Consider the following 55,119-nt stretch of genomic DNA (forward strand, 5'->3'; position numbering starts at 1 on the left):
GATCCTAAATGCGTTACCTATGTCTCCCGACACCTGTTACCCATGTGTCCCGGCAGAACACTTCGCTCCACCCATCCTGCGCTCCACCCTCGTGACAACATTCTCAAGCCACCGGGAACCGCCTCCCCACCTCGTCGTCTGATGCCCCGGCGGCGGGCCGCGCGGGGGCGCGCTGTGCTACTCTGCCGCCCATTCGAAGCGCCTGGAAAGGCTTGATTGCAGGAGTCTGCATGCATATCCACATCCTCGGCATCTGCGGCACCTTCATGGGGTCGCTGGCCGTCCTGGCCAAGGAACTGGGCCACCGCGTGACCGGCTCCGACGCCAACGTCTACCCGCCCATGAGCACCCAGCTGCAAGCGCAGGGCATCGAACTGATGCAGGGCTACGATCCCGCCCACCTGGAGCCGGCTCCGGATCTGGTGGTGGTCGGCAACGCGCTGTCGCGCGGCAACCCGGCAGTGGAGTACGTGCTGAACAAGGGCCTGCCCTACGTCTCCGGCCCGCAGTGGCTGGCCGACCACGTGCTGCAGGGCCGCTGGGTCCTGGCGGCCGCCGGCACCCACGGCAAGACCACCACCAGCAGCATGCTGGCCTGGGTGCTGGAACACGCCGGCATGAGCCCGGGCTTCCTGATCGGCGGCGTGCCACAGAACTTCGGCGTCTCCGCGCGCCTGGGTGGCACCCCGTTCTTCGTGGTCGAGGCCGACGAGTACGACAGCGCCTTCTTCGACAAGCGCTCCAAGTTCGTCCACTACCACCCGCGCACGGCGATCCTGAACAACCTGGAATTCGACCATGCGGACATCTTCCCCGACCTTGCGGCCATCGAGCGGCAGTTCCACCACCTGGTGCGGACTATTCCCGGCGAAGGCCTGGTCATCCACCCCACTTCCGAAACCGCGCTCAAGCGCGTGATCGACATGGGCTGCTGGACCCCGGTGCAAACCACCGGCGAAGGCGGCCAGTGGCAGGCGCGTCTGCTCAGCGAAGACGGCTCGCACTTTGAGGTGCTGTTCGACGGCAAACCGCAAGGCACCGTGGACTGGGAACTGACCGGCCAGCACAACGTCGCCAACGCCCTGGCCTGCCTCGCGGCGGCCCGCCATGTCGGTGTGGTGCCGGAGCTGGGCTGCGCCGCGCTATCGGCCTTCAAGAGCGTCAAGCGGCGCATGGAGAAGGTCGCCGAGGTCAACGGCGTAACCATCTACGACGACTTCGCCCACCACCCGACTGCCATCGCCACCACCCTTGACGGCCTGCGCAAGCGCGTCGGCGATGCCCAGGTGATCGCCGTGGTCGAGCCGCGCTCCAACTCCATGAAGCTCGGCGCCCACCGCGACGGTCTGCCGGAGTCCGTGGTGCAGGCTGATAGCGTGTTCTGGTACGCGCCGCCGAATCTCGGCTGGGACCTGGCCGCCACCGTCGCCAGCTCCACCGTGCCCACGCAAGTGTGCGATTCGCTGGAAGCCATCATCGCCGGCGTGAAAGCCATTGCCGCGCCGGGCACCCAGGTGGTGGTCATGAGCAACGGCGGCTTTGGCGGCCTGCACGGCAAGCTGGCCCAGGCGCTGGAGGGCTGAGCATGGCCGGAGCCGAACGCGTCACCCTCGCCATGACCGGCGCCTCGGGCGCCCAGTACGGCCTGCGCCTGCTCGACTGCCTGGTGCAGGAAGACCGCGAGGTGCACTTCCTGATCTCCAAGGCCGCGCAACTGGTGGTGGCCACCGAGACCGACGTGACCCTGCCGAGCAAGCCGCAGGCGATGCAGGCTTTCCTCAGCGAATACACCGGCGCCGCGCCGGGGCAGATTCGCGTCTACGGCAAGGAAGACTGGATGGCCCCGGTGGCCTCCGGCTCCGGTGCGCCGAGTGCGATGGTGGTGGTGCCCTGCTCGACGGGGACGCTGTCGGCCATCGCCACCGGCGCCTGCAACAACCTGATCGAACGCGCCGCCGATGTTGCCTTGAAAGAGCGCCGCCAACTGATCCTGGTGCCGCGCGAGGCGCCGTTCTCCAGCATCCACCTGGAGAACATGCTCAAGCTGTCCAACCTGGGCGCGGTGATTCTGCCGGCCGCACCGGGCTTCTATCACCAGCCGCAGACGGTCGATGACCTGATCGACTTCGTCGTCGCGCGGATCCTCAATCAACTGGGCATTCCCCAGGACATGCTGCCGCGCTGGGGCGAACACCATCTTGTCAGTGACGAATAAGCTCCTCGCCGCCCTGTTGCTGCTGCAACTGGGCGGCTGCGCCACCGTGAAGACCCTCAACGACAGCCGCCCCGGCGATCCGCTGATCTATGCCGGTACCCGGCTGGACTGGTATTCGCTCAATGGCGGCTGCTGCCCGAAGGATCACTTCGGCACCGACGCGCCGGCCTACCCCGGCCTCGACCTGCCCGGCAGCGCGCTGCTCGATACCTTGTTGCTGCCGCTATCCCTTGCCGCGGAACTGGGCATCGGCCTGCAGGTGTGGGGCGGTAACTGAGTCGGATCCTGTAGGAGCGAGCTTGCTCGCGAATCCGGGTTCACGCCGGAGCTTGGGCTGGTTCGCGAGCAAGCTCGCTCCTACGAAAAGCGGTTGAGCACGGTCCGGAGCGTACGGCTGCGAACGGACGCACGCCCTGCACCGGCGAAACACTACTTGCCCAGCTTGCGCAGTTCGTCCGATTCGACGATGCGGACGCCCTTGCCCGGTTCCAGGGCCAGGCGCCAGAGCGCGCGGGCCAGGGCGATGGCTTCGATGCCGTGCAGCTTGCCCGGCAGGATGCGTGAGAAGGGCGCGGCGAGCAGTTCGGCGAGGCGCACTTCTTCGCGCTGGCCCAGCAGCAGCGACGGCCGCGCGATGGTCAGTTGCTGCCAGCCTTGCTGGCGCAGGGCATCTTCCAGTTCGCCCTTGGTCCGGCTGTAGAAAATCGACGACTTGCTGTCCGCGCCCAGTGCGCTGACCACGATGTAGTGCCGTGCGCCCAGGGCCAGGCCGCGCTCGCCCAGGGCCAGCGGCAGGTCGAAATCGACGCTGCGGAAGGCCTCTTCGGAGCCGGCTTCCTTGAGCGTGGTGCCCAGGCAGCAGAACACCGTGTCCACCGGCTGGAGCAGGTGCGGGATGAGTTCGGCCAACGGCCCGATGGGGTTTTCCAGACGTGGATGCTCCGCCAGCTTCCTTCGGGCCGGGGCGATGACGCGCTTGACCGTGGGCTCGTTGAGCACGCGGTCGAGTAGATGCTCACCGGTCAAACCGGTGGCGCCAGCTAGCAGAATGTTCGTTGGTTTCGAGTACATCTGTGTTTCCCCTTTGACACACTTTCCAGCTTAGTTGCCGCCCTGTTGTTTTGCCGGCACATCGTTGCTGCCCAGCGCCAGTGCCGTATGCGTCTGCTGTGCACGCAGGGCCTGCCAGCGTGTAATGACCGCTTCCGGCGCCCAGAGTTGCGGCTGTGACGGCTCGAACTCTTCCTCCTTCTCGCGCTTGGCCACGGTGGCGCTGGCCAGTGTGAAAGCCTGCTTGAGGTCGTCGGTCTGCTGGAAGGCTTTGGCGAACAGCGCATCGCCGAAGTAGGTAAAGTCGGCTTCCTCGGAGCAGCCGAAGGATACCCGGTCGCTGCGCGCAGCGGTCATGATCAGGGTCTTGTCGTCCTTGAGTACAGGGATGAAGCCTCCGCTGTAGCAGGCGGAAATCACCAGTACCTTGTAGCGGTCCTTGAGCGGGGCGAGCAGGCTGGCCAATTCGCTGGCCGGCAGGTCGTTGAGCTTGAGGCCCGGCATGTCCAGCACCAGTTGGTGGTCGTGGGAGCCGTGGCTGGTGAGGTAGATGAACACCAGGTCTTCCGGGCCGCTGCGCTCGGCGATGGTGCGCAAGGTACGGGCGAGTGTTTCGCGGGTGGCCATGGGGCGGTCGGCGAGGTGGTCGCGGTGATTCACCAGGCGCACCACGCCGCGCGCGCCAAAGCGCTCGCCGAGCAGGTCGGCGACGTAGTCCGCCTCGCGCAGGAACACGCTCTGCTTGCCGTCGCCGCCCAGGCTGACGCCATAGAGTTCGATCGCCGGAGTGGACTGCGGGATGGCGGCCAGTGCCTTGTCGAGCATCGCGCCCTGTTCCAGCAGGCCCACTTCCAGCGGATTGGGCAGCAGCTTGCCGGCGGCGTCCTGGCGTAATTGGCCAGCGCTCCAGGTGCCTTTCTGCACGCTGCCGTCGCGACGGGTGAGGGAGCCCTCGCCGGAGTATTCGCCACGGGCGAAGCTGCCGCTGTAGATCTGGCCGTCGGACGTGCTCAGTGTGCCCTTGCCGTCGAAGCGCCAGAAGCGGAACTCGCCCTGGTAGCGGCTGCCGTCCGCGCCGATGAACTCACCGGGGCCGTTCAGCGCGCCGGCCTTGAAACGGCCCCGCCAGACGTCGCCGTCGGCGTTCTGGAAGCGCCCGGTTCCCTCGAACTGGTCGTTGCGGAACTCGCCGCTGTAGTGATCGCCAGCGTCGTCGCGGAAGGTGCCCTTGCCCTCGAGTACGCCATTCTTGAACTGCCCGCTGTATTGGTTGCCCAGGGCGTCCTGGCGGGCGCCTTCGCCGTTGGCCTCGCCCTTGGCGAAGGTGCCCTGGTGGCGTGTGCCGTCAGCCAGTTCAAGACTGCCCAGGCCTTCGTAGCGACCTTTGCGGAAGCCGCCGCTGTAGGTGGTGCCGCCTTGGGCAAGACGGCCCTCGCCGTCGAATTCGCCGTGCTTGAACTGACCCTCGTAGACACTGCCATCGACGAACTTCAGTCGGCCGCGGCCCTCGAACAGGCCGTCGTGGAACTCGCCCTCGTAGGTCGAGCCGTCGCTGCCGCTCCATTTGCCCTGGCCATTCTGCAGGCCTTTGTCGAAGCCGCCTTCGTACCAGGCACCGTTGCTGTAATCCAGTCGTCCCGGGCCCTGCAACTGGCCGTTGAGCAGCTCGCCACGGTAGCGCGCGCCGTCGGGCAGGCGGGCGTCCGGCGGCGTCAATGGTTCGCCTTCACCGCAGGCGGTGAGGAGCAGGACGAGGCTCAGGGGCAGGACGTGGCGTGGCATGGAGATTCCGAATCGGCGGTGGGGCGCCGTTGGAGTGTGACGCAAAAAAGCCCGCGGACGCGGGCTTTTTTCTCAGCGTAGTGCCAGAGCCGTCAGACGAAGCACAGGCTCAGGGATTCGGCGATGTAGGCCGGCTTGGGCAGGCCTTCGATCTCCAGGGTGCAGCGGGCCTTGATCAGCCACTGGCCGGGGTTTTTCTCGGTGATGTCGGTGATGGTCACCTGCAGGCGTACGCGCGAATCCACCGGCACCGGCTGGATGAAGCGCACGCTGTCCAGGCCGTAGTTGACCACCATCTTGGGGTTCTCCGGCAGGACCAGCAGGCCCTCGCAGAGCTTGGGGATCAGCGACAGCGACAGGAAGCCGTGGGCGATGGTGCCGCCGAAGGGCGTCTGCTTCGCCTTCTCCGGGTCGACGTGGATGAACTGGTGGTCCTCGGTGCACTCGGCGAACTGGTTGATGCGCTGTTGATCGACGGTGATCCACTGCGAATGGCCCAGGTCTTTGCCGATGTAGTCCTTCAGTGCGCTTACAGGTACGAATGCCATGTTTCCTCCGGGGATATCGTTGTTCTTCTAATGCGGCCTGTGAGAGTTCCGCCAACAGATCAGCATGGGGCCTGCGGCCGGTCAAGCTGCGTCGGGCATTCATGCTTTGGGCGAATGCCGAGCCATAGCAGGCGCCGGGCGGGCATAATGGCGCCTCCTTGCGTGGAGATGTTCCCTGATGTTGTTACGCGGCCTGACCTGGCTGGTGCTGTTCCAACTGCTCGGCACGGCCCTGAATGCTCTCATCCTGCACATGATTCCCGGCCCCATCATTGGGCTGGTGCTGCTGTTCGCCTTCCTGGTCTGGAACGGCGAGGTGAGCAAGCCGGTGAACGAGGCGGCTGCTTCGCTGCTGCGCTACCTGCCGCTGCTGCTGGTGCCGGCAGCCGTGGGCGTGATGGCCTATGCCAAGCAGATCGCTGCGGATTTCTGGGCCATCGCCGGCGCCCTGGCGCTGTCGCTGCTGGTGTCCTTTGTGTTCGCCGGCTGGTTGATGCAGAAGCTCATCGACCGCCAGCGCAAGCAGAAGGAGGGCGCGTGATGTTCGACTGGCAAGGTGCGCTGAACTCCGTCATCCACCATCCGCTGTTCTGCGTCGGTGTCACCCTGGGCGCCTACCAGTTGGCCCTGGCCGCCTACGAGCGCACGCGCTGGGTGTTCCTGCAGCCGGTGTTGGTGTCGATGCTGATCGTCATCGCGGTGCTGCTGGCCTGCGGCATCGACTACAGCGAATACAGCAACAGCGCCAAGGTGCTGACCATTCTGCTCGGGCCGTCGACGGTGGCGCTGGCGGTGCCGCTGTTCCTCAACCTGAAACGCATTCGCCAGTTGTTCTGGCCGACGCTGATCACCCTGCTCGTGGCTGGCCTGTTCGCCACCGCGCTGGGTATCGGCCTGGGTTGGCTGTTCGGCGTCGACCACGAGCTACTGATGAGCCTGGCGCCGAAGTCGGTGACCTCGCCAATCGCCATGCTGGTGGCCAACCAGATCGGCGGCGTGGCGGCGCTGGCGGCGGTGTTCGTGCTGATCACCGGCGTGCTCGGCGCCATTCTCGGCCCGGAGCTGCTGCGCCGCTTCGGCGTGCATCACCCGGCCGCGCAGGGCATGGCGCTGGGCATGACTGCCCACGCCGTGGGGACTTCCCGCGCGTTGCAGGAAGGCGAGGAATGCGGCGCCTTTGCTGCCCTGGCCATGAGCCTGATGGGCGTCGCCACCGCTGTGCTGCTACCGTTGGCGGTAGCGCTGATCGCCTGACGATACGACGGAGTGTTCATGAGTTTTCCGCTTTTCCCTCTCAACACTGTGCTGTTTCCCGGCTGCCGCCTCGACCTGCAGATCTTCGAGGCGCGCTATCTGGACATGATCGGCCGCTGCATGAAGCAGAGCGGCGGGTTCGGCGTGGTGGCCATCGTCGAGGGCGAGGAAGTCGGCGATGCACCGGAGCGTTACAGCCTGATCGGTTGCGAGGCGCATATCCGCGACTGGCAGCAACAGTCCAACGGCCTGCTGGGCATTCGTGTCGAAGGCGGACGACGCTTCCGCGTGCTCTCCGCCAATGTGCAGCCGGACCAGCTGACTGTCGCTGAGGTGGAGTGGCTGGACGAGCAGCCGAACCAGCCCCTGACCAAGGAACACGACGACCTTGCCGCGCTGCTGGAAGCGCTGTCGATGCACCCGATGGTCTCCGCGTTGGAGATGGGTGGCGAGGTCAACGGCCAACAGGAGCTGGCCTGCCAGCTCGCCTACCTGCTGCCCTTCGAGCGCGACCAGAAGCAGGTGCTGCTAGAGATGGACGACCCGACCGTGCGCCTGGCGCGCATCCAGGTGCTGCTGGAGCAGTTGCAGGGCGACTTCGTCGCCTGACGTTTCATGTAGGAGTGAGCTTGCTCGCGAACCCGCCCAGCTCCGTCACCGCCGGTTAACTCCGTGCGCGAGCAAGCTCGCTCCTACAGGGTACGCACTGGCGCGTTGGGTGAGGGAAAGCTGCCCATGAAGAATGACAAGGCCCGCAAATGCGGGCCTTGTTGTTTGCGGGTGAAACCAGACGTCAGAACGAATCGCCCGGCACCCGCACCCAGCCTTCCATGAGGATGCGCGAGCTGCGGCTCATGATGGCCTTGGTTACGGTCCATTCGCCGTTCACCTGCCTGGCCTCGGCGCCCACGCGCAGGGTGCCGGAAGGGTGGCCGAAGCGTACGGCGCTGCGTTCGCCACCGCCGGCAGCGAGGTTCACCAGGGTGCCGGGGATGGCGGCGGCAGTGCCGATGGCCACGGCGGCGGTGCCCATCATGGCGTGGTGCAGTTTGCCCATGGACAGTGCGCGGACCAGCAGGTCGATGTCGCCGGCCTGCACTTCCTTGCCGCTGGACGTGACGTAGTTCTTCGCCGGCGCGACGAAGGCGATCTTCGGCGTGTGCTGGCGAGTCGCGGCTTCTTCCGGGGTCTTGATCAGGCCCATGCGCAGGGCGCCGGCAATGCGGAATTTCTCGAAGCGCGCCAGTTGCTCGGGGTCGCCATTGATCGCTTCGCGCAGCTCGGCGCCGGTGTAGCCGATGTCCTGGGCGTTGACGAAGATGGTCGGGATGCCGGCGGTGATCATGGTCGCCTTGAAGGTGCCGATGCCGGGGACTTCCAGGTCGTCCACCAGGTTGCCGGTGGGGAACATGGTGCCGCCGTCTTCACCGTCGTCGGACGGGTCGAGGAACTCCAGCACGATCTCGGCGGCGGGGAAGGTCACGCCGTCCAGTTCGAAGTCGCCGGTTTCCTGGACCTGACCGTTGGTGACCGGCACGTGGGCGATGATGGTCTTGCCGATGTTGGCCTGCCAGATACGCACCACGCAGGTGCCGTTGTCCGGGATGCGCGACGGGTCGACCAGGCCGGCATGGAGGGCGAAGGAGCCAGCGGCGGTGGAGAGGTTGCCGCAGTTGCCGCTCCAGTCGACGAAGGCCTTGTCGATGGAAATCTGCCCGTAGAGATAGTCGACGTCGTGGTCGGGCTGGGTGCTTTTCGACAGGATCACGCACTTGCTGGTGCTGGAGGTCGCGCCGCCCATGCCGTCGATGTGCGCGCTGTACGGGTCGGGGCTGCCGATCACGCGCATGAACAGCTTGTCGCGGGCCTCACCGGGCACCTGGCAGCGCTCGGGGAGGTCCTGCAGGCGGAAGAACACGCCCTTGCTGGTGCCGCCGCGAATGTAGGTGGCGGGGATCTTCACTTGGGGTACGTGGGGCATGGGGTACGTTCCTGAGTGCTGTTTGTAGGAGCGAGCTTGCTCGCGAACCAAACCCCGCGCGGGGGCGTTCGCGAGCAAGCTCGCTCCTACAGGAATAGTGTCGGCCCGCCGCTTGGACGGGCCGACTGTTACATCACGCCACGGACGACTCGAGGAAGTCCTTGGCGAAGCGCTGCAGCACGCCGCCGGCGTTGTACACCTTCACTTCGGCGGCGGTGTCCAGGCGGCAGGTGACCGGGACTTCGAGCACTTCGCCGTTGCGGCGGTTGACCACCAGGGTCAGGTCGCAGCGCGGCGAGACGTCGCCCTTGATGTCGTAGGTCTCGGTGCCGTCCAGGCCCAGAGTCAGGCGAGTGGTACCCGGCTTGAACTCCACCGGCAGTACGCCCATGCCCACCAGGTTGGTGCGGTGGATACGCTCGAAGCCTTCGGCGACGATCACTTCCACGCCCGCCAGGCGAACGCCCTTGGCCGCCCAGTCGCGGGACGAGCCCTGGCCGTAGTCGGCGCCGGCCACGATGATCAGGTTCTGCTTGCGGTTCATGTAGGTTTCGATGGCTTCCCACATGCGCATCACCTTGCCTTCCGGCTCGACGCGAGCCAGCGAGCCCTTCTTCACTTCGCCATTCACCACGACCATTTCGTTGACCAGTTGCGGGTTGGCGAAGGTGGCGCGCTGGGCGGTCAGGTGGTCGCCGCGGTGGGTGGCGTAGGAGTTGAAGTCCTCCTCCGGCAGGCCCATTTTCGCGAGGTATTCGCCGGCCGCGCTGTCCAGCAGGATGGCATTGGACGGCGACAGGTGGTCGGTGGTGATGTTGTCCGGCAGGATCGCCAGCGGCAGCATGCCCTTGAGCGTGCGCTCGCCGGCCAGTGCGCCTTCCCAGTACGGCGGACGGCGGATGTAGGTGGACATCGGCCGCCAGTCGTAGAGCGGGCTTTCCGCTTCCTGCACGCTGCCCAAGTCGAACATCGGGATGTAGACCTGCTTGAACTGCTCGGGCTTGACGCTGGCGGCGACGATGGCGTCGATCTCTTCGTCGGACGGCCAGAGGTCCTTCAGGGTGACGGGATTGCCCTGGCTGTCGGTGCCCAGCGGGTCCTGCTCGATGTCGAAGCGCACGGTACCGGCGATGGCGTAGGCGACCACCAGCGGCGGCGAGGCGAGGAAGGCCTGCTTGGCGTACGGGTGGATGCGGCCGTCGAAGTTGCGGTTGCCCGAGAGCACGGCGGTGGCGTACAGGTCGCGGTCGATGATCTCTTTCTGGATCACCGGGTCCAGCGCGCCGGACATGCCGTTACAGGTGGTGCAGGCATAGGCGACGATGCCGAAGCCGAGCTTCTCCAGCTCGCTCAGCAGGCCGGCTTCTTCCAGGTACAGCTTGGCGACTTTCGAACCCGGCGCGAAGGAAGTCTTCACCCACGGCTTGCGCAGCATGCCCAGCGCGTTGGCCTTCTTCGCCACCAGGCCGGCGGCAATCACGTTGCGCGGGTTGGAGGTATTGGTGCAGCTGGTGATGGCGGCGATGATCACCGCGCCATCGGGCATCAGGCCTTCGGCTTCCTCGACACGGCCGGACTCCAGCTTGGCTTCGTCGGCGATGCCGCGCTCGGCCAGCGCCGAGGTCGGCAGGCGACGGTGCGGGTTGGACGGGCCGGCCATGTTGCGCACGACGCTGCCCAGGTCGAACTCCAGCACGCGCTCGTACTCGGCGGTTTCCAGAGCGCTGCTCCATAGGCCGAGGGTCTTCGCGTAGTGCTCCACCAGCGCTACCTGCTCCGGCTCGCGGCCGGTGAGCTTGAGGTAGTCGATGGTCTGGCCGTCGATGTAGAACATCGAGGCAGTGGCGCCGTATTCCGGGCACATGTTGGAGATGGTCGCGCGGTCGCCGATGGTCAGGCTGTCCGCGCCCTCGCCGAAGAACTCGACGTAGGCGCCGACCACACGCTCCTTGCGCAGGAACTCGGTGATCGCCAGGACGATGTCGGTGGCGGTGATGCCCGGCTTGCGCTTGCCGGTGAGCTTGACGCCGACGATGTCGGGCAGGCGCATCATCGACGGGTGGCCGAGCATCACGGTCTCGGCTTCGAGGCCGCCAACACCGATGGCGATCACGCCCAGGGCATCCACGTGCGGGGTGTGCGAGTCGGTGCCGACGCAGGTGTCGGGGAACGCGATGCCGCCGCGCGCCTGGATCACCGGGCTCATTTTCTCCAGGTTGATCTGGTGCATGATGCCGTTGCCGGCCGGGATCACGTCGACGTTCTTGAACGCGGTCTTGGTCCAGTCGATGAAGTGGAAGCGATCCTCGTTGCGGCGGTCTTCGATGGCGCGGTTCTTCTCGAAGGCGTCCGGGTCGAAACCGGCGGCTTCCACGGCCAGCGAGTGGTCGACGATCAGCTGGGTCGGCACCACCGGGTTGACCTTGGACGGGTCGCCGCCTTGTTCGGCGATGGCGTCACGCAGGCCGGCGAGGTCGACCAGCGCAGTCTGGCCGAGGATGTCGTGGCAGACCACGCGCGCCGGGTACCAGGGGAAGTCGAGGTCGCGCTTGCGGTAGACCAGTTGCTCCAGCGAAGCGGTCAGGTCCGCCGGCTCGCAGCGGCGCACCAGCTGTTCGGCCAGCACGCGGGAGGTGTAGGGGAGCTTGGCCCAGGCGCCGGCCTGGATCGCCTCGACTGCCTCGCGGGCGTCGAAGTAATCCAGCGCCGTACCGGGCAGGCGCTTGCGGAATTGGCTGTTCACGGTGCTAGTCATGATTCTGTCCAGAAATTAGGGGCGGTCCTTGAGCGGCACGAACTTCAGGTCTTCAGGGCCTGTGTAGTTGGCGCTCGGGCGGATGATCTTGCCGTCGATGCGTTGCTCGATGACGTGGGCGGACCAGCCGGCGGTACGGGCGATGACGAACAGCGGGGTGAACATGGCGGTGGGCACGCCCATCATGTGGTAGCTCACGGCGCTGAACCAATCGAGGTTGGGGAACATCTTCTTGATTTCCCACATCACGCTTTCCAGGCGCTCGGCGATGTCATACATCTTGCTGTTCTGCTGCTCGGCGGACAGCTCGCGGGCCACGTCCTTGATCACCTTGTTGCGCGGGTCGGACACGGTGTAGACCGGGTGGCCGAAGCCGATCACGACTTCCTTCTTCTCGACGCGGGCGCGGATGTCGGCCTCGGCTTCGTTCGGGTTGTCGTAGCGCTTCTGGATCTCGAAGGCCACTTCGTTGGCGCCGCCGTGTTTCGGGCCGCGCAGCGCGCCGATGGCGCCGGCGATGCAGGAGAACATGTCCGAGCCGGTGCCGGCGATCACGCGGGAGGTGAAGGTGGAGGCGTTGAACTCGTGCTCGGCGTACAGGTTGAGCGAGGTGTGCATGGCGCGCACCCACGACTCGCGGGGCTTCTCACCGTGCAGCAGGTGCAGGAAGTGGCCGCCGATGGAGTCGTCGTCGGTCTCGACGTCGATGCGCTTGCCGTTGTGGCTGAAGTGGTACCAGTAGAGCAGCGCGGAGCCCAGCGAAGCCATCAGCTTGTCGGCGATGTCGCGGGCACCCGGATGGTTGTGGTCGTCCTTTTCCGGCGACAGGCAGCCGAACACGGACACGGCGGTGCGCATCACGTCCATCGGGTGGGCCGAAGGCGGCAGGGTTTCCAGGGCGGCTTTCACGCCAGCCGGCAGGCCGCGCAGGGCTTTCAGCTTGGCCTTGTAGCCGGCCAGTTCGGCGGCGTTGGGCAGCTTGCCGTGGACCAGCAGGTGGGCGATTTCCTCGAACTCGCAGCGGTTGGCGAAATCCAGGACGTCATAGCCACGGTAGTGCAGGTCGTTGCCGGTGCGGCCGACGGTGCACAGGGCGGTGTTGCCAGCGGCGGTGCCACTCAGGGCCACGGACTTCTTCGGCTTGAAGCCGGTGGTGGTTTCTGCGGTAGCGCTCATCGCGTGTCTCCTCATCAAATCCGGTTGCTTGTTCTTGTCCCCGGCGCGGGCCGGGATATCGGTTCGAATCTGGTGGGCCAGCTCCCGCGCGGGAGGTCGGCCCTGGCGTAGGGCGAATAACGCAAGGCGTTATCCGCCGTCACAGCCAATGGTGGATAACGCCTGAGGCGTTATGCACCTTACTCATTGTTCAGTCTTGCGCTCACTTCTTGCCGGCGGCGAACAGCGCGTCGAGCTTCTGCTCGAAGGCGTGGTAACCGATGCGGTCGTACAGCTCGGCACGGGTCTGCATCAGCTCGATCACGTTCTGCTGGTGACCTTCCTGGCGGATCGCGGTGTACACGGCTTCGGCGGCCTTGTTGGCGGCGCGGAAGGCGGACAGCGGGTAGAGCTGGATAGCCACGCCGACCGAGGCCAGCTCGTCGCGGGTGAACAGCGGGGTGGCGCCGAACTCGGTGATGTTGGCCAGGATCGGCACGTTCAGCGCATCGACGAAGCGCTTGTAGGTCGGCAGGTCGTAGGCGGCTTCGGCGAAGATCGCATCGGCGCCGGCCTCGACGTAGCGCAGGCAGCGCTCGATGGCGGCGTCCACGCCTTCGGCCTGGATGGCGTCGGTGCGGGCGATGAGGAAGAAGTTCGGGTCGGTCTTGGCGTCGGCGGCGGCTTTCACGCGGTCAGCCATTTCCTCGACGGAGACGATTTCCTTGCCCGGACGGTGACCGCAGCGCTTGGCGCCCACCTGGTCTTCGATGTGGGCAGCGGCCGCGCCGGCCTTGATCAGGTTCTTGACGGTGCGCTCGATGTTGAAGGCGCTGGGGCCGAAGCCGGTGTCGATGTCCACCAGCAGCGGCAGGTCGCAGACGTCGGTGATGCGGCGAACGTCGGTGAGCACGTCGTCCAGGGTGTTGATGCCCAGGTCCGGCAGGCCGAGGGAGCCCGCTGCCACGCCGCCACCGGAGAGGTAGATGGCCTTGAAGCCGGCGCGCTTGGCCAGCAGCGCGTGGTTGGCGTTGATCGCGCCGATCACCTGCAGCGGCTTTTCTTCGGCAAGGGCTTCACGGAAACGTTGGCCGGCGGTCTTGTTGCTCATTGTTCACCTCGTTCGTTGGCTGTCTTGGCTTGGGCGTCCAGGTAGTGACGCTCCATATTGCGTTTCGAGGCGCCGATGTGACGGCGCATCAGCAACTCGGCCAGTTCGCCGTCACGATCGGCGATGGCATCGAGAATCCGGTGGTGCTCGGCGAAGGCCTGGCGCGGGCGGTTGGGCGTCGTCGAGAACTGCAGGCGGTACATGCGCACGAGCTGGTAGAGCTCGCCGCAGAGCATGCGGGTGAGGGTGCGGTTGCCGCTGCCCTGGATAATCCGGTAGTGGAAGTCGTAGTCGCCTTCCTGCTGGTAGTAGCCACGGCCGGCCTGGAACGCCTCGTCGCGCTCGTGGGTCTCGAGCACCCGACGCAGCTCGTCGATCTCGGCCTGGCTCATGCGCTCGGCGGCCAGGCGGCAGGCCATGCCTTCGAGGGATTCGCGGATCTCGTAGAGCTCCAGCAGCTCCTCGTGGCTGAGCGAGACGACCCGAGCGCCGACGTGGGGTACGCGCACCAGCAGCTTCTGGCCTTCCAGGCGGTGGATTGCCTCGCGCAGCGGGCCGCGGCTGATGCCGTAGGTGCGCGCCAGTTCCGGCTCGGAAATCTTGCTGCCGGGGGCGATCTCGCCCTGGACGATGGCCGACTGGATCTTGCGGAACACGTGTTCCGACAGGGTCTCGCCGTCGTCGCTGGCGGGGGTGGGCAGAATCAGGCTATCGCTCATGGTGTCGACAATCTTCTTGATGTGCGGCGAAAGCTACCCCCGGAAACCCTCTGGGTCAATCAGGATCTGATGAATTGTCGACAATCGTCTAATGGGGACCGCTGGTTATGCCGAGGCGGGCGGTTTGCTGGGTGCCGTTGTGCGAGAGAATGGTGCGCGAGAATGGCGGATATCCCCTCGTCGGCCGCTGTGCTGGCACGCTGCAGGCCCGCTAGGATCGGGGGAAACGACGGAAGAACCGCCCATGCAACTCTATGATCGCTACGTACTGCCCCGACTGATCGACTTCGCCTGCGGCATGGGCGATGTGATGAAGCAGCGTTCGCTGCTGGTGCCCCGCGCGCGCGGGCGGGTGCTGGAGATCGGCATGGGCACCGGCCTGAACCTGTCGTTCTACGATCCGGCCAAAGTGTCGACAATCGTCGGCGTCGACCCGGCGGCGCAGATGCAGAAGCTCGCCCGCAGCCGTGCCGAGGCGATTGGCATTCCGGTGGAGATGGTGGCGCTGGAGTTGGGACAGATTCGTGCCGATGCCGGCAGCTTCGACAGCATCGTCTGCACCTTCACCCTGTGCAGCATCCCCGATGCGGTAGCGGCGCTGAAGGAAATGCGCCGGGTACTCAAGCCCGGTGGCGAGTTGCTCTTTTGCGAACACGGGCTGGCGCCGGACGCTGGCGTGCGCGCCTGGCAGCATCGGTTGACGCCGGTGTGGAAACCACTGGCCGGTGGCTGCCACCTGGACCGCGACATGCCGGCGCTGATCGAATCTGGCGGCTTCCACCTGCGCGAACTGATCCAGGACTACCTGCCGGGGCCACGGCCGATGACTTACGTGTACCGTGGCATGGCCGACTGACGCGTGGGCAGGCGGTCCAGCACCTCGATGCTGAGGATGTAGGCGCTGCGCACGTAGATGTCTTCCGGGCGCTCCAGCACGCCTACGTCGGACTGGCAGTCATTCATGCGCACCACGAAAGGCGCCGCGCCATCGCACAACGCGTAGTAGTCCCCCTGGCTGATCCAGCCCTGGAGCACGGAGGATTCGCGGTTGTGCGCGCGAACCACGACTTCGACCTTGAGATGTTCGTTCATTGCCACGTCGCTCGACGGAGGGTGAGAAGAGGTGGCGAACCTTAGCGCCTACCCGGAGTCGCCTCTGTCAGGTTCCTCTGAATGGCCTGTGCGACTATCCCTTGAGAGCCTTAGGCCCCGTGCTCGGCCGGGGTGACGCGAAGGATGTGCGTGCCGCTGACGAACAGGTCCTGCACCGGGCCGGTCGGGTTGTGGCGAATCTGGCAGTGGCCCAGGCGTACCTCGGAAGGTGCCACGCCGTCGCGCAGGGCGAGGTAGTCCTCGCGGCTGATGCGGCCGTGGAGAATGCGTTGGGGGCGATAGGGAGACCAGGTCTCCACATCGACCCAGAGACTGTCGGGGGTGTGATTCATGGCGGTGGTCCGGCCGTTGGTAAATGGGCGAGTACTCTAGACAGCGGACCAGCGCCAAATTCATCAGAAGCCTCTGAGAAACTTGTAGGAAATTATGTTGCACGGACCGATGGTCTTGCCTTACGGCAGGGCGCGATAGGCCTCGGCCCAGGCCTGGGCGAAGTCCTCGAAGCGCGTCGCCGTGGTATTGGCCGGCGAGCGCGCCTCCTGCGCCCGAACCCGCCCGCTGCTGATCGCCTCGCCCAGTTCCGCATAGCAGGCGGCGACGCTGGCGGAACAACCGGCCTCCTGCAGCATGCCGGCCAATTCCTGCGGCGACACCGGCACGTAAGGCAGATCCGCTCGGCCGATGGCCACTCCCAGCAGACGAGTCGCTTCGGCGTAGCTGATATCGCGCTGGCCGAGCACTTCGCGGGTTACCACGCCCTGCCAGTCACCGGCCAGCAGCGCGCGGCTGGCAGCGTCGGCGACATCCTGGGTGGCGACCATCGGCACCGGCACATCCGGCGCCACCGCGTCGCTGTAGCAGCCGTAGGCGCGGACGATCTCCAGCGCGCCATAGAGGTTCTCGAACAGCGCGCCGGAACGCAGCATCAGTACATCCACCTCCGGCGGCAGCTGGCGCAGGCGCTGCTCCTGGTCGTGCATGCTGATGATCGGCCCGGTGCCGGCCGTCACCTCGGCGCCGACGCTACTGAGGAACACCACCCGGCGCACACCGCTGGCACGGATGGCGGCGAGGATCGCCTCGCCCTGGGCGGCTTGCTGATTGCGGTAGTCCTCGGTGTCCGGGCCGTAGGCGAGCAGGGTGTAGACCGCGTCGGCTCCGCGGAAGGCTTCAGTGAGGAAGGCGGCGTCGTGCGGTTCGCCCACGGCGATCTGCGCGCCGGCGGCAGCCAGCGGCGCCAGGCGTTCGGCGTTGCGGCCCAGAGCTCGGACGGGCATGCCGGCCTCCAGCAGGGTCTGGCAGATTCTCGAACCGGTGCGGCCGGTGGCTCCCATTACGGTGATCATGGCGGTGTCCTCGCTGCTGGCCGTCCCGCGGCGCCCGCCGTGGGTTCGTTGGCCTGGGGTCAGTCTCCCGCCAAAGTGCTGGACGGTTAATGCCTGGAAATCGCCGCTTCATGCTCATTCGTCCAGAAGGGCTGGACGCCGTCGGACTGCCGGACCAGTCTCAAGACCATGAACGCTCCTACTGTCATACCGGACCTGGCCGATGCCTGGGCTTCCACCGATCCCCTGGGCGAGGCCCTGCATTTCCTGCGCATGAGCGGCACCTTCTATTGCCGCTCCGAGTTCAGCGCGCCCTGGGGGCTGGACCTGCCGGCCATGCCGCAGTGCCTGATGTTCCATGTGCTGACCGTCGGCGAATGCTGGCTGGAAGCCGAGGATGACGAGCCGCGCCGGTTGGCGCCGGGCGACCTGGTGCTGGTGCCCCACGGTGAGGGCCACCGCCTGGTGAGCACGCCGGGCCAGCCGGCGGCGGGGTTGTTCGACCTGCCGCGCGCCTACGCCAGCGACCGCTACGAAGTGTTGCGCCAGGGTGGCGGAGGGGAGAGGACGGCGATGATCTGCGGCGCGGTGCGCTTCGACCATCCCGCCGCGCTGCAATTGGTGCGCCTGCTGCCGCGCGTGCTGGAGGCGCAGGTGCGCGACCCCGGCCAGCGCGACTGGCTGATGAGCACGTTGCGGCTGATGGAGAGCGAAGCGCGGGCCATGCGTCCCGGCGGCGAAACGGTGATCACCCGGCTGGCCGACATCCTGGTGATCCAGGCCATCCGCGCCTGGATCGAGCAGGACCCGGCCGCCCAGACCGGCTGGCTCGGTGCCCTGCAGGATCGCCAGCTGGGCCGCGTGTTGAGCCTGATTCACCGTGACCCGGCGGGGGACTGGAGCCTGGCTTCCCTGGCTGATGCGGCGGCGATGTCGCGCTCCGCCTTCGCTGCGCGCTTTGCCGAGAAGGTTGGCATGCCGGCCATGCACTACGTCACCCGCTGGCGCATGCATGTGGCGCTGAGCTGGCTGCAGGAGCGGGAGATCGCCGTGGCCGAACTGGCTGAGCGGCTGGGCTACCAGTCCGAGGCGGCATTCAGCCGGGCGTTCAAGCGCTTTATTGGCGTTTCACCGGGAAGCGTGCGGCGCAGCTAGGCTGTGCCACGGAGCGTAGGAGCGGACTTTGTCCGCGATAGGTCCGCATCGCGCCGGAAATCATCGCGGACAAAGTCCGCTCCTACGCGAAGGGAAATGGCGGAGTTAGCCCCGTAGGGCGCATAACGCGCCAGCGTTGTCCGCCGTTGAGAGCCGGCCCGCTCCTGTAGGAGCGAGCTTGCTCGCGAACCGCACGGCACGACGGCCCGCGTGGACGCAGGCCACTTCCGCTAAACGCCCCGATCAGAGCTGGATATCGTCGCGGATCAGCACGCAGGTGCAGCCGTCTTCGTCTTCGCGCCAGTCGTGGAGGAAGTACATCTGGATTTTGCCGGCGTCCATCACCGCCAGGTAGTCACCCACTTCCGGGACGAAGAAGCCTGAGGTGCCCGGCTGCGCTTCGCACTCGATGCGCACGCTGAAGAACAGCGCCGGGTCGGCGTCGTCGAAGAAGTCTTCGCGCTCGGCGGCGTCCCACTCGACGGGGGCTTCGAACGGGCCAAGGAACTGCACCTTGGCATCGCCCATGTCGAGTTCTTCGGCGTCCGGATCGTTGTCGTCCGGGCGGTAGACGGTGGCGTCCAGCGCGCGGCTGTCGGCGAGGATGGCCTGGCGTGCGGCCATGCGCTGCTGCGGGTCGACGCCGGCGTCGGCGCAGAGCTGGTTCCAGAGGGTTTCGGCTTGGGTGGACATGGTGGCTCCCGCTCGTGCGGCCGGTTCAAAGGGCGATAGTGTCGGGGACACTTCACTCCGGATCAATGGGGCGCTGCGTCACGCGACGTTCTTCGTGTAGGAGCGAGCTTGCTCGCGAACGCTTTCAGCCGGGCATCACGGCATCAGACGGGTTCGCGAGCAAGGGCTAGGCGCCCCCCTCGGTCCTACGAAAAGCCAATTGCTCCGATCACTCGCCCTTGAGGCCGTACTTCTTCACCTTGTCGAACAGCGTGGTCTTGGCCATGCCCAGTGCATGCGCGGCCTGGCTGAGGTTGCCGGCGTGGCGTTCCAGGGCGGTGGACAGCAGGCTCTTCTCGAAGGCCTCCACGGCTTCGGCGAAGCGCGGCTCGCCGGCGTCCGCGCCGAGGTTGCCGCCGGCCAGCACCGGCAGGCCGAGGGCGAAGCGTTCGGCGACGTTGCGCAGTTCGCGCACGTTGCCCGGCCAGTCGTGGGCCATCAGGGTGGCGGCGGTGGCGTTGTCGATGGTGGGCGCGGGGCGGTCGAAGCGCAGTGAGGACTGCTGCAGGAAGTGCTCGAAGAGCATCAGGATATCTTCGCGACGTTCGCGCAGCGGCGGCAGGTTCAGGGTGATGACGTTGAGGCGGTAGTAGAGGTCGCTGCGGAAGCTGCCGGCGCGGCCCATGGCGGCGAGGTCGGACTTGGTCGCGGCGATCACCCGGCAGTCCACGCGGATCAGCTCGTTGGAGCCCAGGCGTTCCAGCTGTTGTTCCTGTAGTACGCGCAGCAGTTTGATCTGCAGGTTCAGCGGCATGCTCTCGATCTCGTCGAGGAACAGGCTGCCGCCGTTGGCGTGCTCGATCTTGCCGATCCGCCGCTTGCCGGCGCCGGTGAAGGCGTGGGCCTCGTGGCCGAAGATTTCGCTGTCGATCAGGCTTTCCGGCAGGCCGCCGCAGTTGAGCGCGACGAAGGGTTTGGGCTGGCGCCGGCTGTAGTCGTGCAGGCAGCGAGCGACCAGTTCCTTGCCGGTGCCGGTCTCGCCTTCGATGAGCACGTTGGCCGAGGTGTCAGCGACGTTGGCGATCAGTTCGCGCAGCGCCTGCATGGCCGGCGAGCGGCCGATCAGTCGGCTCTCCAGGGCCTGCTTGCCGGCGAGCTGGCGGCGCAGTTGGCCCACTTCGCGGGTCAGCGCGCGCTGGGCGAGCGCGCGGCGCGCGGTGTCCACCAGCTTCTCGGGGGAGAAGGGTTTCTCCATGAAGTCGTAGGCGCCGTCGCGCATGGCCTTGACCGCCATGGCGATGTCGCCGTGGCCGGTGATCAGCACCACCGGCAGGCTGGGGTCGCGTTCCTTGAGTTTCTCCAGCAGTTGCAGGCCGTCCATGCCGGGCATGCGGATGTCGCTGACGACGATGCCGGGGAAGTCGGCGCCGACCTTTTTCAGCGCTTCTTCGGCACTGCCCACGCTGTCGGTCTCGATGTCTTCCAGGGCCAGCGCCTGCTGGCAGCCGAGGCGCACGTGAGGGTCGTCCTCGACGATCAGGACGCGCAGGGATGGGTCGCTCATGCGGGTGTCTCCATGGCGGGCAGCAGCGGCAGGTGCAGCTCGAAGGCGGTGCCGCCGGCCTCCGGGTAGGCCACGCCGAGGCTGCCGCCGGCGGCGGTGGCGAGGCTGGCCGAAAGGGTCAGGCCCAGGCCCAGGCCGAGTTCGCCGGGCTTGGTGGTGAAGAAGGGTTCGAACAGGTGCTGGCGCGCATCCTGCGGGATGCCGGGGCCGTTGTCGCGGACCACCAGGCGGTAGTGGCCGTCGCCTTCGCTGCGGCCTTCCAGCCACAGTTGGCGGTCGGCCTGCGGGCCCATGGCGTCGAGGGCGTTGGCGATCAGGTTGACCAGGATCTGCTCCAGGCGGGTCTGGTCGATGGCCAGCAGCGCGTCGGCGAAGTCGCGGTGCAGGGTCACCGGGACTTCGGCAAGGCGCCCCTGCAGCACCATCACGGCGGCGTCCACCGCCTTGCCCAGGGTGGCCTGGCCGTGGTCGTCGGCGCGCCGGGCAAAGGCGCGCAGGCTGGCGGTGATGCGGCCCATGCGGTCGACCATTTCGGCGATGGCTTCGAGGTTGCTGCTGGCGACGTCCAGCTGGCCGCGTTCGAGGAAGCGCACGCTGTTGCTCGACAGGGTGCGCAGCGCGGCCAGCGGCTGGTTGAGTTCGTGGGCGATGCTGGTGGACATCTGTCCGATCACCGCCAGCTTGCCGGCCTGCACCAGGCGGTCCTGGGCCTTGCGCAGGGTGTCTTCGGCCTGCCGGCGTTCGCGGATCTGTTCACGCAGGTGCTGGTTGCTGGCACGCAGGTCGGCGGTGCGCTCGGCGATGCGCCGCTCCAGGGCGTTGTTGGCCTGCTCCAGTGCCTCACGGGCGGCGAGGCGGGTGGCGATGACCTTGCGCCGCTCGTTCCAGGCGATCAGCAGGAAGGCGAACAGGGCGAAGCCCAGGGCGGCGAGCATGCCGTGGATCAGCGCTTCGCGGCGCAGGTCGGCCAGCGGGGTGAGCAGGGTGAAGTTCCACGGCGTGTCGCTGAGCTGGCGCGTCTGCATCAGGTAGCTGAGCGGCTTGTGGCTGTCGGCGCGTCCTTCGCCAGCGGGCGTCGGGAAGCTGATTTCCTCGACGCCCTCGCCCAGTGGATGGCGTGACAGCGGCTGCCATTCGTTGAGTGCCCACCAGTAGTACTGCAGGCTGCGGGCGAGGCGTTCCTTGTCCTGGTCGCTGAGCGGGCGCACGGCCTTCAGGCGCAGGGTCGGGTCGCTGGAAAGGATGATGATGCCGTTCTCGTCGCTGACGAAGGCTTGCAGGCGCGCCTTCTCCCAGCGTTCTTCGAGAGATTCCATGCGCACCTTGACCACCGCCACGCCGACGATCTTGCCGCCGTGCACCAACCCGTGGGCGAGGTAGTAGCCGGGCTCGCCGGTGGTGCTGCCGATGCCGTAGAAGCGGCCGGGGCGGCCATTCACCGCTTCCTGGAAATAGGCGCGGAAGGACAGGTCTTCACCCAGGTAGCTGTCGGCGTCCTGCCAGTTGCTGGTGGCCAGCACCCGGCCGGAGGTGTCCAGCAGGTACACGGCGCGGCTACCGGCGCGGCGGTTGAGGCCTTCCAGGTAATGGTTGACGCGGTCGCGGTGCTGCGGCGTCGGGTCCACCAGCAGGCGGCTGACGCTACCTTCGAGTTCCAGCAGGCTGGGCAGGTAGGTGTAGCGGCTGATCTCGCTTTCCACGCCACGAGCGTGCAGCTCCAACTGGCGTTCGCCGGTCTCGATCAGGCTGCGGGTGCCGGCGCCTTCGCTGATCAGGTAGCCGCCGTAGCCGAAGCCCAGGGTGAGCAGGAGCAGCAGGAAGGGCAACAGGTAGTTGCGCACGAGGCGTGGCTTCACGGTGAACGGCGGCGGCAATGGGCTGGAAGCGCATTGCAGCACAGTCGCCGGGGCCGAGCCAGCCCAATGCCGGGGGGCGGCGATGGACTGGCTCGGGTACCACACGGTGCGCTTTCCGACGGGTTAGGGCTTGACCACCAGACCGACGCCGCGGCCGCGCGGATCGGAGGCGGTTTCCAGAGCCTTGCCGTTCACACGGATGGCCTGGATGTCACCCATGTTCCAGCCCTGGTCTTCCAGGGTGTAGCCCATGGCTTTGAGCTCGTCGGCAACCTTGCCGGTGAGCGGCGCGTATGCGTCGTAGTAGATGGTGTCCTTGGGCAGCAGCTGGTGATGCACGCGCTGCGCGGCCACGGCCTTCTCCAGAGGCAGCTTGTAGTCGTAGACGTTGTTCAGCACCTGGAAGATCGAGGTGAAGATCCGCGAGCCGCCGGGGGTGCCCAGCACCAGGCTGACGTGGCCATCGCGGGTGACGATGCTCGGGCTCATGGAGGAGAGCATGCGCTTGCCCGGCTCGATGGCGTTGGCATCGCTGCCCACTACGCCGAAGGCGTTGGCCACGCCGGGCTTGGAGCTGAAGTCGTCCATCTCGTCGTTGAGCAGGAAGCCGGCGCCCTTGACCACCACGCCGCTGCCGAAGTCCCAGTTGAGGGTGTAGGTGTTGCTGACGGCGTTGCCGTCCTTGTCGACGATGGAGAAGTGCGTGGTCTGGTGCGGCTCCAGGCCGGGGCGGACTTTCTCGGTGGCCGAGATGGCGTCCGGGTTCACTTCCTTCGCGCGCTTGGCGATGTATTTCGGGTCGGTCAGCTGGGCCACCGGCACCTTGGAGAACTGCGGGTCACCCAGGTAGTCGGCGCGGTCGGCGAACACGCGCTTCTCGATTTCCGAGAGCAGGTGGATGTACTTGGCGGAGTTCAGCTCCACGCCCTTGAAGTCGGCGGCGCGCTGTTCCTTGATGCCGATCAGCTGGGCCAGGGCGATGCCGCCGGAGCTGGGCAGCGGCGCGGTGTAGAGGGTGTTGCCCTGCCAGTCGATGCGCATCGGTTCGCGCCATTTGGCTGCGTACGTGCTCAGGTCGTCCGCGGTGATCAGGCCGCCGTCCGCGTTCATCTGCGCGATCAGCAGCTTGGCGGTCTCGCCCTTGTAAAAGTCATCCGGGCCCTTGTCGGCGATGCGCTCCAGGGTCTTGGCCAGTTCGGGCTGCTTGAAGGTCTCGCCCGGCTTCATGGTGCCGAAGTAGTCGCCGAAGTTGGTCTTGCCGTTGAACAGCGCGATGGCGTCCTGGCGGTACTGGTACTGCTGGTCGGCGACCCGGAAGCCGCTTTGCGCGTAGCCGATGGCAGGGGTCAGCAGTTCGCTCCACTTCAGCTTGCCGAAGCGCTTGTGCGCTTCCCACAGGCCCATCACGGTACCCGGCACGCCGGCGGCCTTGGCGCCGACCAGGCTGAGGTTCTCGATCACCTCGCCCTTGTCGTTCAGGTACATGGTCTTGGTCGCCGCCTTGGGGGCGATCTCGCGGTAGTCGAGGAAGTACGGCTTGCCGTCGACGTAGAGGGTCATGAAGCCGCCGCCGCCGATGTTGCCGGCTTCGGGGTAGGTGACCGCGAGGGTGAAGGCGGTGGCGACCGCGGCGTCGACGGCGTTGCCGCCTTTCTTGAGAATCTCGGCGGCGACTTTCGCACCGTACTGGTCGGGTGCGGCGACCGCGCCGCCGTCGAGGGTGACGGCGAACACCGAAGAACTCGCCGCGAGGATCGCGACGCCCAGGGGCAGCTTGCTGAAGTGGAACACGCGCATGGAACTTCCTTATTTATTCTTGTGCTTGCGGTGAGGTTGAATGCCCCGGCGAACCGGGGCTTTCAGGTGGAACGGTAAAGCTGGCTCAGTGCGGCAGGATCTTGGCGAGGAACTGCTGGGTGCGCTCGGCGCGGTTCTTGATGTCGCCGAAGAACTCCTCTTTCGGGCAGTCTTCGACGATCTGCCCGCGGTCCATGAAGATCACCCGGTCGGCGACCTTGCGCGCAAAGCCCATCTCGTGGGTCACGCACATCATGGTCATGCCTTCGTGGGCGAGCTGGACCATCACGTCGAGCACCTCGTTGACCATCTCCGGGTCGAGCGCCGAGGTGGGTTCGTCGAACAGCATGACGATCGGGTCCATGGCCAGTGCGCGGGCGATGGCCACGCGCTGCTGCTGGCCGCCGGAAAGCTGGCCGGGGTGCTTGTGCGCATGCTCTTTCAGGCCGACGCGGTCGAGCAGCTTCAGGCCCTTATCCATCGCCTCTTCCTTGCTCCGCCCCAGCACCTTGCGCTGGGCGATGGTGAGGTTCTCGGTGATGGAAAGGTGCGGGAACAGCTCGAAGTGCTGGAACACCATGCCGACCCGCGAGCGCAGTTTCGGCAGGTCGGTTTTCGGATTGGCGATGGAGGTGCCGTCAACGGTGATGTCGCCCTTCTGGAAAGGCTCCAGCGCGTTGACGCATTTGATCAGGGTCGACTTGCCCGAGCCGGACGGCCCGCAGACCACCACCACTTCGCCCTTGGAGACTTTGGTGTTGCAGTCGGTGAGTACCTGGAACTCGCCGTACCACTTGCTGACGTTATCGATGGAGATCATACGGTTAACCTTTTCTGCAGGCGCTTCACACCGAAGGACGCGGCGAAGCTGATGACGAAGTAGACGAGACCGGCAAAGATCAGGAACTCATGGGGCTGGCCGATGATGTCGCCACGCGAGCGGGCGGCGTTGAGGAAGTCCATCAGGCCGACCGAGTACACCAGCGAAGTGTCCTGGAACAGGATGATGCTCTGCTGCAGCAGCAGCGGGGTCATCTTGCGGAACGCCTGGGGCAGGATGATCAGGCGCATGGACTGGCCGTAGGTCATGCCCAGCGCATAGGACGCGCCGAGCTGGCCCTTGGGGATGGCCTGGATGCCGGCGCGGACGATCTCGCAGTAGTACGCCGCCTCGAACATCATGAAGGCCACCAGGCACGAGGTGAACGCGCCCACGGGGGTGTCCTGGCCGGTGATCCAGCGCAGGATGAACGGCACCGCGAAGTAGAACCAGGTGATCACCAGCAGCAGCGGGATCGAGCGGAAGTAGTTCACGTAGAAGCCGGCGATGTTCGACAGCAGCTTGCTGTTGGACAGCCGCATCAGCGCGAGGATGGTGCCCAGCACCACGCCGCCCAGCACGCCCAGCACCATCAGTTGCAGGGTGGTGAGCATGCCTTCCCAGAGGCCGGGGAGGGCGGGGACGATCTGACTGAAGTCCATCATTTACCTCCCGCGGAGATCAGGCCCGGCACCGCTGCCTTGCGCTCGACGAAGCGCATGAACAGCATCAGGCTCATGTTCAGGGTGAAGTAGATCGCCGTGGCGAGGGTGAAGGCCTCGAACAGGTTGGCGCTGAATTCGGCGGTCTGCTTGGTCTGCGCCAACAGCTCCATGAGGCCGATCAGGGATGCCACCGAGGAGTTCTTGAAGACGTTGAGGAATTCCGAGGTCAGCGGCGGAATGATGATGCGGAAGGCCTGCGGCAGCAGCACATGACGGTAGATCGACGGCAGGCGGAAACCCATGGCGCTGGCGGCGGCGAGCTGGCCCTTGGGCAGCGCCTGGATGCCGGTGCGCACCTGCTCGCAGACCCGCGCGGCGGTGAACAGGCCCAGGCACACGACGACGCTGATGAAGGCCGAGGTTTCCGGGGCGATGCCCAGCTTGAACCAGTCCTGGATCGGCTGCGGCAGGTAGTCCGGTACCAGGAAGTACCAGAGGAACAGCTGCACCAGCAGCGGCACGTTGCGGAACAGCTCCACGTAGGCCGTGGCGATGCCCGACAGCCAGCGGTTGGGCAGGGTGCGCATCACGCCCAGCAGCGAGCCGAGTGCCAGGGCGATGACCCAGGCCGCGAGCGACACGGCGATGGTCCAGCCCAGGCCGGTGATGTACCAGTCCAGGTAGCGTTCGTCGCCAATCCCGGTGGACTTGAAGAACACGCCCCAGTCCCAGTTGTAATCCATGACGGGTTTCCCCTCGATTGCTTTGCACGGTTGCTTTGTTCGGTACGGGGCCGGACGCGGGCGCAAGGCCGCCCGCCACCCGCGGGTAGCGGGTGTTCCGGCATCGTCATCAGGAGGTGTGGGCTCAGGAGCGCATGGCTTGCGCTCCCGATCCCCGCGCGGCTACGCCTTGTGGGCGCAGCCGCGCGCGACCGTTACATCTGCTCGGCAGACTTGTCGGTCGGCGTGGCGATCAGCTTCTTGAGCTCATCACTCATCGGGAAGTTGAGGTTCAGGTTCTTCGGCGGGATGGGTTGCATGAACCACTTGTCGTAGATCTTGTTGATCTCACCCGAGGCGAAGGTGTCGGAGATGGCCTTGTCGACCACCTTCTTGAACGGCGCATCGCCCTTGCGCACCATGCACGCGTAGATCTCGTAGGACTGCGGCTTGCCGACCACATGCCAGTCGTCGGGCTTCTTGGCCTTGGCCATTTCGCCGTAGAGCAGCGCGTCGTCCATCATGAAGGCCACGGCGCGGCCGGATTCGAGCATCAGGAAGGACTCGCCGTGGTCCTTGGCCGAGATGATGTTCATGCCCATCTTCTGGTCGGCGTTCATCTGCTTGAGCAGGCGCTCGGAGGTGGTGCCGGCGGTGGTCACCACGTTCTTGCCCTTGAGGTCGGCGAAGTCGTTGATGCCCGAGCTGGTCTTGGTCAGCAGGCGGGTGCCGACCTCGAAGATGCCGACGGAGAAGTCGACCTGCTTCTGGCGTTCGAGGTTGTTGGTGGTGGAGCCGCACTCGATGTCCACGGTGCCGTTCTGCACCAGCGGGATGCGGGTCTGGGAGGTCACCAGGTTGTAACGGACCTTCAGGTCGGGAGCGTTCAGCTCTTTCTTCAGGGCTTCGACGACCTTGATCTGCAGGTCGTGGGAATAACCTTCGGGCTGGCGCGGATCGCTGCCGAGGTAGGAGAAGGGGATGGAGGCGTCACGGTGGCCGAGGACGATGGTGCCGGAGTCCTTGATCTTCTTCAGGGTACCGGTGAGTTCTTCGGCGACGACGGGAGTGGCGAGCAGGGCCGCGACAATGGCGACGCCCAACGCACGGGGTGCGAAACGCATGGAGACTACCTCGACTGGTTGTGTTTGTTATTCAGTCCTGCGCCGACGAGGCTCACTCCAGGCCGGTCGCATGTTCGAGGTGGAGTAGAGCAGGCTCCGTGCCAAGGCTTATGATTTTAAATAACTTGTTGAATTTAAACGATTAAATTTATTTTTATGACACTGCGGAGACAGCATTGCGTTCGGTCATCCGGATTTTTGCGGAATCTTCGTTCGGAAAACCGAACGAATGGCGGGCTTCAGACGTCCGGCTGACCGGCCCACTGGCCACGCTGATAGGGCTGGTCGCGGTCGGCCAGGTGCGCGGCGATGCGTTCCAGCAACTGGTGCGTCGGGGCGCGCACGCCAGTCACCGTCTGGCCCAGGCTCAGGGCGACGACGAGCAGCAGGAGGGCCGGCTGGAATGCCGGCAGCTGCGCTCGCGTGGCACCGAGGAAGGCCGCGCTGGTGCCCAGCCCCAGTACGAGGCCGGCATAGACCTCGGCCGGCGAATGCACCTGGATCGCCAGCCGCGAGAGACCCACCAGTACCGCTATCACCGCGGCCAGCGTGGCGGCGGCGAGGCTGGCGCGTCGTGCGGTGAAGAGCTGCGCGGCCAACGTCGGCAGCACCGCACCGGCCATCATGCTGTGGCCGGAGATGCCGGTGAAGTTCAGGTTCGGAATTCCGATTCCCCAGCCCATGAAGGCCAGCTTCGAACCCACCACCAGCACGGTCGAGAATCCGAACAGCAGCAGCCATAGCCCGGCCTTGGCGGTTTCGCGGCGGTACAGCAGCCAGCAGAAGACCAACGCGGCGGCTGGCGCCAGCAGGGAGCTGTCGCCGAGGCGGGTGATCAGGGGCCAGAAATCCATGGTGGTCCGGGGGGCGGGAAAAGGTCGAAACCATAGCACGGCGCCCCCGCGGGCCGTGCGTGACCCAAGTCAATCCACCTTCGCTCCCTGACCGGCGGCATGCTCCTCGCGCCGTAGCAGCTCGCGTTTGCGCGGCAGGCCCCAGCGATAGCCGCCTTCACCCGTGCCGCCGACCACGCGGTGGCAGGGCACCAGCAGGCCGACATTGTTGCTGGCGCAGGCGCGGGCGATGGCGCGCGGATGAGTGCCGAGCTGTTCGGCCAGCTCGCCGTAGCGCCGAGTCTCGCCGCTGGGGATGCGCGTAAGAGCGCGCCACACGCGCAGCTGGAAGGCGCTGCCGTGCAGGTCCAGCGGCAGGTGCGCAGCCTGCTCGGGCTCCTCCAGTTGGACGATCACCTGGCGTAGCCAGTCGCCCAGGCCGGCGTCGTCGCGCCGGCGTTCGGCGGCGGCGAAGCGGTCGGCCAACTGGCGTTCCAGTTCGCCGGGGTCATCGGCGAAGAGCAGGGCGCACACGCCTTTGTCGCTGGCGGCCAGCAGCATCAGCCCCAGCGGGCAGGGCGCGATGGCGTAGCGCAGGCGCTCGCCGGCGCCTTTCTGTCGGCGTTGCGCGGGGCTCAGCGGCGTGGCGCTTTCATACAGGGCGCGGGTGCCGGAGTAGCCGGCCTCCAGCGCGGCGTCGAGCACCGTGCGCGATTGCGGCAGGGCGGCGGCCAGGCGCTGCTCGCGGCGCGACTCCGCCCAGGCCCGTGGCGTCAGGCCGGTGCGCGCCTTGAAGGCGCGGGCGAGGTGCGAGGCGGACAGGCCGATGCGCCCGGCGAGCTCCTCCAGGGTCAGCGGTTTCTCTGCCTGATCGAGCAGTTCGCAGGCCGCGGCGACCAGCGCATCGAGCTGCTCGCGTGGGCTCGGGCCGCGCGGCGAGCAGCGCTTGCAGGGGCGGAAGCCGGCGGCCTCGGCCGCTTCGGGGGCGGCGTAGAACGCCACATTGCCCCGTGAAGGTCGGCGCGCCGGGCAGTTCGGCCGGCAGTAGATGCCCGTGGAACGCACGCTGAAGACGAAGCGCCCCTCGTAGCGCGCATCGCGCTCGCAGACCGCCTGCCAGCAGCGCTCGGGGTCAAGTCGGGTGGTCGTCATGGCCGTTCTCCGGACGATGGCTGTTGGGGTGATTTTCCGTCCCGACACGAAGTGCAGCAATCCGCATCGCGTTTTCAAACTCGAAGCGCGGCGGCAGGGGCTACGCTTGCTGGGTATTCCCTGAAGAAGACCCCATGCCCTTGCGCCGATTCTGCCTGTGCTGCCTTCTGCTGTTGCTCGCGCTGAGCGCCCAGGCCCGCGCCGCGAGCCTGGCGCTGAGCGAGCAGGAGCAAGCCTTCATCGCGGCCCACGAACCGATCCGTGTCGGCCTGTTCCGCGCCGGCTGGCCGCCGTTCGAGGTGATCGACGAGTTCGACCAGTTCCACGGTATCAGCGCCGACTACCTGCAGCTGTTGTCCGAGCGCCTGGGCATGAAGGTCCAGCCGGTGCTCTACAACACCTGGGAAGAGGTACTGGCGGCGGTGAAAGCCGGCGAGGTGGACCTGCTGCCGTCCATGGCGGCCACCGAGGAGCGCCAGCGTTTCCTGAGCTTCACCCAGCCCTACGTCACCACTAGCAGCCTGATCTTTGCCCGGCGCGACAGCACCATCCGCACGCTGGACGACCTCTCTGGCCGCCGGGTCGCGGTGGAGCAGGGCTACGCCGTCCATGAGCTGCTGAGCAAGGCTGTACCGGGAGTCGACTTCGTGCTGGCGGAGGATACGCCCAGCGCGCTCAAGGCCGTTTCCACCGGGCGCGCCGATGCCTACGTGGGCAACCTCATCAGCACTACCTACCTGATCGAACAGCTCGGCCTTTCCAACCTGGAGGTGCGCGGCGACAGCGGCCTGGGCAACAGCCAGGTGCGTTTTGCCACGCGCAAGGAGCTGGAGCCGCTGGTGCCGCTACTGGACCGCGCGTTGGGCAGCATCACCCGCAACGAGCAGGAGGCGATCCAGGCACGCTGGTTGCCGGCGCTGGATGTCTTCGACTGGATGCACCTGCTGCAGATCGCCTGGCCCTGGGTGGTGGGCTTTCTTGCCCTGCTGACCTTCGTGCTGGTGTGGAACCGCCGGCTGTCGATCCAGGTGGCCGAGCGCGCCCGCGCCGAGGCGGAGGAACGGCGTCAGCGCAGCACCCTGCTGGCGCTGATCAACTCGATCCCCGACCCGATCTGGTTCAAGGACCCCCAGGGCCGCTACCTGGGAGTCAACCAGGCGTTCGCCGACTGCCTGGGGCGAGCGCCGGAGGACATCGTCGGGCGTAGTGACCAGCAGATGTTCAGCCGCGCGGCCGGCGCCGGCCGCCAGGAGCGCGACCGTCAGGCGCTCACCGAGAGCGAGCCGTACGCCAGCGAGGGCTGGGTGGTCTATCCCGATGGCCGGCGCGTGCTGTTCGACACCCTGCGCAGTGCCTTCCATGACGATCGGGGCCGACTGCTCGGGCTGGTGGGTGTCAGTCGTGACGTCACCGCGCGCAAGTCCACCGAACTGGCACTGGCCGAAGCACGCGACCTGGCGGAGGAGGCGGCGCAGCTCAAGAGCGACTTCCTCGCCAACATGAGCCACGAGATTCGCACACCGCTGAACATCATCATCGGCCTGGCGCACCTGCTCCAGGAAACCACCCTGGACCCGCAGCAGGTGGACTACCTGGGCAAGATCCAGGGCTCGGGCCAGTACCTGCTGGAGCTGATCAGCGACATCCTCGACCTGTCCCGCGTGGAGGCCGGCAAACTGGAGTTCGAGCACGTCGGCTTCGATCTCGAGCGCCTGCTCGGCGAGCTGTTCGACCTGTTCAACATCCGCGCGGCGGGCAAGGGCCTGGCGGTGCGCTGCGAAATCGATCCTCGTGTTCCCGTCCAGGTGGTCGGCGATTCGCTGCGTCTGCGGCAGATCCTGATGAACTACGGCAACAACGCGTTGAAGTTCACTGAGCGGGGCGAGGTAGTGCTGATCGTTCGCCTGGAAGATGAGGATGAAGACAGCCTGCAACTCTACTTTGCCTTCCGCGACACCGGCATCGGCATCTCCGAGCCGCAGCAGGAGCGCCTGTTCGAGTCGTTCCAGCAGGCGGACAGCTCCATCACCCGCCGCTACGGCGGTTCCGGCCTGGGCCTGGCGATCTGCAGGACGCTCGCCGAGGCGATGGGCGGCAGTGTCGGCGTGGAAAGCGAGCCAGGCCACGGCAGCCTGTTCTGGTGCCGGCTGCCCATGGGGCGGGTGGACGACTCGGGCGGCCTGAGCCTGCAGAACATCAGCCACGCGCCGCTGCCGGTGCCGTTGTTGCCGACCGCGGCTGCCGCGCCGGCGCTGCTGGAAAGCGGCAATGACGCCGAGGTCGAGCAGGTCTGCCGGCGCCTGGCGCACCTGCTGGCGGCGGACGACCCGCGCGCCGGGCGGTTGCTCGGCGAGCGTGCAAGCTTGCTGCGCAGCGTCTTCAATGAGGGCTACGAGGGCATCGCCACCAGCGTTCGGCGTTTCGAGTTCGAGCGGGCCCTGGAGAGCCTGGTGAATCTGGCGAGGGAGCGGGACATTCGTATATGAAAGGCCGCGATTGAACGGTGGGGTATGAACACGTGGACAGCGCTGTGGTCGGATCACCCGGTGCACATCACGAATCTGACCGATGCGAGGAGTTGCAATGGATAGCATGCTGGACCGGCCGGAGCAGGAACTGATCCTGGTGGTGGACGATCAGCCGGACAACCTGATGCTCATGAGCGAACTGCTGATGGACCGTTATCAGGTACGTGTCGCCTCCAGCGGGGCGAAGGCGCTGCGGCTGATGCAGAGCGATCCGCGTCCGGACCTGGTGTTGCTCGACATCATGATGCCGGAGATGGACGGCTTTGAAGTCTGCCGGCAGCTCAAGGCCGACCCGCTGACCCGCGACATCCCGGTGATCTTCCTCACCGGCATGGTGGCCGCCGCCGACGAGCAGAAGGGGCTGGACCTGGGGGCGGTGGACTACCTGACCAAGCCGATCAGTCCGCCGGTGACCCTGGCGCGGATCCGCGCCCACCTCAACCTCAAGGCCAATGCCGACTTCCTGCACGACAAGAGCGAGTACCTGGCGCTGGAAGTGCGTCGCCGCGCCCGTGAACTGCAGGCGATCCAGGACGCCACCCTGGAAGCCATGGCGACCCTTTGCGACCTGCGCGACAACCCCCACAGCAACCATCTGGTGCGCATCGAGCACTACATGCGCCTGCTCGGCAGCGCGCTGTCGCTGCACAACGAGTTCGCTGACGAGCTGTCGGTGGAGAACATCGAGCTGCTGGTGCGTTCGGCGCAACTGCACGATATCGGCAAGGTGGCCGTGCCTGACCGCATCCTGCACAGCCCCGGCCAGCTGGAAGAGGTGGACCGGCTGATCCTCGAAAGCCATACCACCGTCGGCCGCGATGCCCTGGCGGCGGCCGAGCGCAAGCTGGGTTCTCCAGCGGAGTTTCTGCGTTTCGCCAAGGAAATCGCCTACAGTCACCATGAGCACTGGGACGGTCGCGGCTTCCCCGAGGGGCTTGCCGGCGAGCACATTCCCCTGGGTGCGCGGATGCTCTCGCTGATCGACGGCTACGATGAACTGACCAGCCGTCATGCCTATCGCACGTCACTGACACCGGATGAAGCCGCCGCGCAGATCCGGGCGGGTGCCGGCAGTCGGTTCGATCCGCGCGTGGTGGAAGCCTTCAGCGAAGTCGCCGAAGGCTTTGCCACTATCGCCCAGCGCTACGCCGACAGCGACGAGGCCCTTGGGCTGGAGTTGCAGCGGCTGGAAGATGCAGTGACCGAGAGCATCGAACTGAGGCCGCCCGAGCCCTGATGGCTGGGCGGTTGTCGGCGATTGCCGTATAAGGTGCGCAGAGCCGTAGAGAGGTACGCCAGGAAGCCCGATGAAGACCCCGAAACGCCTAGAGCCGTTGATTGAAGACGGCCTGATCGACGAAGTGCTGCGCCCGCTGATGAGCGGCAAGGAAGCAGCAGTGTATGTGGTGCGCTGCGGTGAAGAACTGCGTTGCGCCAAGGTTTACAAGGAGGCCAACAAGCGCAGCTTCCGCCAGGCCGCCGAGTACCAGGAAGGCCGAAGTGTGCGCAACAGCCGCCAGGCCCGCGCCATGGCCAAGGGCACCAAGTACGGCCGCAAGGAGCAGGAAGACGCCTGGCAGAATGCCGAGGTGGCCGCGCTGTTCCGCTTGGCCAATGCTGGCGTGCGGGTGCCCAAGCCTTACGACTTCCTCGACGGCGTGCTGTTGATGGAGATGGTCTGCGACGAAGACGGCGACGCTGCGCCGCGCCTGAACGACGTGGTGATGGAGCCGGAACTGGCCCGCGACTTCCACGAGTTCCTCATTCGCCAGATCGTCATGATGCTCTGCGCCGGCCTGGTGCATGGCGACCTGTCGGAATTCAACGTGCTGGTCGGCCCGGACGGCCCGGTGATCATCGACCTGCCGCAGGCGGTGGATGCCGCCGGCAACAACCACGCCTTCCGCATGCTGGAGCGCGATGTGGGCAACATGGCTGCCTATTTCGGCCGTTTCGCCCCGGAGCTCAAGTACACCCACTATGCCAAGGAAATGTGGGCCCTGTACGAGGATGGCAAGTTGCACCCGGACACCCCGCTGACCGGGCATTTCGATGATCCGGAAGACGAGGCGGACGTGGACTCCGTGCTGCGCGAGATCGCCGATGCCATGCGCGAGCAGGAGCGCCGCGAAGCCGGGCGCGCGGCCCAGGATGCCCCGCAGCAACGCGACGAGCCGCCGCCCCCGCCGTGGGAGCAGGCCTGAGCGAATTGCCCGGCGAGCCGGAGCTTCTCGCTCTGATCGCCGCGCAACCCGAACGCCTGCGTTTGCTGCGCGTGGTGCGGGACCACGGACCGGAAGGCGCCTGGATCGCCGCCGGTTTCGTGCGCAATGCGGTGTGGGACGCCTTGCATGGCTACGACGAGCCCACGCCGCTCAGCGATATCGACGTGCTGTATTTCTCGGCCGACAACCTGGAGCCCGAGGCGGACTATGCCTGGGAGCGTCGGTTGTTGGAGGTTTGCGCCGACACACCCTGGTCCGTGCGCAACCAGGCGCGGATGCACTTGCGCAACGGTGATTCGCCCTATCGGGATTGCGCTGACGCCATGTGCCGCTGGCCGGAGGTCTGCACCGCCGTGGCGGTTCGGCTTTTTGGGGAGTCCCTGGAGCTGCTGGCGCCGTTGGGCATCGCCGATCTCTGGGGGCTGAAGGTTCGTCCAACCGAGCACTTCCGCACCAAGCCGCACCTCTACCGTGAACGCATCGCTGCGAAGAACTGGCCGGCACGCTGGCCGAAGCTGCGCATCGAACCCCTGTAGGTTCCTTCTCCGATATCCCCGGCCTGCTCTTCGTAGGATGGGTGGAGCTTGCGATACCCATGCGGCCGGATTCCCGGAGTTGATGGGTATCGCTGCGCTCCACGCCATCCTACTCGGCGTTCTTCCCGCGAGAACCAGGGGGCCGGTGCGTGCCGCAGAACAAACTGTAAGGCCGCAACTGTATCCATACATTTCAGGCGTGGACTGTTAGCTTTCCTGCATCCCACCCCGAGCGCTCCACCATGCCCGTGCGTCACGTTCTCCTCGCCCTGCTGGTCACGCTGATCTGGGGCGTCAACTTCGTCGTGATCAAAGTCGGCCTGCATGACTTTCCGCCGCTGCTGTTCTGCGCCTTGCGCTTCGCCCTGGCGGCGCTGCCGCTGATCTTCCTGCGCGGCCCGTTGCCGGCGCCGTTCTGGCGCATCGTGCAGATCGGCGTGCTGCTGGGGGTGGTCAAGTTCGGTCTGCTGTTCGTTGGCATGCACATCGGCATGCCGGCAGGCCTGTCATCGCTGGTGCTGCAGAGTCAGGTGTTCTTCACCGTGTTGATCGCCGCCGCCTTCCTCGGCGAGCGCCCGAGCCCGCGCGCGCTGATCGGCCTGGGGCTGGCTGCCGGCGGCCTGCTGCTGATCGGCCTGGAGCGCCCGCTGGGCGACAGCCTGGTGGCCTTCGGGCTGGTGATCGCCGCCGCGCTGGCCTGGGCCTTCGCCAACATCGCCACCAAGCGCTCCGGCGCCAGTGACATGCTGCGCCTGATCAGCTGGGTCAGCCTGATCCCGCCGCTTCCGCTTCTGGTGCTGTCGTGGATCTTCGAAGGCCAGGAGGCCATCGAGCACGCCGTGCTGAATATCCGCTGGGGCGGCGCAGGCGCGCTGTTCTACATCGCTTTCCTCGCCACCACCGTCGGTTTCGGCCTGTGGAGTTTTCTGCTGCGCCGCTACCCGGCCAGCCAGGTCACGCCCTTTGCCCTCGCCGTGCCGGTTTCCGGGCTTCTGTCGGGCTGGTTGTTCCTCGGTGAAAGCCTCACGTCCCAGGACTGGATGGCCTGCGGGCTGGTCTTCGTTGGCCTGGCGGTGACGGTGCTGCCTGCCTCCCTTTGGCGCCGCCGAGCCGTCGCTGGCGCACAGAGCTGATAGGAATCTGTAGGAGCGAGCTTGCTCGCGAACACCGGCCGAAGCCGAAGTCAGGGCTGTTCGCGAGCAAGCTCGCTCCTACGAAGAGCTTACGGCGTCAGAGCGCTTCGCCGAGGCGGTCCACCACCCACTGGTCGATGCTCTGGTTGCTCAGCTCCGCCTTGATCGCCACTTGCGCGTGCAGTTGCGCGATCCCGAGAGCCAGATGTCGGCCATGTCGCCAAACGCGGTGTGAACAGTCCTCAGTGACAGCAATTCCCCGATTCCAGGTCCTTGAGGATCGGGCAGTCCGGGCGGTGGTCGCCCTGGCAGTGGTCGCTCAGTTCCTGCAGGGTGTCGCGCAGGCTGCTGAGTTCGGCGATCTTGCGGTTCAACTCGTCGATGTGCCGGGCGGCCAGGGCCTTCACGTCGGCGCTGGCGCGTGCGCGGTCCTGCCAGAGGGCGAGCAGTTGGCCGACTTCCTCCAGCGAGAAGCCGAAGTCCCGCGAGCGGCGGATGAAGGCCAGGGTGTGCAGGTCCTGTTCGCTGTAGTGGCGGTAGCCACTGGCGCTACGGCCGGCGGGGGCGAGCAGGCCGATGGATTCGTAGTAGCGGATCATCTTCGCGGTCAGGCCGCTCTTTTTCGCCGCTTCGCCGATGTTCATGCCGATTCCTCTCGAATGAATGCCCCGCCGCAGCGGGGCATGACCGTTACTCGTGATCCTGCGGTTTCCAGCGCTTGAGCAGCAGGGCGTTGCTCACCACGCTGACGCTGGAGGCGGCCATCGCCGCGCCGGCGACCATGGGGTTGAGCAGGCCGAAAGCGGCCAGCGGGATGCCCACCAGGTTATAGATGAAGGCCCAGAACAGGTTCTGGCGGATCTTCGCGTAGGTGCGCCGGGAGATATCCAGCGCCGCCGGCACCAGCCGTGGGTCGCCGCGCATCAGGGTGATGCCGGCGGCGTGCATGGCCACGTCGGTGCCGCCGCCCATGGCGATGCCCACGTCCGCCGCGGCCAGCGCCGGGGCGTCGTTGATGCCGTCGCCGACCATCGCCACGACTTTCCCTTGCTGGCGCAGCGCGCCGACCACGGCGGCCTTGTCGCCGGGCAGCACTTCGGCGTGCACGTCGTCCAGGCCCAGGGCGTCGGCCACGACCTTGGCGCTGCCACGGTTGTCGCCGGTGATCAGGTGGCTGGCGATGCCGCGTTGGCGCAGGGCGTCGATGGTGGTCTTCGCGCCTTCCTTGAGGCTGTCGCCGAAGGCGAACAAGGCCAGTACGCGGGCCTGCGGTTCACGCTCGATCAGCCAGGACAGGGTGCGGCCCTCGGCTTCCCATTGCTGGGCCTGACCTGCTAGCGCGCCAGGCAGCAGTTGGGCTTCGTCGAGCATACGGCGGTTGCCCAGGGCCAGCAGGTGGCCGTCGACGCGACCCTGAATGCCCCGGCCGGTGAGGGCCTGAGTGGCGTCGGCGGCGGACGGGTTCAGGTTGCGTTCGGCGCAGGCGTCGAGCACGGCGCGGGCCAGCGGGTGTTCGCTGCCGCGTTGCAGGGCGCCGGCCAGGGCGAGGGCCTCGGCTTCGTCGCCGTTCGCCGCGAGGTTGGTGATGCGCGGCTGGCCGGAGGTGAGGGTGCCGGTCTTGTCGAAGGCCACGGCGGTGACCGCGTGGGCGACTTCCAGGGCTTCGGCATCCTTGATCAGGATGCCGTGCTTGGCCGCCACGCCAGTGCCGGCCATGATCGCGGTCGGGGTGGCGAGGCCGAGGGCGCAGGGGCAGGCGATGACCAGCACGGCCACCGCGTTGATCAGCGCGTGCTCCCAGCCGGCGCCGGCGAGCAGCCAGCCGACCAGGGTGACCAGGGCGATGCCGATCACCACCGGGACGAATACGTTGCTGACCTTGTCCACCAGCTTCTGGATCGGCGCCTTGGCTGCCTGGGCGTCTTCCACCAGGCGGATGATGCGTGCCAGTACGGTTTCGCCGCCCAGCGCGGTGGTCTTCACGCGCAGTACGCCTTCGCCGTTGATGGCGCCGCCAGTGACCGGGTCGCCGACATCCTTGGGCACCGGCAGGCTCTCGCCCGTAATCAGGGCTTCGTCGGCATGGCTCTGCCCGGCGAGGACTTCGCCGTCCACCGGGAAACGCTCGCCGGGGCGCACCAGCACTTCGTCACCCAGGCGCAGTTCGGCGATGGCGACGTCTTCTTCGACACCGTCACGCACGCGGGTGGCGCGTTCGGGGCGCAGGGCCTCAAGGGCGCGGATGGCCGCAGCGGTCTGGCGCTTGGCGCGGCTTTCCAGGTACTTGCCGAGCAGGATCAGGGTGATGACCACGGCGCTGGCTTCGAAGTACAGGTGCGGCATCTGCCCTGGGGCGGCGGCGTACCAGAGGTAGAGGCTCAGGCCATAGCCGGCGCTGGTGCCGAGGGCGACCAGCAGGTCCATGTTGCCGCTGCGGGCGCGCACGGCCTTGTAGGACGAGACGTAGAAGCGCGCACCAATGAGGAACTGCACGGGCGTGGCGAGAACGAATTGCGCCCAGGCCGGCAGCATCCAGTGCTGGCCGAACCAGTCGCCCACCATTGGCAGCACCAGCGGTAGCGACAGCAGAATGGCGGCGGCCAGCCACCAGCGCTCGCGCGCCAGGCGGGCCACGGCCGGGTCCACGGCGGGCTGGTCGGGTTCGAGGGGGCGCGCCTTGTAGCCGGCCTTGTCGACGGCGGCGATCAGCGTGGCGGCGCCCACCGCGCCGAGCAGCTCGACGTGGGCGCGCTCGCTGGCCAGGTTGACGCTGGCCGAGCGCACGCCGGGAACCTTGTTCAAGGCACGTTCGACGCGGCCGACACAACTGGCGCAGGTCATGCCTTCGATGCTCAGTTCCAGGCTGTGGGCCGGGACCTGGTAGCCGGCCTGTTCGACGGCGGCGACCAGCGCCGGCAGGGTGTCGCCGCTGGAGGGCGCGGCGAGCTGCACGCGGGCCTGCTCGCTGGCGAGGTTGACGCTGGCGTCCTGCACGCCGGGTACTTTGCGCAGGGCGCGCTCGACCCGGCCGGCGCAGCTGGCGCAGGTCATCCCGGCAACGGGCAGGTCGAGTTCGATGGGGTTGGCGCTGCTCATGGGGCTGTCTCCCTGAAGTTCCCCGACAGCATCAACCTTGACACAAGGGTAAGGTCAACCCTCGTGTGCTGTCATCTTGTCGCAGGTCAGAACCGTGGCTGGGAAACCGCTGCCGGCTTTCTATCAACTGCCGCTGGAGACGGGCATCAGGTACAGCCCGCTCTGGCTGTTGGCGATGCGGTACTTGCGCACCTCGCCGGCGCGCAATTGCACCGACTGCGCGCGCAGCGGCTCCATGCCGATGCGGCAGAGACCGGAGTTGGCGGTCTGCAGGCGCAAGGAGACTTCGCCAGGCGGCAGGTTCAGGGCAATCTCGCCTTCGGGCTGCAGGCGCGAGACCTTCTGGTCCTGCACATAGAGGTCGATGTCGCAGGCGGTGCCGGTGTCCACGCGTTCGCGGCTGACGATCAGCACGGCGTAGGCCACCGGCTGGGCGTCAGGCACCGGCCAGGAGCCGGGCGTGCTCGGCGGCGGCGTGGCCGGGGAGGTGGGCGCGGGCGGCGCCGAGGGCTCCTCGGGCATGCCATCGGCCCAGGCACTCAAAGGCAGGCCGGCGAAGGGCAGGGCGACGGCGAAGCCGGCGGCGATTAAAAGGGAACGGCGCATGGCGTTCTCCGACGAGTCAGCTATTTCCGCAGCTTGGCTGAGAGGCTGACGTAGGACAAGTGCAAGGCGAGTGCAACGCGAGAGGCTTGACCTTGCCACGGTGGCAAGGTCGAGACTGCATCCAACGCTTCAATCCATCAGAGGAGAGATCCATGCACACCTTCAATGTCAAAGGCATGAGCTGCGGCCACTGCGTGCGGGCCATCACCCAGGCGGTACAGGCGCTGGACGCGGCGGCGGACGTGCAGGTCGACCTGGGCGCCGGTGAAGTCCGCGTCGCCAGCCGGCTGGAGGAGCCCGCGATCCTCGCGGCGATTCGCGAGGAGGGCTACGAGGCCGAGGCGGCCTGAGGTTTCATCCCTTCCGGGCCGGCGTCCTGCCGGCCCTTACGCCTGTGCTGCGTGCCAGTCGCGTACCAGGCCACGGAACACTGCATCGAACAGCCCGCGGGTTTCCTGCAACGGGTCGAACAGGCATGGGTCGCGAAGCCAGTCGCTGAGCAGGCCGAAAATCATCGCATGCACTGCGCGCGAGGCCACCTTGGGTGTAACGCCGGGCATCAGCCGTGTGCGGCAATCCTCGCGGCTGAACAGTTGCTCGCAGAGTTCGATGAATTGACGGATGAAATGGTTGTGGCGCTCCTCGGCGTCGCGCAGTTCATCGGTGAACTCGCACCGCTGCAGGAGGATGGTGAGGATGCGCCGGCGCTGCTCGTCGCGGGCGAGGTTCTCGACCACTTCCACGCTGAGCTGGAACAGCGATTCGATCGGGTCATGGCCGTCACAGCCGGAGAGCCGCTGTGCCAGTTGCTCGGGTGGCAGGCGAACCTGGTTGAGCATGTCGTTGAACAGGTGCGCCTTGTTCTGGAAGTGCCAGTACACCGCTCCGCGGGTGACGCCGGCGGCCCGAGCGATCTCTTCCAGGCTGGTATTCGAGACGCCTTTCGCAAAGAAAAGGCCTTCAGCCGAGTCAAGAATGGTCTGACGAGTTCGTTCCGAATCTTCTTTAGTTCTTCGCATGACGCTTAGTGGTATACAGGCTAGGATCACTGGGTGACAGGCAGTTTACTGATTTTATTGCACTAACAGTGCTTTACAGACACTTGTGTAGGTAAACGTCACCCAGTCGCCGTCCCTCGGGGTTCCGCCGTCAGTCATTTCCATGGAGAGGTTACATGCCGTTTGCCCGCCGTTTGCCCGTCGCGCTTGCTGTCGTTGGGTTGCCCGTCTTGTTCGCTACCTGGGCCCAGGCAGAGGACAAGCCCGCTTCGGCAGCGCCACCTCCCCCGGCAGTGACCATCGAAATCGCCAAGAGCGCCCCGGTTCCGCTGACTTTCGAGTATGCCGCGCGGACCGCCGGCTACCGCGAAGTGGAAGTTCGTGCGCAGGTCAGCGGCATCCTGCAGCGACGTACTTACGAGGAAGGCCGGCCGGTGAAGGAAGGCCAGGTGCTGTTCCGCATCGACCCGCGCCCCTACCAGGCTGCGTTGGGGCAGGCCAAGGGATCGCTGGCGCAGACCCAGGCGCGCTACCGGCAGACCGAACGTGACCTGCGGCGTATCCGCGAGTTGCAAAACAAGGGCTTTGCCAGCGAAAGCGAGCTGGACCGCTACACCTCCGATTTCGAACAGGCCAAGGCCGACGTCGAGGCCGCCCGCGCCAACGTGCAGGCCAAGCAGATCGACCTCAATTACACCACGGTGACGGCGCCGATCTCCGGCATGGCGAGCAAGGAAGTGCGCTCCGAAGGTAGCCTGGTGGTGGCCAGCGACCCGAACTCCAGCCTGCTGACCAAGCTCACCCAGCTCGACCCGGTGTACGTCAACTTCGCCTATCCGGACACCCAGGCGACGCAGATGAACGACGGTGTGAAGAGCGGCCGCTACATCCTGCCCAAGGACGGCAAGCTGACCGCCGAGCTGCGTTTTGGCGACGGCAGCAAGTACCCCATCGAAGGCGTCGTCGACTTCACCGACAGCTTCGTCAACACCGGCACCGGCACGGTCAACGCCCGCGCCGTGGTGCCCAACCCGCACAACCTGCTGATCCCCGGCCAGTTCGTGCGCATCCTGATCACCGGCATCACCCAGAGCGCCGCTGTGACCCTTCCCGAGCGCGCGCTGGCCCAGGGGCCGCGCGGTACCTTCGTCTACGTGGTGGACAAGGACAGCTTCGCCCGCGTGCGCCAGGTGACCACCTCCAAGACCGTGGACGGGCGCTGGATCATTGATGCCGGCGTGGACGATGGTGACCATGTGATCGTCGACGGCATCCTCAAGGTCCGTCCGGACCAGCCAGTGAAAGCCAGCGAGTCGCCCGCGGGCAGCTCGCAACCCGCCCAGGCCCAGGCTCAGTCCTAAGGAGCGCCCATCGTGATTTCGCGCTTCTTCATCGAACGTCCCGTGTTCGCGATGGTGATTTCCATCGTGATCCTGCTCGCCGGCCTCGTGTCCATGCGTGCGCTACCCATCGCCCAGTACCCGGAAATCGTGCCACCGGAAGTCTCGGTGTCGGCGTCCTATCCGGGTGCCAGCTCCCAGGTCATCGCCGAAACCGTGGCCGCTCCGCTGGAGCAGGAAATCAACGGCGTGGAGGGCATGATCTACCAGCTGTCCAACTCCGACGCCAGCGGCGCCATGAGCCTGACCGTGTACTTCGAGGTAGGCACCGACCCCGACCAGGCGACCATCGACGTCAACAACAAGGTGCAGGCGGCGCTCGCCAAGCTGCCCGAGGAAGTACGCCGGCAGGGCGTGAAGGTGGAGAAGAAATCCTCCGACATCCTGCAGGTGGTGACCCTGTTCTCGCCGGACAACTCCCGCGACCCGATCTTCATCAGCAACTACGCGCTGATCAACGTGATCGACGACCTCAAGCGGATCCCCGGTGTAGGCGACGTCAGCCAGTTCGGCTCCAAGGACTACTCCATGCGCATCTGGCTGCGGCCGGACAAGCTGGCGCAGTACAACATGACGCCCACCGACGTGGTCAACGCGATCCGTGAGCAGAACTCGCAGTTCGCCGCCGGCAGCTTCGGCCAGCAGCCGATGAAGGAGCCGCAGGATTTCACCTACATGGCCACGGCGCAGGGCCGCTTCACCGATCCCAAGGAGTTCGAGAACGTCATCCTGCGCAGCGACTCCACCGGCGCCAGCCTGTTGCTCAAGGACGTCGCGCGGGTCGAGTTGGGGGCGCAGGACTATTCCTTGGTCACCTCGCTCAACGGCCAGCAGAACGCCGCCTTTGGCATCTACCTGCAGCCGGGCGCGAACGCGCTGGACACCGCCCAGGCCGTGCGTGACCACATGGAGGCCATGGCCAAGCGCTTCCCGCAGGGCATCACCTACAAGATCCCGTACGACACCACGACCTTCGTGAAGGTCTCCATCGAAGAAGTGATCCACACCTTCGTCGAGGCGCTGATCCTGGTGATGGTGGTGGTCTTCATCTTCCTGCAGAACATCCGCGCCACGCTGATCCCGGTGCTGGCAATCCCGGTGTCGCTGGTCGGCACCTTCGCCGGCATGTACCTGATGGGCTTCTCCATCAACCTGCTGTCGCTGTTCGGCATGGTGCTGGCCATCGGCATCGTGGTGGACGACGCCATCGTGGTGCTGGAGAACGTCGAGCGGGTGATGCGAACCGAGAAACTCGGCCCGAAGGAAGCCGCGATCAAGGCCATGGAGGAGGTGACCGGGCCGATCATCGCCATCGTGCTGGTGCTCTGTGCGGTGTTCATCCCGGTCGGCTTCCTCGGTGGCCTGGCCGGCCAGATGTACAAGCAGTTCGCGATCACCATTGCGGTGTCGGTGGTGATTTCCGGCATCGTCGCGCTGACCCTCTCGCCAGCGCTCTGCGCGCTGATCCTCAAGCCCGGACACAAGGAGCCGGCGGCGCCGTTCCGCTGGTTCAACAACGCCTTCGAGCGCATCACCAATGGTTACGGCGCGGGTGTGCAGTTCTTCCTCAAGCGGGCGGCCCTGGGCCTGGTGCTGTTCGGCGGGATGATCGGCCTGTTGATCATCCTGTTCGGCCGGGTGCCCGGCTCGCTGGTGCCTGACGAGGACCAGGGCTATGTACTCAACGCCTATGTCCTGCCGCCGGCGGCCTCGCTGAGCCGCACCGAGAAGCTGACCGGCGATGTGACCCAGGAGCTGATGAAGCATCCGGCGGTCGCCGACGTGGTGACCTTCGCCGGCTTCGACATCCTCACCTACGGCACCCGCAGTAACTCCGGGGTGTCCTTCGTCACGCTCAAGGACTGGAAGGAACGCACCACGCCCGAGCTGGATGCGCGCAACCTGACCCATGAGTTCATGAAGATGGGCGGCGCCCAGAAAGACGGCGTGGTGATGTCCTTCAACCCGCCGCCGATCACCGGCATGAGTACCACCGGCGGCTTCGAGGCCTACATCCAGGACCGCAGTGGCGGCACCTCCGCGCAGCTCGAAGAGGTGACCATGAAGTTCCTCGCCGCCGCGGGCAAGCGCCCGGAACTGGCGGGGCTCAACACCACCTTCAACGCCAACGTGCCGCAGTACTACGTCGACCTGGACCGCACCAAGGCACGCTCGCTGGGGGTGGCCATCGATGATGTATTCACCGCCATGCAATCCACTTTCGGCAGCTACTACGTCAACGACTTCACCCTCTACGGGCGGACCTGGCAGGTCTCCCTGGAGTCGGAGCCGGAGTTCCGCCGCAAGCCGGACGACCTGAGCCAGGTCTTCGTGCGCTCGTCCACCGGCGATCTGGTGCCGCTGACCACGCTGGTGTCGGTCAAGCGCATCCTCGGCCCGGACTCCTACGCGCGCTTCAACGTCTTCCCGGCAGCCAAGCTGCTCGGTGGCCCGGCGCCGGGCTACAGCTCCGGCCAGGCATTGGCGGCGATGCAGGAAGTGGCTGACCAGGTACTGGGCGAGGACTACTCGCTGGCGTGGATCGGCTCGGCCTACCAGGAACTGGCGACCCAGGGCTCGGGCAGCACCGCGTTCATCTTCGGCCTGATCCTGGTGTTCCTCATCCTCGCGGCCCAGTACGAGCGCTGGACCTTGCCGCTGGCGGTGGTCACCGCAGTGCCCTTCGCGGTGTTCGGCGCGATCTTGGCGATCTGGCTGCGCGGGCTGGATAACGACGTGTACTTCCAGGTCGGCCTGGTGACCCTGATCGGTCTGGCGGCGAAGAACGCCATCCTGATCATCGAGTTCGCCGTGCTGTGCCGCGAAGAACAGGGCATGGGCCCGGTGGAAGCAGCGCTGGAAGCCGCCAAGCTGCGCTTCCGTCCGATCGTGATGACCTCGCTGGCCTTCATCCTGGGTTGCGTGCCGTTGGCCATCAGTACCGGCGCTGGCTCCGCGAGCCGTCACTCGATCGGTACCGGGGTGATCGGCGGAATGCTCGCCGCGACCCTGCTGGCGACCTTCCTCATTCCGATGTTCTACATGCTGGTGGAGTCGGCGGCCGACAAGGTCAGCGGGCGCAAAGCCAAGGCCAAGCCCGAGGCAGAGCACGCGCACGAGTCCTGAGGTCAAAGCGGGTCCGGTCGGCGCGGCCGGACCCACTTCTCCCATTGTTTCGGGAGTTGCTTAGGGAGCTTGCTAATTTCCCGGCGCTCGCCACAATGCATGGCTTCGCCGCGCCTTCTTGCGCGCCAACCCGTTATCCACGCCAGCCTGCCCGCGGTCTCAACCGCCCTTTTGCGGGCGCGTGTGACCAGGTGATCCATGAACCTCCGCACCCTGCTGATCCTTGGCGCGCTGAGCGCCTTCGGGCCCATGGCCATCGACTTCTACCTGCCCAGCTTCCCGGCGCTGGCGCAGGCCTTCGGCACCGATGTCGAACATGTGCAACTGAGCCTGTCGGCCTACTTCGCCGGCCTGGCCATCGGCCAACTGCTCTATGGCCCGCTGGCCGACCGCATTGGCCGGCGCATTCCGCTGCTGCTGGGGGTGAGCATCTTCACCCTGGCGTCGCTGGCCTGTGCTTTCGCGCCGACCCTGGAATGGCTGATTGGCGCGCGCTTCGTGCAGGCGCTCGGTGGCTGCGCGGGGATGGTCATCTCGCGGGCGGTGGTGCGGGACCTGTGCGACCCGATCGCCGCTGCCAAGGCGTTCTCGCAATTGATGCTGGTGATGGGATTGGCGCCGATCCTCGCGCCGCTGGGCGGCGGGCTACTGCTCAGCCTGTCCGGTTGGCAGTCGATCTTCTATACCCTGACGGTGTTCAGCGCGTTGGCCGGTGGCGCGATTGCCCTGTGGCTGCCGGAGACCATCCCGGCTGGCCCGCGCCCGCCACTGCGGGGCGCACTGAAGCAGTACCGCGCGCTGTTCCGCGACCGCTCCTTCATCACCTACGCGCTCACCGGCGGAGTGGCCATCGCCGGGATGTTCTCCTACATCGCTGGCTCGCCCTTCGTGTTCATCAAACTCTACGGCGTGCCGGTCGAGCACTACGGCTGGATCTTCGGCAGCAACGCGGCGGGCTTCATCCTGATGGCGCAAGTCAACACGCGACTGCTGCGCTATCGCGGGCCGGGGTTCTGGCTGCGTCGGGCAGTGTGGGTGTACTTCGGCTGCGGCGTTGCGCTGCTGGCGATTACCCTGGCCAAGCCCGAGCACCTGTGGCCGCTGCTGGTACCGCTGTTCGGCGCCATCGCCAGCCTGGGCTTCCTGCTGCCCAACTCCGCGGCCTGCGCCATGGCCAGCCAGGGCCGGCATGCCGGGAGCGCGTCGGCGCTGATGGGCAGCCTGCAGTTCACCGTCGCGGCGGGCGCTTCCGCACTGGTCGGAGCCATGCACGACGGCTCGGCCCTGCCCATGGCGGTGGTCATCACCGTCTGCGGCCTGGTCGCCGCGGTACTTGGTTGGCTGAGCGGGCAGATCAGCGAACGCGCGGCCTGATCAACTGGCGCGCTGCACCCGTTCCGGTAGTTGGTGCGGGGCCCTCAGGCGGGCTTCGAGAGTAGCGACGAAACTGCGCGCCTCGAGTTCGCTGCGGAAGCGCACGGCCTGCTGGTCGAGGCAGACTTCCCACGGTTGGTCTTTGCGGGTACTGGACGGACGGACGAGGATGTTCACGGTGCTCACCCCTGCGCTGTCAGGTGAAAAGGGACCCTCAGTGTAGTCCTGTCCTATGGCGGTAGTAGGTGCGACCTGTGGTCGCCGACACGCGGCGGCCTCGCTCCCGAGGGGCGCCCAGGCCCCGTTCCAGAGCACGCCAGGCGACAGTGGAGAAGAACGCTCCCGCTTCGCTGAAAAATCCTGAAAAGCAATCGCGCACCGGCCCTGCCGGTACTACGACCAAAGGTTGATGGTGGGGTGGCGATCCCCGTCCATACTCGTTGTTCGACCTCGATAACAACAATAAGAGGCACAGACGATGAGTTACCGGCAGTCCCACGACCGCTCCATCGCGGAGCCTTCCGCCTTCTGGGCCGAGCAGGCCGGCCGCGTGGCCTGGTACCACGCCCCGCAGGACATCCTGCAAGCCCTCCCTGACGGCAGCCATCGCTGGTTTGCCGATGGCCGCCTGAACACCTGCTACCTGGCCCTCGACCGGCAGATCGAACTGGGCCGCGGCCACCAGGCCGCGCTGATCTACGACTCCCCCGTGACCCAGATCCAGCAGCGCTTCAGCTACCTGGAGCTGCGCGATGAAGTCGCGCGGCTGGCCGGCGTCCTGCGCGCGCTGGGCGTGGAGAAGGGTGACGGGGTGATCATCTACATGCCGATGGTGCCGCAGGCAGCCATGGCCATGCTGGCCTGCGCGCGGCTCGGCGCCGTGCACTCGGTGGTTTTCGGCGGCTTCGCGCCCCACGAACTGGCGCTGCGTATCGATGACGCCAAGCCCAAGCTGGTGCTCACCGCGTCCTGCGGCCTGGAGTTCGAGCGGGTGATCGAATACAAGCCGCTGGTGGACAAGGCCCTGGAGCTGGCCAGCCACCAGCCGGCCCACGTGCTGGTGCTGCAACGCCCGCAGGCGATGGCCGAGCTGCAGGCCGGCCGCGACCTGGACTGGCGCGAGAGCCTGGCCCACGCGCAACCGGTCGACCCGGTGGAGGTGGCCAGCGGCGACCCGCTGTACATCATGTATACCTCCGGCACCACCGGTAAACCCAAGGGCATCGTGCGCGACAACGGTGGTCACGCGGTGGCGCTCAGTTACGCGCTGCCGACCATCTTCGGCCTGCAGCCAGGGGATGTCTGGTGGGGCGTTTCCGATGTCGGCTGGGTGGTCGGGCACTCGCTGATCGTCTACGGTCCGTTGATGAATGGCTGCACCACGGTGTTCTACGAGGGCAAGCCGGTGCGCACGCCCGACGCCGGCAGCTACTGGCGGGTGATCGAGGAGCACAAGGTCAACAGCCTGTTCTGCGCGCCGACGGCGATCCGCGCGATCCGCAAGGAAGACCCGCAAGGCGAACAGCTCAAACGTCATGACCTGAGCTCGTTGCGGCACCTGTTCCTGGCCGGCGAGAAGCTCGACAGCAGTACCCAGCACTGGCTGGAGGAGCTTACCGGCAAGCCGGTGCACGACCACTGGTGGCAGACCGAGACCGGCTGGCCGGTGACCGCGCCCTGTGCCGGCCTGGGCGACCACGACCTGCGCGCTGGCTCCACCAACCGCGCGGTGCCCGGCTATCACGTGCAGGTGGTGGACGACGAAGGCCGGCTGCTGGGCCCCAACGAGCAGGGCTCCATCGTCATCGCCCTGCCGTTGCCGCCCGGCTGCGCGCAGACGCTATGGAATGACCACCCGCGCTACCTGCAGGCGTACCTGAAGACCTATCCCGGCTACTACCACACCGGCGACGGCGGCTATGTCGACGAGGAGGGCTTCGTCTTCATCATGGGTCGCACCGACGACGTGATTAACGTCTCCGGCCACCGCCTTTCCACCGGCGAGATGGAGGAGTTGCTGGCGTTGCACGAGGCTGTCGCCGAGTGCGCGGTGATTGCCGTGCAGGATGACCTCAAGGGCCATGTGCCGCTGGGACTGGTGGTGCTCAAGGACGGCGCGCAGGCGACCGAGGCCAACCTGCAGCGCGAGCTGGTGGCGCTGGTGCGCGAGCGCATCGGCGCGCTGGCCTGCTTCCAGCGGGCGGTGGTGGTCAAACGGCTGCCGAAGACGCGCTCGGGCAAGATCCTGCGCGCCGTATTGCGCAAGATCGCCGACGGCGAGAGCTACGTGCCGCCTTCCACCATCGACGACCCGGCCATCCTCGGCGAGATTACCGAGCGCCTTGGCCAGGCCGGCCTGGCCAAGGCTGGCTGATATCCCACGACGCTGGCCCTGCCGGCGTATTTCCAGGGCCGCACTCGTTGCGGCCCTTTTTTATTCGGGCATCGGCGAATAAAGGCTAGTTGCCATCTACGCTAATGGCATCAGGCCTCTATTGGCGGTGTGGTGTTCATGATCAGTCCTGTCGTCCTCGATGAGGAGGAGCTCGAAGCCCTGCGCGAAGTCACCGCGCGAGCGCCGCGCAAGCCGGTGGTGTTGGTCGTCGATGATGACCGGGCAGTGCTGGCCGAGATGCGCGAGCTGATCGAGGGCGCGGACTTCCACTGCCTGACCGCCGGCAGTGCCGCTGAAGCCTTGCGGCGCATCCGCCGGGACGAGTCGGACATCGACCTGCTGGTGATCGACCTCTGCATGGAGCAGGAGGGCGCGGGGCTGTCGCTGATCCGGGAACTGAACGAGGTTGGCACCTTCCTGCCGATCATCGTCCTCTCAGGCCAGCCCGACGTACGTGAGGTGATCGAGTCGCTGCGGCTGAGCGTGCTGGATTTCCTGGTCAAGCCGGTGGACCCGGTGTACTTCCTGGGCCTGCTCAGCCGTTATCTGTAGGACAGTGCAGCTGGCGGTTCGCGAGCAAGAACCAGGCGCCCCCCACGCTCCCACAGTCACACCCGGTGCTGGGGCGCTGTTCGTAGGAGCGAGCTTGCTCGCGAACCCGATAACGACGTTACAGCGTCTGCGCCTTGAAGGTATCGCACTTGCCCGGCGCGCCGCTTTCGAAACCGAGCTTGAACCAGCGCACGCGCTGCTGGGACGAGCCGTGGGTGAAGGAGTCAGGCATCACCGTGCCGCGCGCCTGGCGCTGCAGGTGGTCGTCGCCGATGGCGTTGGCGGCGTTCAGCGCCTCTTCCACATCGCCCGGCTCCAGCCAGTTCAGGCGCTGCTGGGCGTGGTTGGCCCAGACCCCGGCAAAGCAGTCGGCCTGAAGTTCCTGGCGTACCGACAGGCCGTTGGCGCCCTCCATGCGTGCGCCGCGCTGGCGGGCGGCGTTGATCTTGGCGGAGATGCCCAGCAGGTTCTGCACGTGGTGCCCGACTTCGTGGGCGATCACGTAGGCCTGGGCGAAGTCGCCGGCGGCGGCGAACTTCTGTTCCATCTCGCGGAAGAAGCCAAGGTCGAGGTACACGCGGTGGTCGCCCGGGCAGTAGAACGGGCCGACCGCCGAGGAGGCGAAGCCGCAGGCCGAGTTCACTCCGCCGTTGAACAGGATCAGCTTGGGCTGCTCGTATTGCTGGTTGCTGCGGGCGAAGATCTCGCCCCAGGTGTCTTCTGTATCGCCGAGGATCGAGCGGACGAAGTCCACCTGCGGGTCGGCGCCGGTAGCCGGCTTGCCCTGCACCGGGCGGCTCGGCGCCTGCTGCTGGGAGACGTCCATCTGGCCGAGCAGCGAGCCGAGGATGGTCATCGGGTCCTGCCCGGAGAGCAGGCCGATCACCACCACGATGGCCACGCCGCCCAGGCTCAGGCCGCGGCCGCCGATGCGCATGCCTCCGCCACCGCCCATGCCACCACCGCCGCTGTCATCGCGGGCATCCACTACATTGTCGCTGCGTCGTCCTTTGCGCCATTGCATGGCGGCATCTCCATCGAACAGGTGGGTTCAGTGTTGTCTCGGGTGGCGCTGGCCGCCAGCCCGGTCGTCAGGCGAAGCGGTGCAGCAGCTCGGCGCGGGCGAGCAATTGCACATCGCCGCCGACGCGGACTTCGTCGTCCTGGCCGACCTGCACATCCAGTCGGCTGGGACGCCCGGCAAAGCGGCCCTGGGCCAGGTGGAACAGCTCGCCGCGGCGCGCCTTGCCCAATTCCACCAGGTAGGCGGCGACGGGGCCGGCGGCGCTGCCAGTGGCGACATCCTCGATGATCCCGGCGCCGTCCCAGGTGCGGCCCTCGCGATTATCCACATCCAGCACGAAAACGAAGGCGGCGTTGAGTTTGGCCAGCTCGGCTGCCAGATCCGTGCGCTGGCGCACGCGGCCCAGCGCTTCGCTGCGCACTGGCAGCAGCAGGTAGGGCAGGCCGGTGCTGACCACGGCGGCGGGGTAGTCGGCGAGGTCGCTGGCGCTCAGCGAGAAGGCCTCGGCGAACCAGCGGCGTGCGTCGTCGTCGAGCACGCTGCCAAAGTCGGCGATCCCCTGATTCATCTCGGCGTGGAAACCCGTGCCACGCCGACGCGTGGCAACTTTCACGGCCTTGGCCGGCAGCTCCAGCGTCCAGTGTTCTTCCTCGCCGCGCTGGTGCAGGTGGTGCAGCAGCGCGGCGGCGCCCAGCACCGGATGGCCGGCGAAGGGCAGTTCCTCCTCGACGGTGAAGATGCGCGCCGAATAAGTATCCAGCTCAGCGGAAGGGAACAGGAAGATCGACTCGAACTGGCGCAATTCCTGGGTCAGTGCCAACAGGGTCTGATCGGGAATGCCGCGGGCGTCGGGGAACACCGCCAGGCCATTGCCGGTGAGCGGTTGGTCGGCGAAGACATCGAGCTGCCAGTACTGTTGCGCGGACATGGGCCTCCAGATGCCGCCCTTGAGCGGCGCAAAGAAAAACTCGACAGCCAGCCTAGCGAGCTATATGTTCGCCGACAAGAAAGCGCAGGTCACAGCGCCGCGCTTTCCAGGCCACCGCAGTGGCCGGCGTCGCTCGGACGGTTCCGGGCGCCTACGTTCATCAGAGGACACCATGACTGAACCCCGTTCAGCTCGTCGCTTTGCGCGCATCGATCGCCTGCCCCCCTACGTCTTCAACATCACCGCCGAACTGAAGATGGCCGCCCGCCGCCGTGGCGAGGACATCATCGACCTGTCCATGGGCAACCCGGACGGGGCCACGCCGCCGCACATCGTCGAGAAACTCTGCCAGGTCGCCCAGCGCGAAGACACCCACGGCTACTCCACGTCCCGTGGCATTCCGCGCCTGCGCCGCGCCATCTCGCACTGGTACCGCGACCGCTACGAAGTGGAGATCGACCCGGAATCCGAAGCCATCGTCACCATCGGCTCCAAGGAAGGCCTGGCGCACCTGATGCTGGCCACCCTGGACCACGGTGACACCATCCTGGTGCCCAACCCCAGCTACCCGATCCACATCTATGGCGCGGTGATCGCCGGCGCCCAGGTGCGCTCGGTGCCGCTGGTGCCAGGGATCGATTTCTTCAACGAGCTGGAGCGGGCGATCCGCGAGTCGATTCCCAAGCCGAAGATGATGATCCTCGGCTTCCCCTCCAACCCCACCGCGCAGTGCGTGGAGCTGGACTTCTTCGAGCGCGTGGTGGAGCTCGCCAAGCGTTACGACGTGCTGGTGGTGCATGACCTCGCGTACGCGGACATCACCTTCGATGGCTGGAAGGCCCCGTCGATCATGCAGGTGCCCGGCGCCAAGGACATTGCGGTGGAGTTCTTCACCCTGTCCAAGAGCTACAACATGGCTGGCTGGCGCATCGGCTTCATGGTCGGCAACCCGGAGCTGGTCTCGGCGCTGGCGCGGATCAAGAGCTACCACGACTACGGCACCTTCACCCCGCTGCAGGTGGCGGCCATCGCCGCACTGGAAGGCGACCAGCAGTGCGTGCGCGACATCGCCGAGCAGTACCAGAAGCGCCGCGACGTGTTGGTGAAGGGCCTGCACGAAGCCGGCTGGAGGGTGGAGAATCCCAAGGCCTCCATGTACATCTGGGCGAAGATTCCCGAACCCTATGCGCACCTGGGCTCGCTGGAGTTCGCCAAGAAGCTGCTCAAGGACGCCAAGGTTTCGGTGTCGCCGGGTATCGGCTTCGGCGACTATGGCGACGACCACGTACGCTTTGCCTTGATCGAGAACCGCGACCGCCTGCGCCAGGCCGTGCGCGGGATCAAGGCGATGTTTAGAGCCGACGGCCTGTTGCCGGCCAAGGCCGAGTGACACGGCGTGGATAAACGAAGAGGGCGGCCAACTGGCCGCCCTTTTCGTTTTGGAGTCCCCCACCCCATCCTGCTCGCGGAGCGTTGCCGCGTGGGAACCTGGAGAGTGCCCCGCGCGCCGGCGCACCAACGCTCAGGGGTGAGGGAAAGCCTCAGTGCGCGTGTCAGTGGGCGGGATAATCGGCCAGCACTTCACGCTGGCCGGCCTTGTTCAGGCCGACGACCTGGTAGGCGTCGTGCTGGTCGCCCATCTCCATGCCCGGCGAGCCCGTCGGCATGCCCGGTACGGCAGCGCCGACCAGGTCGGCGCGCTCGCGCAGCTTGAGCACATCGGCCGCCGGCACGTGGCCTTCGACGAACTTGCCGTCGATCACGCCGGTGTGGCACGAGCCCATGCTGTATGGCACGCCAAGTTTGGTCTTCACGGCACTCATGTCCGCCTCGACGTGGTCGTTGACGGTGAAGCCGTTGCTTTCCAGGTGCTTGATCCAGTCCTTGCAGCAGCTGCAGTTGGCATCGCGGTGCACGTCAATGGTCAGCGGCTCGGCGGCCTGGGCGGCGCCGGCGACAAGGGCGGTGAGCAGAAACAGGATGCGCATGGTTGGAGCCTTAGAAGTTCGGACGCGACCGAGCATACTCCCGAGCCCCTCCAGCCCCCACCCGCCGTTTGTTTCCCCATATGACGCGGGCGTCGAACTTGCTGCGCCGTGCGGGGTCTTTAGCTGATCGGTGGTGCGTCCGCGACTCCCTGTCGCAGGGGTGGACGCTCGGCAATGGCTGCATGGCCAAGGAGAAATCGGATGCTCTTCGCCCGTCTCGTCCTGCTCCTCCAGGCCCTGGTCTGGGGTGGCTTGGGACTGCTCTACTGGATTCGACCTTATGAGATGGCCAACCTCAGCGGGATGCTGCTGATGGAGCCGTCCTCGGTGAGCGACGCCCGCGTGTTCTACGGCGGCCACCAATTCGCCCTCGCGCTGTTCCTTGTGTTTGCCCTGCGCCGTCGCCGGCTGGTGCGCCCGGCGCTGATTCTGGTGATCCTGGTGCAGTTGACCCTGACGCTGTCGCGCCTGCTGATCGCCTGGACCGAGGGCGGCATGGAGTGGGACGCGCAACTGGCCGGTGTGGTCTATCGCGGGGTGATCTCGGCATTGGCGATCTTCGCCCTCTATTGGTTGGAGCGGCAGTCGCGCCAGCGCCAGCGTCAGGTAGTGGTGCGCGAGGAAGAAGAGCCGGAAGCGCGCAAGGCGGATTTCGAAGGCTTGTGAGTTCGGGTTATTTGTACCTTTTATGAAGTCATTCAGACCGCCTTGTCTTGCGGTCATTTGAACCTCTTTATTTATTAAGTGATTGAATTTAATCGGGTTTCTATCTGGCACGAATCCTGAAATGGTCTAGCGGCCCTTTCAAGATTCAATGGAGAAACCCATGCGTGAAGTTATTGCGTTGTGCAGCATGCTGCTGTGTGCGTCGGCCCTGGCGGACGAAGTCATTTCCGAGGTGCCCGACAATACCGTCGGTGGTGGTTTCGGTGCCGGCTCCGGCGTGCTGCTGGGCGGTGCGCTGGGCGGGCCGGTTGGCGCGTTGGTCGGTGCCGCCGTGGGTGCCTTCGGCGGCGCCGAAGCCCAGGAGGCCACTGGTAGCAGCGGGCACTCCTATGTCGTGCGGGACGCCCAGGGCTATGAGCGCACCGTGCGCTCGCCCAACGCCGAATTCCAGGTGGGTCAGCAGGTGGCCGTCAGCGGCGACCGGCTCAAGCCGCGGTAGCACTGCCGATGAGCGGGCGCCATGGAATGCCGAGGCCAGGCGAAGGTGCCCCGCTGTCGTGCTATCGTATTGATTTCGCGGTAGAAGCAAGGCGGAGCCAGCATGAAGTTCGTACATCAACGGGAGCACCTGAACGAAGGCGACCTGGTCGTCATCGAGTGCTCCATGACCTGCAACATCCGCCTGATGACTGACGCTGCCTTCCGCAGCTTCAAGAACGGCGGTCGCCACGTTTACCACGGCGGCGCGTTCGACCGCTTCCCGGCCAAGATCAAGGTGCCCAGCACCGGCAACTGGAACATCACCATCGATACCGTCACCCGCCGCGCCATCAGCGTCACGCGCAAGGCCGACTTCAAGTACAGCATCAAGTTCGTTCGCAAGTCGCCGTCGAACTTCGGCTGATCCTCATTGCCCCGTCCCGGTCATTGGTGCGCGGGGAAATCCCTGAGCAGGCGGGCGATGCCTTCGTCCACGGCCTGCTGGGTGATCTTCGGATCGTGCAACTGGCGCGCTACCTGCGCCTGATAGAGCACCTGTCCGGTCGTCTCGTCGAGAATCTGCAGCGCCAGGCGCGCCTGTTCCTGATCGGTGATCTGCGTCTGGGTCATGACACCCGCGCTGGTCACCACCGGGCGCTGGACGATGCCGGTCTGGCTATCCAGGCCGACGGCGTA

At 66.3% G+C, this 55,119-nt stretch carries 53 protein-coding genes (1 of these 53 only partly in view); 23 read left to right on the forward strand and 30 right to left on the reverse strand.

Annotated elements, in window-relative coordinates; all coding sequences use genetic code 11:
- Window positions 1-230: 230 nt before the first annotated feature.
- Genes mpl through CTR55_RS19360 form a run of 3 tightly spaced genes read left to right on the forward strand, consistent with a single transcriptional unit; the run spans window position 231 to window position 2,492 of the window.
- The gene (mpl, locus tag CTR55_RS19350) at window positions 231-1,583 is read left to right on the forward strand and encodes a UDP-N-acetylmuramate:L-alanyl-gamma-D-glutamyl-meso-diaminopimelate ligase (RefSeq protein ID WP_296288500.1); all 1,353 of its coding nucleotides are present in this window, start codon (window positions 231-233) and stop codon (window positions 1,581-1,583) included.
- 2 nt (window positions 1,584-1,585) lie between these two features.
- Window positions 1,586-2,215, forward strand: coding sequence for a flavin prenyltransferase UbiX (ubiX, locus tag CTR55_RS19355; protein ID WP_081517259.1), 630 nt, complete (start codon window positions 1,586-1,588; stop codon window positions 2,213-2,215).
- Window positions 2,205-2,492, forward strand: coding sequence for a YceK/YidQ family lipoprotein (locus CTR55_RS19360; RefSeq protein WP_296288716.1), 288 nt, complete (start codon window positions 2,205-2,207; stop codon window positions 2,490-2,492). The genes ubiX and CTR55_RS19360 overlap by 11 nt, the downstream gene beginning before the upstream one ends.
- 152 nt (window positions 2,493-2,644) lie before the next feature.
- On the opposite strand, the gene CTR55_RS19365 is transcribed toward CTR55_RS19360, so the two are convergent.
- The 3 genes from CTR55_RS19365 to CTR55_RS19375 all read right to left on the reverse strand — a co-directional run bounded on the left by CTR55_RS19365 (window position 2,645) and on the right by CTR55_RS19375 (window position 5,595).
- The gene (locus CTR55_RS19365) at window positions 2,645-3,286 is read right to left on the reverse strand and encodes an oxidoreductase (protein WP_296288502.1); all 642 of its coding nucleotides are present in this window, start codon (window positions 3,284-3,286) and stop codon (window positions 2,645-2,647) included.
- Between the two features lie 30 nt (window positions 3,287-3,316).
- Window positions 3,317-5,047, reverse strand: a complete 1,731-nt coding sequence (locus tag CTR55_RS19370) for a C13 family peptidase (protein WP_296288503.1) — start codon at window positions 5,045-5,047, stop codon at window positions 3,317-3,319.
- 92 nt (window positions 5,048-5,139) lie between these two features.
- Window positions 5,140-5,595 carry a MaoC family dehydratase gene (locus CTR55_RS19375; RefSeq protein WP_296288504.1) on the reverse strand — a complete coding sequence of 152 codons (456 nt, stop codon included), beginning with the start codon at window positions 5,593-5,595 and terminating at the stop codon, window positions 5,140-5,142.
- A 178-nt stretch (window positions 5,596-5,773) separates the two neighbouring features.
- Here CTR55_RS19375 and CTR55_RS19380 point away from each other — a divergent pair, with 178 nt between their 5' ends.
- From CTR55_RS19380 to CTR55_RS19390, 3 genes are read left to right on the forward strand one after another with little or no spacing between them, the layout of a single operon-like run.
- Window positions 5,774-6,136: a CidA/LrgA family protein gene (locus tag CTR55_RS19380; RefSeq protein WP_296288506.1), complete on the forward strand. Its 363-nt coding sequence runs from the start codon at window positions 5,774-5,776 to the stop codon at window positions 6,134-6,136.
- Window positions 6,136-6,849 carry an LrgB family protein gene (locus CTR55_RS19385; protein WP_296288507.1) on the forward strand — a complete coding sequence of 238 codons (714 nt, stop codon included), beginning with the start codon at window positions 6,136-6,138 and terminating at the stop codon, window positions 6,847-6,849. Before CTR55_RS19380 ends, CTR55_RS19385 begins: the two co-directional genes overlap by 1 nt.
- Before the next feature lie 18 nt (window positions 6,850-6,867).
- Window positions 6,868-7,458 carry an LON peptidase substrate-binding domain-containing protein gene (locus CTR55_RS19390; RefSeq protein WP_296288508.1) on the forward strand — a complete coding sequence of 197 codons (591 nt, stop codon included), beginning with the start codon at window positions 6,868-6,870 and terminating at the stop codon, window positions 7,456-7,458.
- A 184-nt stretch (window positions 7,459-7,642) separates the two neighbouring features.
- Here CTR55_RS19390 and prpF read toward each other — a convergent pair whose 3' ends face one another.
- From prpF to CTR55_RS19415, 5 genes are all read right to left on the reverse strand, one after another.
- On the reverse strand, window positions 7,643-8,830 hold the full coding sequence (gene prpF, locus CTR55_RS19395; RefSeq protein ID WP_296288510.1) for a 2-methylaconitate cis-trans isomerase PrpF: 1,188 nt from the start codon (window positions 8,828-8,830) through the stop codon (window positions 7,643-7,645).
- Window positions 8,831-8,963: 133 nt separating this feature from the next.
- Entirely contained in the window at window positions 8,964-11,573 is a 2,610-nt protein-coding gene (acnD, locus tag CTR55_RS19400; RefSeq protein ID WP_296288717.1) for a Fe/S-dependent 2-methylisocitrate dehydratase AcnD, read from the reverse strand.
- Between the two features lie 27 nt (window positions 11,574-11,600).
- A complete protein-coding gene (gene prpC / locus CTR55_RS19405; RefSeq protein ID WP_296288513.1) occupies window positions 11,601-12,761 on the reverse strand; it encodes a 2-methylcitrate synthase in 1,161 nt (386 codons plus the stop codon).
- 202 nt (window positions 12,762-12,963) lie between these two features.
- Window positions 12,964-13,851: a methylisocitrate lyase gene (gene prpB, locus CTR55_RS19410; protein ID WP_138212114.1), complete on the reverse strand. Its 888-nt coding sequence runs from the start codon at window positions 13,849-13,851 to the stop codon at window positions 12,964-12,966.
- Window positions 13,848-14,570 (reverse strand): GntR family transcriptional regulator, encoded by a 723-nt coding sequence (locus tag CTR55_RS19415; RefSeq protein ID WP_296288515.1) that lies wholly within the window; start codon window positions 14,568-14,570, stop codon window positions 13,848-13,850. Before CTR55_RS19415 ends, prpB begins: the two co-directional genes overlap by 4 nt.
- Before the next feature lie 244 nt (window positions 14,571-14,814).
- On the opposite strand from CTR55_RS19415, the gene CTR55_RS19420 reads away from it, so the two are divergent.
- A complete protein-coding gene (locus CTR55_RS19420) occupies window positions 14,815-15,426 on the forward strand; it encodes a class I SAM-dependent methyltransferase (RefSeq protein ID WP_296288517.1) in 612 nt (203 codons plus the stop codon).
- Here the strand turns inward: CTR55_RS19420 and CTR55_RS19425 are convergent.
- The 3 genes from CTR55_RS19425 to CTR55_RS19435 all read right to left on the reverse strand — a co-directional run bounded on the left by CTR55_RS19425 (window position 15,399) and on the right by CTR55_RS19435 (window position 17,029).
- Entirely contained in the window at window positions 15,399-15,662 is a 264-nt protein-coding gene (locus CTR55_RS19425; RefSeq protein WP_296288519.1) for a hypothetical protein, read from the reverse strand. The genes CTR55_RS19420 and CTR55_RS19425 overlap by 28 nt on opposite strands.
- A 110-nt stretch (window positions 15,663-15,772) precedes the next feature.
- Window positions 15,773-16,015 carry a hypothetical protein gene (locus CTR55_RS19430; RefSeq protein ID WP_296288520.1) on the reverse strand — a complete coding sequence of 81 codons (243 nt, stop codon included), beginning with the start codon at window positions 16,013-16,015 and terminating at the stop codon, window positions 15,773-15,775.
- A 120-nt stretch (window positions 16,016-16,135) separates the two neighbouring features.
- Window positions 16,136-17,029, reverse strand: coding sequence for an NAD(P)H-binding protein (locus tag CTR55_RS19435; protein WP_296288522.1), 894 nt, complete (start codon window positions 17,027-17,029; stop codon window positions 16,136-16,138).
- Between the two features lie 168 nt (window positions 17,030-17,197).
- Between CTR55_RS19435 and CTR55_RS19440 the strand changes: the two genes are divergently transcribed.
- The gene (locus tag CTR55_RS19440; protein WP_296288524.1) at window positions 17,198-18,163 is read left to right on the forward strand and encodes an AraC family transcriptional regulator; all 966 of its coding nucleotides are present in this window, start codon (window positions 17,198-17,200) and stop codon (window positions 18,161-18,163) included.
- Window positions 18,164-18,406: 243 nt separating this feature from the next.
- Here the strand turns inward: CTR55_RS19440 and CTR55_RS19445 are convergent, their stop codons facing one another.
- The 10 genes from CTR55_RS19445 to ada all read right to left on the reverse strand — a co-directional run bounded on the left by CTR55_RS19445 (window position 18,407) and on the right by ada (window position 29,368).
- Window positions 18,407-18,856, reverse strand: a complete 450-nt coding sequence (locus tag CTR55_RS19445; RefSeq protein WP_296288526.1) for a hypothetical protein — start codon at window positions 18,854-18,856, stop codon at window positions 18,407-18,409.
- 208 nt (window positions 18,857-19,064) lie between these two features.
- On the reverse strand, window positions 19,065-20,399 hold the full coding sequence (locus CTR55_RS19450; RefSeq protein ID WP_296288529.1) for a sigma-54 dependent transcriptional regulator: 1,335 nt from the start codon (window positions 20,397-20,399) through the stop codon (window positions 19,065-19,067).
- Window positions 20,396-22,297, reverse strand: a complete 1,902-nt coding sequence (locus tag CTR55_RS19455) for an ATP-binding protein (RefSeq protein WP_296288719.1) — start codon at window positions 22,295-22,297, stop codon at window positions 20,396-20,398. The genes CTR55_RS19450 and CTR55_RS19455 overlap by 4 nt, the downstream gene beginning before the upstream one ends.
- 81 nt (window positions 22,298-22,378) lie before the next feature.
- Window positions 22,379-24,052, reverse strand: a complete 1,674-nt coding sequence (gene ggt / locus CTR55_RS19460) for a gamma-glutamyltransferase (protein ID WP_296288531.1) — start codon at window positions 24,050-24,052, stop codon at window positions 22,379-22,381.
- Between the two features lie 85 nt (window positions 24,053-24,137).
- Window positions 24,138-24,872: an amino acid ABC transporter ATP-binding protein gene (locus tag CTR55_RS19465; protein WP_296288532.1), complete on the reverse strand. Its 735-nt coding sequence runs from the start codon at window positions 24,870-24,872 to the stop codon at window positions 24,138-24,140.
- Entirely contained in the window at window positions 24,869-25,537 is a 669-nt protein-coding gene (locus CTR55_RS19470; protein WP_296288533.1) for an ABC transporter permease subunit, read from the reverse strand. The genes CTR55_RS19465 and CTR55_RS19470 overlap by 4 nt, the downstream gene beginning before the upstream one ends.
- Window positions 25,534-26,280, reverse strand: a complete 747-nt coding sequence (locus CTR55_RS19475) for an amino acid ABC transporter permease (protein WP_296288534.1) — start codon at window positions 26,278-26,280, stop codon at window positions 25,534-25,536. Before CTR55_RS19475 ends, CTR55_RS19470 begins: the two co-directional genes overlap by 4 nt.
- A 194-nt stretch (window positions 26,281-26,474) precedes the next feature.
- Window positions 26,475-27,383 carry a glutamate/aspartate ABC transporter substrate-binding protein gene (locus CTR55_RS19480; RefSeq protein ID WP_296288536.1) on the reverse strand — a complete coding sequence of 303 codons (909 nt, stop codon included), beginning with the start codon at window positions 27,381-27,383 and terminating at the stop codon, window positions 26,475-26,477.
- A gap of 239 nt (window positions 27,384-27,622) precedes the next feature.
- Window positions 27,623-28,237 carry a phosphatase PAP2 family protein gene (locus CTR55_RS19485; protein ID WP_296288537.1) on the reverse strand — a complete coding sequence of 205 codons (615 nt, stop codon included), beginning with the start codon at window positions 28,235-28,237 and terminating at the stop codon, window positions 27,623-27,625.
- A gap of 69 nt (window positions 28,238-28,306) precedes the next feature.
- On the reverse strand, window positions 28,307-29,368 hold the full coding sequence (ada, locus tag CTR55_RS19490; RefSeq protein ID WP_296288539.1) for a bifunctional DNA-binding transcriptional regulator/O6-methylguanine-DNA methyltransferase Ada: 1,062 nt from the start codon (window positions 29,366-29,368) through the stop codon (window positions 28,307-28,309).
- Between the two features lie 134 nt (window positions 29,369-29,502).
- Between ada and CTR55_RS19495 the strand changes: the two genes are divergently transcribed.
- The 5 genes from CTR55_RS19495 (at window position 29,503) to CTR55_RS19515 (ending at window position 35,790) form a co-directional block, all read left to right on the forward strand.
- Window positions 29,503-31,854 carry a transporter substrate-binding domain-containing protein gene (locus CTR55_RS19495; protein WP_296288540.1) on the forward strand — a complete coding sequence of 784 codons (2,352 nt, stop codon included), beginning with the start codon at window positions 29,503-29,505 and terminating at the stop codon, window positions 31,852-31,854.
- 97 nt (window positions 31,855-31,951) lie between these two features.
- Window positions 31,952-33,133 (forward strand): two-component system response regulator, encoded by a 1,182-nt coding sequence (locus CTR55_RS19500; protein ID WP_296288542.1) that lies wholly within the window; start codon window positions 31,952-31,954, stop codon window positions 33,131-33,133.
- Window positions 33,134-33,203: 70 nt separating this feature from the next.
- Window positions 33,204-34,100, forward strand: coding sequence for a PA4780 family RIO1-like protein kinase (locus CTR55_RS19505; RefSeq protein ID WP_296288544.1), 897 nt, complete (start codon window positions 33,204-33,206; stop codon window positions 34,098-34,100).
- Between the two features lie 5 nt (window positions 34,101-34,105).
- Window positions 34,106-34,657, forward strand: a complete 552-nt coding sequence (locus CTR55_RS19510; protein WP_296288721.1) for a nucleotidyltransferase family protein — start codon at window positions 34,106-34,108, stop codon at window positions 34,655-34,657.
- 242 nt (window positions 34,658-34,899) lie between these two features.
- Window positions 34,900-35,790: an EamA family transporter gene (locus CTR55_RS19515; protein ID WP_296288546.1), complete on the forward strand. Its 891-nt coding sequence runs from the start codon at window positions 34,900-34,902 to the stop codon at window positions 35,788-35,790.
- Window positions 35,791-36,032: 242 nt separating this feature from the next.
- On the opposite strand, the gene cueR is transcribed toward CTR55_RS19515, so the two are convergent.
- The 3 genes from cueR to CTR55_RS19530 form a co-directional block, all read right to left on the reverse strand.
- Window positions 36,033-36,434: a Cu(I)-responsive transcriptional regulator gene (cueR, locus tag CTR55_RS19520; protein WP_296288549.1), complete on the reverse strand. Its 402-nt coding sequence runs from the start codon at window positions 36,432-36,434 to the stop codon at window positions 36,033-36,035.
- 46 nt (window positions 36,435-36,480) lie between these two features.
- A complete protein-coding gene (locus tag CTR55_RS19525; protein ID WP_296288551.1) occupies window positions 36,481-38,886 on the reverse strand; it encodes a heavy metal translocating P-type ATPase in 2,406 nt (801 codons plus the stop codon).
- Between the two features lie 123 nt (window positions 38,887-39,009).
- Entirely contained in the window at window positions 39,010-39,492 is a 483-nt protein-coding gene (locus CTR55_RS19530; RefSeq protein ID WP_296288553.1) for a hypothetical protein, read from the reverse strand.
- A 152-nt stretch (window positions 39,493-39,644) separates the two neighbouring features.
- Here CTR55_RS19530 and CTR55_RS19535 point away from each other — a divergent pair, with 152 nt between their 5' ends.
- Window positions 39,645-39,842, forward strand: a complete 198-nt coding sequence (locus CTR55_RS19535; protein ID WP_296288556.1) for a cation transporter — start codon at window positions 39,645-39,647, stop codon at window positions 39,840-39,842.
- Between the two features lie 36 nt (window positions 39,843-39,878).
- Here the strand turns inward: CTR55_RS19535 and CTR55_RS19540 are convergent, their stop codons facing one another.
- Window positions 39,879-40,511: a TetR family transcriptional regulator gene (locus tag CTR55_RS19540; protein ID WP_296288558.1), complete on the reverse strand. Its 633-nt coding sequence runs from the start codon at window positions 40,509-40,511 to the stop codon at window positions 39,879-39,881.
- A gap of 155 nt (window positions 40,512-40,666) precedes the next feature.
- On the opposite strand from CTR55_RS19540, the gene CTR55_RS19545 reads away from it, so the two are divergent.
- The 3 genes from CTR55_RS19545 to CTR55_RS19555 all read left to right on the forward strand — a co-directional run bounded on the left by CTR55_RS19545 (window position 40,667) and on the right by CTR55_RS19555 (window position 46,390).
- On the forward strand, window positions 40,667-41,851 hold the full coding sequence (locus tag CTR55_RS19545; protein ID WP_296288559.1) for an efflux RND transporter periplasmic adaptor subunit: 1,185 nt from the start codon (window positions 40,667-40,669) through the stop codon (window positions 41,849-41,851).
- Between the two features lie 12 nt (window positions 41,852-41,863).
- On the forward strand, window positions 41,864-45,016 hold the full coding sequence (locus CTR55_RS19550; RefSeq protein WP_296288561.1) for an efflux RND transporter permease subunit: 3,153 nt from the start codon (window positions 41,864-41,866) through the stop codon (window positions 45,014-45,016).
- A gap of 198 nt (window positions 45,017-45,214) precedes the next feature.
- Window positions 45,215-46,390: a multidrug effflux MFS transporter gene (locus CTR55_RS19555; RefSeq protein ID WP_296288563.1), complete on the forward strand. Its 1,176-nt coding sequence runs from the start codon at window positions 45,215-45,217 to the stop codon at window positions 46,388-46,390.
- On the opposite strand, the gene CTR55_RS19560 is transcribed toward CTR55_RS19555, so the two are convergent.
- Window positions 46,391-46,567, reverse strand: a complete 177-nt coding sequence (locus tag CTR55_RS19560) for a hypothetical protein (protein ID WP_296288564.1) — start codon at window positions 46,565-46,567, stop codon at window positions 46,391-46,393. It lies immediately after the preceding gene.
- Between the two features lie 301 nt (window positions 46,568-46,868).
- On the opposite strand from CTR55_RS19560, the gene CTR55_RS19565 reads away from it, so the two are divergent.
- Both CTR55_RS19565 and CTR55_RS19570 read left to right on the forward strand, forming a co-directional pair.
- Entirely contained in the window at window positions 46,869-48,764 is a 1,896-nt protein-coding gene (locus tag CTR55_RS19565) for a propionyl-CoA synthetase (RefSeq protein WP_296288566.1), read from the forward strand.
- A gap of 138 nt (window positions 48,765-48,902) precedes the next feature.
- The gene (locus CTR55_RS19570) at window positions 48,903-49,337 is read left to right on the forward strand and encodes a response regulator (protein WP_296288568.1); all 435 of its coding nucleotides are present in this window, start codon (window positions 48,903-48,905) and stop codon (window positions 49,335-49,337) included.
- Between the two features lie 118 nt (window positions 49,338-49,455).
- Here CTR55_RS19570 and CTR55_RS19575 read toward each other — a convergent pair whose 3' ends face one another.
- Window positions 49,456-50,361 (reverse strand): neutral zinc metallopeptidase, encoded by a 906-nt coding sequence (locus CTR55_RS19575; RefSeq protein WP_296288570.1) that lies wholly within the window; start codon window positions 50,359-50,361, stop codon window positions 49,456-49,458.
- Between the two features lie 67 nt (window positions 50,362-50,428).
- A complete protein-coding gene (locus CTR55_RS19580; protein ID WP_296288572.1) occupies window positions 50,429-51,289 on the reverse strand; it encodes a PhzF family phenazine biosynthesis protein in 861 nt (286 codons plus the stop codon).
- Between the two features lie 172 nt (window positions 51,290-51,461).
- Between CTR55_RS19580 and alaC the strand changes: the two genes are divergently transcribed.
- Window positions 51,462-52,679 (forward strand): alanine transaminase, encoded by a 1,218-nt coding sequence (gene alaC / locus CTR55_RS19585; RefSeq protein ID WP_296288574.1) that lies wholly within the window; start codon window positions 51,462-51,464, stop codon window positions 52,677-52,679.
- A gap of 163 nt (window positions 52,680-52,842) precedes the next feature.
- Here the strand turns inward: alaC and CTR55_RS19590 are convergent, their stop codons facing one another.
- Window positions 52,843-53,277 (reverse strand): DUF411 domain-containing protein, encoded by a 435-nt coding sequence (locus CTR55_RS19590; protein ID WP_296288576.1) that lies wholly within the window; start codon window positions 53,275-53,277, stop codon window positions 52,843-52,845.
- A gap of 201 nt (window positions 53,278-53,478) precedes the next feature.
- Here CTR55_RS19590 and CTR55_RS19595 point away from each other — a divergent pair, with 201 nt between their 5' ends.
- From CTR55_RS19595 to CTR55_RS19605, 3 genes are all read left to right on the forward strand, one after another.
- On the forward strand, window positions 53,479-53,943 hold the full coding sequence (locus tag CTR55_RS19595; protein WP_296288578.1) for a DUF4345 family protein: 465 nt from the start codon (window positions 53,479-53,481) through the stop codon (window positions 53,941-53,943).
- A 160-nt stretch (window positions 53,944-54,103) separates the two neighbouring features.
- Window positions 54,104-54,442, forward strand: a complete 339-nt coding sequence (locus CTR55_RS19600) for a hypothetical protein (protein ID WP_296288579.1) — start codon at window positions 54,104-54,106, stop codon at window positions 54,440-54,442.
- 102 nt (window positions 54,443-54,544) lie between these two features.
- A complete protein-coding gene (locus CTR55_RS19605; protein WP_169941934.1) occupies window positions 54,545-54,847 on the forward strand; it encodes a DUF1883 domain-containing protein in 303 nt (100 codons plus the stop codon).
- A gap of 20 nt (window positions 54,848-54,867) precedes the next feature.
- Here CTR55_RS19605 and CTR55_RS19610 read toward each other — a convergent pair whose 3' ends face one another.
- Window positions 54,868-55,119 carry the 3' portion of a DUF4136 domain-containing protein gene (locus CTR55_RS19610; RefSeq protein WP_296288582.1) on the reverse strand. The gene runs 240 nt beyond the window's last position, so 252 of the gene's 492 nt are visible here — the last part of the coding sequence; its start codon lies beyond the right edge, outside the window; it ends in the stop codon at window positions 54,868-54,870.

The sequence above is a fragment of the Pseudomonas sp. genome, assembly GCF_002796985.1.
Taxonomy (GTDB): Bacteria; Pseudomonadota; Gammaproteobacteria; order Pseudomonadales; family Pseudomonadaceae; genus Pseudomonas.

Bases quoted from the DNA above. Each gene is read 5' to 3' on its own strand.
- mpl (WP_296288500.1), top strand. From the start codon at position 231: ATGCATATCCACATCCTCGGCATCTGCGGCACCTTCATGGGGTCGCTG.
- ubiX (WP_081517259.1), top strand. From the start codon at position 1,586: ATGGCCGGAGCCGAACGCGTCACCCTCGCCATGACCGGCGCCTCGGGC.
- CTR55_RS19365 (WP_296288502.1), bottom strand. From the start codon at position 3,286: ATGTACTCGAAACCAACGAACATTCTGCTAGCTGGCGCCACCGGTTTG.
- CTR55_RS19370 (WP_296288503.1), bottom strand. From the start codon at position 5,047: ATGCCACGCCACGTCCTGCCCCTGAGCCTCGTCCTGCTCCTCACCGCC.
- CTR55_RS19375 (WP_296288504.1), bottom strand. From the start codon at position 5,595: ATGGCATTCGTACCTGTAAGCGCACTGAAGGACTACATCGGCAAAGAC.
- CTR55_RS19380 (WP_296288506.1), top strand. From the start codon at position 5,774: ATGTTGTTACGCGGCCTGACCTGGCTGGTGCTGTTCCAACTGCTCGGC.
- CTR55_RS19385 (WP_296288507.1), top strand. From the start codon at position 6,136: ATGTTCGACTGGCAAGGTGCGCTGAACTCCGTCATCCACCATCCGCTG.
- CTR55_RS19390 (WP_296288508.1), top strand. From the start codon at position 6,868: ATGAGTTTTCCGCTTTTCCCTCTCAACACTGTGCTGTTTCCCGGCTGC.
- prpF (WP_296288510.1), bottom strand. From the start codon at position 8,830: ATGCCCCACGTACCCCAAGTGAAGATCCCCGCCACCTACATTCGCGGC.
- prpC (WP_296288513.1), bottom strand. From the start codon at position 12,761: ATGAGCGCTACCGCAGAAACCACCACCGGCTTCAAGCCGAAGAAGTCC.
- prpB (WP_138212114.1), bottom strand. From the start codon at position 13,851: ATGAGCAACAAGACCGCCGGCCAACGTTTCCGTGAAGCCCTTGCCGAA.
- CTR55_RS19415 (WP_296288515.1), bottom strand. From the start codon at position 14,570: ATGAGCGATAGCCTGATTCTGCCCACCCCCGCCAGCGACGACGGCGAG.
- CTR55_RS19420 (WP_296288517.1), top strand. From the start codon at position 14,815: ATGCAACTCTATGATCGCTACGTACTGCCCCGACTGATCGACTTCGCC.
- CTR55_RS19425 (WP_296288519.1), bottom strand. From the start codon at position 15,662: ATGAACGAACATCTCAAGGTCGAAGTCGTGGTTCGCGCGCACAACCGC.
- CTR55_RS19430 (WP_296288520.1), bottom strand. From the start codon at position 16,015: ATGAATCACACCCCCGACAGTCTCTGGGTCGATGTGGAGACCTGGTCT.
- CTR55_RS19435 (WP_296288522.1), bottom strand. From the start codon at position 17,029: ATGATCACCGTAATGGGAGCCACCGGCCGCACCGGTTCGAGAATCTGC.
- CTR55_RS19440 (WP_296288524.1), top strand. From the start codon at position 17,198: ATGAACGCTCCTACTGTCATACCGGACCTGGCCGATGCCTGGGCTTCC.
- CTR55_RS19445 (WP_296288526.1), bottom strand. From the start codon at position 18,856: ATGTCCACCCAAGCCGAAACCCTCTGGAACCAGCTCTGCGCCGACGCC.
- CTR55_RS19450 (WP_296288529.1), bottom strand. From the start codon at position 20,399: ATGAGCGACCCATCCCTGCGCGTCCTGATCGTCGAGGACGACCCTCAC.
- ggt (WP_296288531.1), bottom strand. From the start codon at position 24,052: ATGCGCGTGTTCCACTTCAGCAAGCTGCCCCTGGGCGTCGCGATCCTC.
- CTR55_RS19465 (WP_296288532.1), bottom strand. From the start codon at position 24,872: ATGATCTCCATCGATAACGTCAGCAAGTGGTACGGCGAGTTCCAGGTA.
- CTR55_RS19470 (WP_296288533.1), bottom strand. From the start codon at position 25,537: ATGATGGACTTCAGTCAGATCGTCCCCGCCCTCCCCGGCCTCTGGGAA.
- CTR55_RS19475 (WP_296288534.1), bottom strand. From the start codon at position 26,280: ATGGATTACAACTGGGACTGGGGCGTGTTCTTCAAGTCCACCGGGATT.
- CTR55_RS19480 (WP_296288536.1), bottom strand. From the start codon at position 27,383: ATGCGTTTCGCACCCCGTGCGTTGGGCGTCGCCATTGTCGCGGCCCTG.
- CTR55_RS19485 (WP_296288537.1), bottom strand. From the start codon at position 28,237: ATGGATTTCTGGCCCCTGATCACCCGCCTCGGCGACAGCTCCCTGCTG.
- ada (WP_296288539.1), bottom strand. From the start codon at position 29,368: ATGACGACCACCCGACTTGACCCCGAGCGCTGCTGGCAGGCGGTCTGC.
- CTR55_RS19495 (WP_296288540.1), top strand. From the start codon at position 29,503: ATGCCCTTGCGCCGATTCTGCCTGTGCTGCCTTCTGCTGTTGCTCGCG.
- CTR55_RS19500 (WP_296288542.1), top strand. From the start codon at position 31,952: ATGGATAGCATGCTGGACCGGCCGGAGCAGGAACTGATCCTGGTGGTG.
- CTR55_RS19505 (WP_296288544.1), top strand. From the start codon at position 33,204: ATGAAGACCCCGAAACGCCTAGAGCCGTTGATTGAAGACGGCCTGATC.
- CTR55_RS19515 (WP_296288546.1), top strand. From the start codon at position 34,900: ATGCCCGTGCGTCACGTTCTCCTCGCCCTGCTGGTCACGCTGATCTGG.
- cueR (WP_296288549.1), bottom strand. From the start codon at position 36,434: ATGAACATCGGCGAAGCGGCGAAAAAGAGCGGCCTGACCGCGAAGATG.
- CTR55_RS19525 (WP_296288551.1), bottom strand. From the start codon at position 38,886: ATGAGCAGCGCCAACCCCATCGAACTCGACCTGCCCGTTGCCGGGATG.
- CTR55_RS19530 (WP_296288553.1), bottom strand. From the start codon at position 39,492: ATGCGCCGTTCCCTTTTAATCGCCGCCGGCTTCGCCGTCGCCCTGCCC.
- CTR55_RS19535 (WP_296288556.1), top strand. From the start codon at position 39,645: ATGCACACCTTCAATGTCAAAGGCATGAGCTGCGGCCACTGCGTGCGG.
- CTR55_RS19540 (WP_296288558.1), bottom strand. From the start codon at position 40,511: ATGCGAAGAACTAAAGAAGATTCGGAACGAACTCGTCAGACCATTCTT.
- CTR55_RS19545 (WP_296288559.1), top strand. From the start codon at position 40,667: ATGCCGTTTGCCCGCCGTTTGCCCGTCGCGCTTGCTGTCGTTGGGTTG.
- CTR55_RS19555 (WP_296288563.1), top strand. From the start codon at position 45,215: ATGAACCTCCGCACCCTGCTGATCCTTGGCGCGCTGAGCGCCTTCGGG.
- CTR55_RS19565 (WP_296288566.1), top strand. From the start codon at position 46,869: ATGAGTTACCGGCAGTCCCACGACCGCTCCATCGCGGAGCCTTCCGCC.
- CTR55_RS19570 (WP_296288568.1), top strand. From the start codon at position 48,903: ATGATCAGTCCTGTCGTCCTCGATGAGGAGGAGCTCGAAGCCCTGCGC.
- CTR55_RS19575 (WP_296288570.1), bottom strand. From the start codon at position 50,361: ATGCAATGGCGCAAAGGACGACGCAGCGACAATGTAGTGGATGCCCGC.
- CTR55_RS19580 (WP_296288572.1), bottom strand. From the start codon at position 51,289: ATGTCCGCGCAACAGTACTGGCAGCTCGATGTCTTCGCCGACCAACCG.
- alaC (WP_296288574.1), top strand. From the start codon at position 51,462: ATGACTGAACCCCGTTCAGCTCGTCGCTTTGCGCGCATCGATCGCCTG.
- CTR55_RS19590 (WP_296288576.1), bottom strand. From the start codon at position 53,277: ATGCGCATCCTGTTTCTGCTCACCGCCCTTGTCGCCGGCGCCGCCCAG.
- CTR55_RS19595 (WP_296288578.1), top strand. From the start codon at position 53,479: ATGCTCTTCGCCCGTCTCGTCCTGCTCCTCCAGGCCCTGGTCTGGGGT.
- CTR55_RS19600 (WP_296288579.1), top strand. From the start codon at position 54,104: ATGCGTGAAGTTATTGCGTTGTGCAGCATGCTGCTGTGTGCGTCGGCC.
- CTR55_RS19605 (WP_169941934.1), top strand. From the start codon at position 54,545: ATGAAGTTCGTACATCAACGGGAGCACCTGAACGAAGGCGACCTGGTC.